The sequence below is a fragment of the Clostridium sp. genome (assembly GCF_051278035.1).
Taxonomy (GTDB): Bacteria; Bacillota; Clostridia; order Clostridiales; family Clostridiaceae; genus Clostridium_AD.
In genome coordinates this window covers 1-57,671 of record NZ_JBNMNU010000003.1, presented here as the reverse complement: position 1 = coordinate 57,671, position 57,671 = coordinate 1, and the positions used below count along the sequence as shown (strand labels likewise).

The window sequence follows — 57,671 nt, the reverse complement described above, 5'->3', positions numbered from 1 at the left end:
AGTAATCCTCCTTATAAGTCCCTAAGGAACATGACAATTTACTATTGTCATGTTCCTACGTATGCAGTATAATTGTTAAATTTATAATATATCTTTAACTGTGATTATATCATAATATAAATAAATTAACATTAATATTTGATTAAAACAATTGAAGACTCACCACGCACTCTCGTGACTTCAGTCATGAGTTAGTGGTGTTAGGTTCTATTGTATAAAATATGTTCAAATAACATATACTAAACGTTGATAGTACTATGTTTGCATGGTATAATTAAGTGATGAAAGAAGGTGAATTTATCTATGTTAAAAGGCTTTAAATATAGAATATATCCTACCGAACAACAAAAAAATCAGATGGGTAAAACCTTTGGATGCTGTAGATTTGTATATAATCAAATATTATCTAAAAAAATAAATTCGTATAAAGTCGACAAAAAATATTTGTCTAAAATAGATTGTAATAATTATTGTAATTGAGTGCTTAAAAAAGAATTTATATGGCTTAAAGATGTGGATAAATTTGATTTAACTAATTCAATATATAATTTAGATAGTTCTTATAAAAAGTTTTTTAAAGAACACTCAGGATTCTCTAAATTTAAATCAAAACATGACCACAATTATTCTTACATGACCAATTTCACTAACAATAATATTAAAGCAAAGTTTGATGATAATTTAGTTCAATTGCCTAAGCTTGGCACAATAAAGGCTAAACTTCACAGAAAATTTATCGGCAAGATACTATTTGCCACCATATCTAAAGTACCTAGTGGTAAGTATTTCGTAAGTTTTAATGTGGAATGTGAGAACATTCAGTTGCCTATAATTAGCAATATAATAGGGTTTGACTTAGGGTTAAAAGAATTTTTAATAGACACGAATAATGTTCATGTTAAAAGACCTAAAGTTTTAGAAAAATACGAAGAAAATCTTACGAAACTTCAAAGACAATTATGCAATATGGTTAAATATAGTAATAATTATAAAAAACAAACCGTTAAAATCGCTAAATTACATGAGAAAACATCTAATATTAGAAAAGATTTCTTAAATAAGCTGGCGTCTAAGATTATTAACGATAACCAAGTTATGATTTCAGAAGACTTGCAAGTTTCTAATATGATAAAAAATCATAAATTAGCTAAAAATATAGCTGACGTTTCATGGTCAGAATTTACAAGGCAACTAGAGTATAAAGCTATCTGGAAAGGTAGAACATATAATAAAATCAGTCCATGGTTTGCAAGTAGTCAAATTTACTGTGCATGTGGCGTTAAAAATAAGGAAGTTAAACTTTTGTCTATTAGAAAATGGATATGTAAGTGTGGTGCTAATCACGATAGAGATGAAAATGCTGCTACAAATATTCTAAAACAAGGGTTAAAAGATTTGGGAATGGAAATAGCGAGTTAAACTGTAATTATATATAAAAATAGGGTAGGAACTATCCGAAGTATTACGCCCATGGAGTTAGTAGGTATGTCATAGATTATTAAGCTAAGGATTACGAGGACGATGATGTGGGAAGTTTTGAGAGTAATCTTAGAAGCACGTGACTTCAGTCATGTGAGGTTCACATATATGACTTTGTTATAAACACATTTACATAGTATAATGATTAAGCTTAGATAAAGATTAGGGTGGTGTTTTTTTTGGATTACATAAATGAAGTTAATATAAATGAGGCCATTATTCATGTTTTAGATAATAATGCGGATGAACCTATTTTGAATGAATATGCCTTAGATTTAGATGAAGAAAAATATAATTTTCTACTTAAACATATTCAGAAGTGCTTAAAAGATGAGGAAATAAAATATGGTTTTTTTGATGAGGAGTCAAATATAGTAAAAGATTTCTCGCAGGAATACTTAAACGGTGAGAATAATTTACTTGCGGTATCTAAGGAACTGGCGAAACGGATGTTTATATTAATGAGGACAAAAGGGAGCATCCCATCTTGTGATTTAATACTGGTATCTTTCACAACAGAGTATGGTCCGATTCTTGGTATATTTAAAATGGATTATATAAAGAATTATGTGCATACTATTGAGTTTGTGGATGATAAGTTAGGAATTGATATAGTGCCACAGTTCACGGGTCTTCCTGGTTCGGCTCAAAGGATACAAAAATGTGCTTTTATAAAACCAATTAGAGAAGAAAATAAATTTGACCTAATGATTATTGATAAGAAAAATAAAAGCAAAGAAAATGAAGAGTATGACTCCAATTACTTTACAGAAGATTATTTAGGCTGCACAACCTTTGATAATAAAAGGGATGTCACTAAAAAATTTGTGAAGTCAGCTGAAAAATGGACTCAAAATGAATATCCTGAAAATGCTGATAAAGCAGAGGCCATTAGAAGTACTATTAAAAGAAAACTAAAGGAAGAGGACAACATAGATGTTAGAGAATTATCAGAGGAAATGTTTCCTGAAAATAATGGTACTAAGGAAAAATTTGTTGAATTTATAACAGAACAAGGAATTTCCGAAAATATTAATCTTGATAAACAGTGGCTAGATAAAAGACTCAAAAGAGTAAGACTTAAAATTGATAAAGATATAGATTTATATGTAAATACAGAAACGTATAATGATAACAGTCGCTTTGAAGTACAAAGAAATGGTGACGGGACAATTAATATGGTTATTAAACATGTAAGTAATTACGTAGAGAAATAGATTAAAAAGTATATGTTACTACTAATGCAATCATTTCGCTAAGAACTACTAATAATATTTTTAATTAAGCTGCTAAAAAACATAAACTCGCTGTCGCTCAAACATATGTTTTTCTTAACGCATCTTATTTAAAAATATGATAAGAAGTTCTAAAGCTTGTTCAAATGCATTATACGTAACATATACTTTTTTTTGCGTATGGAAACAGCAGAATAAAAAATAAACCAAAAGACCCACAGTATGGTAACTGTGAGTCTTTTGGTTTTACTTACTTAAATAATTATTTAGATGAATTAGCAGAACCTAAAACATTAGTAATTTTACCTTCAACTAATTTAGTAATATTCTTTCGTGCTTCTCCAAGATATTTTCTTGGATCTATTTCGCCAGAATTTTCAGTAAGAACTTTTCTTACTGAACCTGTCATAGCAAGTCTTAAATCAGTATCCATGTTTATTTTACAAACAGCCATAGCAGCTGCTTTTCTTAGCATTTCTAGAGGTATTCCTTTTGCACCTTTCATTTCTCCACCAAAGTCGTTTATCATGGTAACGAAACTTTGATCTACAGCAGATGCACCGTGAAGAACTATTGGGAAATTATGTTTTCCGGCTTCTTCTAATTTCTTTGTAATTAAAGCTAATCTTTCAAAGTCAAGTTTAGGTTCGCCTTTGAATTTATAAGCACCATGACTTGTTCCTATAGCTACAGCTAGTGAATCAATTCCAGTTCTTGTTACATAATCTACTGCTTGTTCTGGGTCAGTGTAAGTTGCATCGGCTGCTGAAACTGAAACAGCATCTTCAACACCAGCAAGTTTACCAAGTTCTGCTTCAACTACAACACCTTTGGAATGAGCAAAGTCAACTACTTCTTTAGTTGTCCTTACATTTTCTTCATAATCCAGATGAGAACCATCATACATAACTGAAGTAAATCCAGAAGCTATTGCAAGTTTACATTGTGCTAAATCTGAACCGTGATCTAAATGAAGAGCTATATCAAGGCCAGTGTCTTCAACAGCTGCTTCGACCATTTTTCTAAGGTAGGTAGGCCTAGCATATTTCATTGCCCCGCCTGATACTTGGAGTATTACAGCTGACTTGTGAGTTGCACAAGCATCTATAACTCCTTGAATTATTTCCATATTATTGATGTTGAATGCACCAATCGCGTAATTTCCTTCTAGCGCTTTTTTAAACATATTAGTAGTAGTAACTAATGCCATGTTAATTCCACCTTTCAAATTTTGTATCAGGGACACATGATGTCCCTGTGGGACATTTTATGATATAGCATAATTATAAGCTATATTTTAAGTGATTTCTACCTTTTTATTATAAATCATAAACATAAATTAAAAAATATTACTTATAGATACTTTTTGAAGAAACATTATCTTATCTACAAGATATATCATAACATGAACAGTGGCCAGTCCTTCTGATTGATCTTTAATTTTCGTATATTGAGTTAATTTTAAAATTTCACTGTCTAGATAATTTATGTCTTCATGATGTATATAAACGGTTAAAAATTTAGAAGCTTTTTTCCATTCAGATATATAAATTAGTGATAAATCGTATGCATCTTCATAATTCTCTTTAAGTATATAACTTTCTAGTTTATAATTCAAGGTTTGTAAATGTGTGCAACTACGATTTATGATATTTGTTGATATAAAAATTCCTATAAGCAATATGATAAATAGAATAAAGGCTACAATAACATTTTTCATTTATGATTTTGCACCCCTTCCTTAAGTTGATAATAAAACTTATTTTTAGAATCTAATGTGCCTATAAAAACATCCTTTGCGCGAGAAATTTTATTTTCTTTTAGTAGATTGGTTAACCAAGTTTCATCTTTACATAAGAGTTTCAAATTTTTGTGATTTATATTACCATCCATAATTAGGGGCACAGGTAATAACTCTTGAACTACTTTTAATTTTAAATCTGCCTTAGTGGCAACGCTTTGCTGAGTTTTTGGCAATATTGATAGCTCTCCACTAGTTTCCAAAATAGCATATTGAACTTCAGATAAATTAAAATAACCCTTTAATCTAAGTTCCTCTAGTAAATCATTAATATTAAATCTTTGGGACCTAAGTTCTGCAATATCAATTTTGCCATTTCTTATTAATATACTTGGATTGCCTGTAAGTATTCTTCTTGCTCTTTCGCTTTTAAGCTCAATGTAAGAAGTACCTACTTGGAGAAATAGCAAAGTAATCATAGGTATAACGGAATGTAGTAGCGGTATTCTTATGTCTGTCATGGGAAGGGTAGCAAGTTCAGAAATCATTAGTGCAACAACCAGTTCAAATGGCTCAAGCTCACCTATTTGTTTTTTACCCATCATCCTCATAATAAATATTACTGCAAAATATAAGAAAAAAGTTCTGATTATTAAAGTAAACATAATATCACCCCATTACTGTATTAAGTATATTTTCCTTCTAAATACAAAAATTATAAGGGGTACATGATACATTTTTTGAAAATTACAGTATAATGGTAGTAACATTTAAAAGTAGGGGATGATCTTATAAATAACTTTAATTTAGAACTTAAAGATGGCAGGATGGTTTTAGTTCAAGAGGGAACTATACTAAATGATATTATTGTGGGTAATAATTTATTAAATGATGTACCAGTAGTTTTAGGTATAGTTAATAATAGACTTTATGAACTAGGAACTTGCGTCGTAGAGGGTGGCACTTTTGACACTGTAGACATTAAAAGTAGAATTGGAATGATGACATACGTTAGAACATTGCAGTTCGTTTTAATTAAAGCAGTTGCAGATTTGTTTCCCAGTGCTAAAATTCATATAGAACATTCTTTAAGTAAGGGTTTGTTTGGCGAAATCCATAAGACTCCTGCACTAGATATTGATGATATATATGATATAAAAAACAAAATGAGCCAAATAATAAAAGCTGATATTATTATTAATAAAATCGGCCTTCCAAAAGAGAAGGCAATGAAAATTTATGATGAATATGGTATGAAAGACAAAGTTTCACTGTTAAAATATGTTGATTCAGAAGAAGTAAAGCTTTATGAACTAGATGGAAGATATGACTATTTTTATGGCCCTATGGCTTATTCGACTGGTGTTTTAAAAACATTTGATTTAATATACTACGAGCCAGGGTTTATATTAAGATATCCTACTAGTGCTTTCCCAAATAAGATTCCTAAATTTCAAAAGAACTCAAAACTTGCTAGTGTATTTTATGAAGCAGAGAAATGTGGTAAAATATTGGGAGTTGGTAATGTTGGTGCTTTAAATGATGAAGTAGTAAATGGTGATATTGTTAATGTGATTAGAGTAGCAGAAGCACTTCATGAAAAGAAAATTGCGTACATTGCGGATATGATTCATAAGCGGGGTAAGGTAAAGTTAGTTCTTATAGCAGGTCCATCCTCCTCTGGAAAAACTACTTTTTCAAAGAGGCTGGGTATTCAATTAAGAGTAAATGGCTTAATGCCTGTATATATATCCTTAGATGATTATTTTGTTGATAGAGAAATTACTCCAAGAGATGAGCAGGGAGAATATGATTTTGAGTCTATATATGCACTAGATCTAGCGCTTTTTAACGAGGATTTAGAGTTATTATTAAAAGGTGAAGCAGTTGAAATACCAAGCTTTAACTTTAAAACTGGGAAAAGGGAGTGGCACGGAAATAAAATAAAAATGCCTGAAAATAGTGTTTTAATTGTAGAAGGAATACATGGGCTAAATGAAATATTAACATCTTCCATTTCTATAGACAGTAAATTTAAAATATATATAAGTCCATTAACACAGCTTAATTTAGATGATCACAATAGAATTTCTACAACAGACGTAAGAATGACAAGAAGAATAGTTAGAGATTATTTATCTAGAGGATACGGCGTTGAAGATACCCTTAAAATGTGGCCTTCAGTAAAGCGTGGAGAGGAAAAAAACATATTTATTTTTCAAGAACAGGCAGATGTGATGTTTAACTCGAGTGTAGTTTATGAACTTTGTGTGCTAAAGAAATTTGCATTAGCAGAGCTTGATAAAATTGGACCAGAAAGTCCAGTATATTATGAAGCTATTAGGTTAAGAAGCTTTTTGAATTTCTTTCAGGAGATAGACAAAGAATTGGTACCAGATAATTCAATAATAAGAGAATTCACCGGCGGAAGTTGTTTCTATCAATACTAAAGTAAAGTGAAGGTTCGGCACGCAGGATAAATTTCATACTTACTATTTAGTTGTAAGGGAATAACATACGTTGTTGCGAGGCAAAACAATTAATAATTGTATATACTGTGCAGAGACGGTTAAGGAGGGGAAAATGAAAAACTATAGTGCGTTTGATATATTAGGTCCTATTATGATAGGACCATCAAGTTCTCATACGGCAGGCGCAGCAAGACTTGCAAAGGTTGCGTCTATAATTGCGGGGGAAAACATTGTATCGGTGCAATTTATTCTACATGGGTCATTTGCTAAAACGTATAAGGGACATGGATCGGATAAGGCTCTTGTGGCAGGGATTTTAGGAATGGATCCTTGGGATGATAAGTTAAAAGATTCCCTAAGGTTAGCAAAAGAACTAGGTCTTATCGTAGAGTTTATTCCAGCAGATTTGGGGGATGTACATCCTAACACTGTTAAATTTATTATAACAAAAAAAAGTGGAAGGATAGTTGAAATCATGGGATCTTCTGTTGGAGGGGGTAATATTTTAGTATTTGAAGTTGATGGTCAACCGGTTGAATTTAAGGGAAACTACCCAACTATTATAATTAGTCATAGAGATATTCCAGGAATGATTTCAAAAGTTAGTACTATATTATTTGATGAAAATATAAATATAGCAACTATGAATGTCTATAGAGACAGTAGAGGGCTTAAAGCAGCTATGGTATTTGAAACGGATACTGTAGTGCCTAAAGATGTATTAAATAAGATAAAGTCTCAAGGAAATATCTATAATATAAAAGAAATATCGCCGGTATTACAGTCCTAAAACTATCATAGTTAATGTGATAAAGAGAAAAAGGCTAAGGAGGGAAAATTGTGTTTGTAAACAAAGGGGTAGAACTATTAAGTATATGTGAAGAAGAAAATATACCAATATGGGAATATACCATTAGGTGTGAACAAGAAGAAAGTGAACTTCCAAGAGCAGAGATAATTGAAAAGATGAGAGCGAATCTTAATATAATGAAAGAAGCTGCGGAATATGGACTTATAAATGAAACTAGATCTATAAGTGGGTTAATAGGTGGGGATGCTCTTAAACTGAATAAGTATGCAAATTATGGAAATACACTTACAGGGGGATTCATGGTAAAAGCAATGGCTAGAGCTATTTCTTGTTCAGAAGTGAACGCAGCCATGGGCAAAATAGTTGCAGCACCTACTGCTGGGTCCTGTGGAATAATTCCAGCGGTAATTATTACGGCAGGAGAGAAGCTTTGTAAAACTGAAGAGGAGCTAATAAATGCCTTGTTCACAGCTTCGGGTATAGGGGTATTAATAGCTAAGAATGCTACACTCGCAGGAGCCGAGGGTGGATGTCAGGCTGAATGTGGATCTGCTGCTGCCATGGGCGCCGCAGCTGTAGTAGAAATGATGGGTGGTACGCCGGATATGGCATTAAACGCAGCTGCTATTGTTATAAAAAACATACTAGGACTAGTGTGTGATCCTGTTGCTGGTTTAGTTGAGGTGCCTTGTGCTAAGAGAAATGTAGCTGGAGCAGTAAGTGCTTTAACTACTGCCGATTTAGCGATGAGTGGGGTAACTAGTAGGATTCCTTTTGATGATATGGTGATAGCTATGTATAAAGTGGGAAAGCAAATGCCATGTGAATTAAGAGAAACTGCTATGGGTGGAAGTGCAATTACCCCTACAGGACTAAAACTGGCGAAAGAAATTCTAAAGGAATAAATTTATAAATACATATTATTTGAAATTAAGAGAGGTGCATCCCTATGGGATGTACCTCTCTTTTTTAGAAGTAACCTTTAAAAACATAATGAATAGAATAATAAGGAAGATAAACAATTTAATGGAGGAACAAAATGCAATTAAAAGGTAGTAAAACGGAAGGTAATCTTCTCAAAACGTTTGCTGGAGAGTCGAGAGCAAGAAATAAATATACATTATATGCAGAAAAAGCTGAGCAAGAGGGGTATGAGTATGTAGCCTCTGTTTTTGAAGCCACGGCAAACAATGAAAAGGCTCATGCAAGAGAAGTTTTTAATAGGTTTCTTAAAATGAACAAAAGTACAGCAGATAACTTAAAATCGGCAGCAGGGGGAGAAGCTTTTGAGACTGACATGCTATATAAACAATTTGAAACAGAGGCTAGAGGAGAAGGCTTTATAGAAATTGCAGATTTTTATAAAGAATTACAGGAAGTAGAAGAAAGTCATGAAATGAGATTTATGAAAATATACGAAAATCTTGTGGCAGGCATGATGTTTAAAAGAAACAATGAAGTGAAATGGCAATGTATGAATTGTGGGTATATTCATATTGGAACGGAAGCACCAGTTGTTTGCCCACTATGTAAGTTCCCAAGAGCTTACTTTAAAATATATTGCGAAGATTATAAATAGGAGGAGTGAATATGAAAATTTATTACCCCACCTACTACTTAGTACCAGTGGAACCTGTAATATTTTTAGATGATGAGGATTATAAAGAGGATATTGGCTTTCGGTATGGCATGGATGTGGATCAAGCGCAAAACTCATATAGAAATATAGATGAAGACATCTTTGCTCTCATCGATGAAGAATATGTGATTGAAAGTACAAAATAATGATAACTTGGTGTTTTAAATGAAAAAAACCTATATTTTTATGATCGTAGTAATTTTCTTAATATTTATAAGGACTTCTTCAAGTTTACTAAATACAATGATATATTCCATAGCTATAGTACCACTGGCCATTTTGCTCGGAGATCAAACCACTAAAATATCAAATTATATAGGACAGAAAAAAGGTGGGCTTTTAGCAGCTACAGTGGGTAATATTCCTGAACTTATGATGGGAATATGGTCGATAAAGTATGGAATGATAGCACTTGTTCAAGCTTCATTAATTGGATCAATTATAAATAATATGCTTTTAGGCCTTGGAATTGCAGTGGTATTTGGAGGGTTCAAGTTTAAAGAGCAGAATTTTAATAGTATAATAGCGCGAACTAACTTTAATATGTTATTACTGGCGATGTCGTCTATGATAGTTATAGCAACACTAAATAGGTATTCTGTAGTGTTAGATGCAGTGATTATATCAATAAGTGTGAAAGTTGCTTTTCTACTCATAGGCATTTATATCTTAGGATTAATATTCTCATTATATACGCATAACAATTTATTTGTTATTAGTGAGTATATAGAAGAGAAAAAAGCTACTGTAAATAAAAGTGTTATTGAAAGTGCTGTAATTTTAATTTGCATATCAGTATTACTTTATTTTACAAGTGAAAAATTGATATATAACATTAGAGATTTAACAAAAAACTATAATATATCACAGGAGTTCATAGGTATCATCTTAATTCCGCTACTTGGCAATATAGGTGAAAATGTTTCTACTATAATGTGTGCAATGAAAAATAAGGTGGACATGAGCTTAGAAATAGCTATAGGGTCAAGCATTCAAATTTCACTATTTGTTACTCCTGTACTAGTAGTATTTTCATCGCTTATGGGACTTAGTATGACCCTCTTATTTCCTGTATTTCATATAATAATGTGTGGAATAGCGGTAGGGATGTCTTTTTTAGTGTTTCAGGATGGAAAAACTTATTGGCTAGAAGGCAGCATATTGATTACATCTTATATGATAATCACACTAGCATATTATTACATTGTCTAGGTGCATGAAAGTAAATCACATAATAGTATATTTTATGTTCTTAGCATAATTCTATTTCTATAATAATATACTTAATGGATATCAAGACTATAGGGTGATTATTTGTCACACAGAAGGGTGATACAAAATTATTACAACGATATAAATAATTTGGCAGATATGCTGACTAAGTTAGTTAATTCTTACAGGCTCTTAATAGGTGGCGCGGATGAGTTAAATAAAATTGCGCTTTCTAAAAAGAGTGATGTTAAGGATGCACTTAAAAGAGCTGATAATTTAGGGGATATTATAGATGAGGCAATAAAGGTATTAGATGGTGCATCATATAGTTATATGTCTTACTGCACAATGAAAACTGACATTATGAAATGTAAGCTTCAAATAGAGTATATAGAAACAGAAATTGACGAAGATTTGAAGTTAAGAGACTAAAAAAGTGTGAGATCAATTTCTCACACTTTTTTTAACTTGAATTTACTTACCATAAGATAAGATAGTATAAGCATTATAATAATAGTAAGTGGAAAATTGGGCTGTGAATTTAAAGTTATTAGAGCGTATAATGCAACTAGCATTCCGGCTAGTGTAATAGGGATGCCTGTATAAACATTATCAAATTTAGAACAATTATATCGAGCTAGTCTAAATGCACCTGATAATGGGAAAATCAAAAATAAAATATATCCCAAATATCCTAAAGATATGAAATTATATAAATTAAATATGAGAAGTGATGGGGCAACGCCAAAAGATATTAAGTCTGCTAATGAATTTAATTCTTTTCCGAAACTACTAGATACTTGTAAAAAACGAGCTACCTGACCATCGTACCTATCCATAAGACCTGCTAATAGTATAAAAATTACAGAAAATTTATACTTATCTTCGAAAGTCATTACTAATGATAATAATCCGAAAATCAAGTTTCCTAAGGTAATAATATTTGGTAGATAAGATTTTTTCAATATACACCACTCCTAAGAATAAAATTGTCTTCTCAATTATACATCATCATGCATTAATATTTAAGTAAAGAAAAAATATTAATATTATTTTTTCTTTATGGTTAAAATATAAAGAGAAGTAATTGTTGTCTGTAATAAGCAAAAAAAAAGGAGGATTTTAAAATGAAGATCTCTGAAATAATGAGTAAAGACGTTATAAGTTTATCTGTAGAGGATACTGTGGAGCATGCAGCTATGCTTATGAGGGAACATAATATAGGGTCAATTCCAGTAAAAACAGAAGACAAAATAGTAGGGATATTAACGGATAGGGATATAATTACGAGATGTGTTGCAGAAGGGTCAGATATGAAAATACAAAGGGTTAGAGAAATAATGACCTCAAATCCAGTTCTAGGAGATATAAACATAAATGTAGATGACGCTACTAGGATTATGAGTGAAAGACAAATAAGAAGACTTCCTATAGTTTCAAATAATGAATTAGTTGGAATGATTTCACTGGGAGACTTAGCGGTAGAGCCAAATCTCCATAAAGAGGCTAGTGAAGCATTAAGTGAAATATCTATACCCTGTACTCACAATATTTAAAAAGATCATAAATCTAAAAAAGGTATAATTTTGTTACTTGTTTTGTTGGCAATTGTGAACGAATCCATAGGAAAAGTGAATCTTGTGGATTTGTATTTAAAAATGTATAATGATTATAGATAAATTAATAAACATAATAAGTAAATAGGAGAAAATCGAATGTATAAGGTGAAATTTATTTATAATCCATACTCTGGAGAGAATACTATAGCATCTGATTTAGATAAAATAATAATGATTCATCAAAAACACGATTGTGTAATAGTTCCACATAGAATATGCCACGAAAGTCCATTATCAACTGCTTTTTTTGATATTGATAAAAGCTATAAATATATTTTAATAGCTGGTGGAGATGGAACAATAGATAGCGTAATAAATGTTATGAAAGAAAAAAGAATCAATTTACCAATTGCAATTATTCCTACTGGCACCGCAAATGATTTCGCTAGGTATATTGGAATGCCTTTAGATGTTGAAGAGGCTTGTAACCAAATACTGAAAAGTAAGGTGAAAAAAGTTGACATAGGAAAAATAAACCATAAATATTTTATGAATGTAGCCAGTATGGGCCTATTTACAGATGTATCACAAAAAACAGATATGAATTTAAAAAATACTATAGGAAAACTGGCATACTATGTAAAAGGGTTTGAACAATTGCCTAATTTCAGGAGACTTAAAATAAAAGTTACATCAGACAAGGATTGCTTTGATGGAGACATGTATCTAATGTTAGTTTTTAATGGACAAACAGCAGGAAATTTAAAATTCGCGTATAAAGCTAAGATAGACGACGGGCTTTTGGATGTAATTATAATTAAAGCTGGTATTATGAAGAATATAATAAATATTTTTATTAAAATGTTAAGAAATGAATATCTAGAGAATGTAGAAGGTATTGTTTATTTTAAGACTAATAGGTTAGAAGTAGAATGCTATGAAGATATTGTTACGGATATAGACGGAGAAAGAGGACCAGATTTTCCACTTATCATAGAATGTGAAAAAGGTGGGATATCAGTACTTGGATCTAAAATATAGCGAACTATTTAATTTATAAAGTATAAATCGTGCATATTTTTAAATTTAAATTAATAAATATTAACAGTAGAAATCTTTAGGAGAGTATATTAGTGAGTATATATTTTTTAATGCTGTTAGTAATGTTTTTTTTATTATATCAAGGTATAATTTTTAGTATATTTTATGCGCCTAAAAGAATCAAGGTAATAAGTGCTATGGTTTTAATACTAATGGCATGTAGATACATAGCATTAATAATCCTATTTGTTATAAAAAACCAAAGTTATTTATATCTTTTAAAACCAGTTTTGTTTATTAATATACTTTGTATACCTATATGTGGGATTATTTCAATATTTATTTTTGCTAGAAACGATAAAATTAAGCTTAAAAAGATTTTCATTCTGTGTGTTGTGCTTGTTTTAGCCTATTGCACTCTTATATATAAATCTTTTATAAAGATAAATATATCAAATATCTCAGGATACACTATGGAGTTACAATTAGAAAATTATTACAATGTTGCACTCCTTATGATAAATTCAATTTTTTTAATTAAAGGGATAGAAATATTCCATAAAAAACCATCTAATAAATTAGGAGCCCTATTAATAATAATTTCATCAACTACTACATTATTAGCTATTCTTACTACTACATTAAATATAAATTTTGCGCTGCTGCTCTTTGCAGATTTAATTTGGGTTGCAACTCTAGATTACGGGTTAATAAAGTTTAAAAGATAAATTAACAAATATTTTAAAGCACATATAATTACAAAGTAATTTGTAATTATATGTGCTTTTTTTATTTTTTAAAGTTATTTTTTGGAATTGTTCGTTTAGAATTTTTGACCCCTTTAAATTTAGTATTTGTATTGGTAGGTCTTGGTGGAATCAGTGATTTTTTATCAAAACCAATTAAATCTTCTCTATGAGTTATTGTTAGAGCTTCTTTTACAATTTTGTAGTTATCAGGGTTTTTAACTTGAAGTAGCGCTCGTTGCATATTTTTCTCTTTTTGAGCGGTTGGAACATAAACAGTTTCTTTGGTAAAGGGATTAATCCCAGTGTAGTAGATTGTAGTGGATAAGCTACCTGGTGTTGGATAAAAATCTTGAACCTGTTCAGGAGTGTATCCCATTTCTTTTATATATTCTGATAATTTAATAGATTCCGCAAGGTCCGACCCTGGGTGGCTTGACATAAGATAAGGAACTAAAAATTGATTCATATTAAATTTTTTATCTATTTCAAAATATTTTTTTACAAAACTATCATAAATATTTTTTTTTGATTTGCCCATTTGGTCTAGGACCTTGTCACTAATATGCTCTGGGGCTACTTTTAATTGTCCACTAATATGATGTTGACATAATTCTTCGAAAAAGGTAGTGTTTTTATCAAACATCAAATAATCATATCTTATTCCAGAACGAATAAAAACTTTTTTAATGTTTGGTAAAGACCTAACATTTCTTAATAAATCTAAATATTCAGTGTGATCAATTATAAGATTTTTACAAGGTGTTGGATACATGCATTGTTTATCTTTGCATACACCCACTTTTTCTTGTTTTTTACAGGCCCTATGTCTGAAATTAGCTGTAGGACCACCAATATCGTGAATATATCCTTTGAAATCTTTTAGAGTAGTTAAAAGCGTTGCTTCTTCTATTATAGATTTTTGGCTTCTATTTTGAATAACTCGCCCTTGGTGAAAGGTTAGTGCGCAGAACGAACAACTACCAAAACAACCCCTATGGCTAGTTATTGAAAACTGCACCTCGTTTATTGCAGGGATTCCTCCTTTTTCTTCATATATAGGATGATAGGTTCTAGTGTAAGGTAGCCCGTAAGTTATATCCATTTCATTTTGGGTTAATGAAGTTTGAGGAGGGTTTTGCACTATGTATCTATCATTATGTTTTTGCACTACAATTTTTCCTCTTATATCATCTTGTTCCATAGATTGTAATTTATAGCTTTCTCCATATTTATTTTTATCAACACTTACTTCTTCAAAAGAAGGCACTTCTACGAAATCTTCTAATTTATCAATTTCTTTTGAAATATAGACTGTTCCTTTTATGGAAGTCATTTTATCTATAGTCATGCCATATTTAAATAGATTAGCTATTTCAATTATAGGTCTTTCTCCCATACCATAAATTAACAGATCCGCTTTAGCATCTACTATTAAGCTTCGTCGCACCTTGTCGTCCCAATAATCATAGTGTGCAAATCTCCTAAGACTTGCTTCGATACCACCAATTATAATTGGAACATTTTTAAAAGCCTCACGAGCTCTATTACAGTATACAATTACGCATCTATCAGGTCTATGACCAGATTCACCTCCGGGAGAGTAAAGGTCTGTATGCCTTTTTTTCTTTGCAGTAGTATAGTGATTGACCATAGAATCTATATTACCAGAATTTATAAGAAATCCATATTTAGGCTTTCCAAGTTTTCTAAAATCGTCTACGTTATCCCAATTGGGCTGTGCTATAATACCTACAGTAAAGCCTTCGCGTTCTAAGGTTCTGCCAATTATTGCAGTACCAAAGGATGGATGATCAATATATGCATCCCCTGTAATTATTATAAAATCCAATTGGGATATATTTCTTTCTTTTAAATCATTCATACTAATGGGTAAAAACTGCTTGTTTACTATCATATATACCTCCAAATAAATCAGTTATCGATCGCTTTCTATACATAGTAATATTAACATAATTATTAATAAATATGAACTATAAAATTTATTATAGTTGCATTTTGAAGTCTATATAATATAATTATAGTAGAGAGAATTTTATTTTTAATTAAAATATCATAAAAAATGTGGTAATATCTAAACATATATATATTATAGGCGGTGAGATGAATGGAAAATGGCCCTCCGAGTAGAAGGTCAATATTAATTTTAAAATATAATATGAATATGTAGAGAGTTTCTAATATCAGAAATTCATATAGTTTGAATTGTGGTTAAAAATCAATTAGCTGTGGATTTTATTTTGATGTTTCTCTGCATAATAGGAGGAATATCTATGGAAAGAATTTCACAATTTTATTTAAGTAAAATACTTAATCAAAAAGTGTACGATGAGCTTGATGACAGTATTGGCAAGTTGTACGATATTTATGTTACTACGGACCAAGGATATCCAAGAGTTATTGGATATAAAATCAAAAAGGGTGGAGAAATTTTTAATTGTGAATTTAAAAATATTGAAATGTTCAAAGAGGATAAGGGTCTAACTGTAAGAGTAAGAGGAGTGAAAGATATAATTCCTAGAAAATTTTCTTACCTTTTGTCTAAAAACCTATTAAACAAGCAAATAGTCGATGTTAACGGTAAGAAGGTTGTTAAGGTTAATGATTTGACTATGAATAAAGTTGGTGGAGAGATAAGAGTTATAACAGTAGAATCGGGCATTATAGCTGTTGCTAGAAAATATAAATTAGATGGAATAGTCAGAGCTTTTTATGATATAGTGGGCAGAAGCCCTAGAGAAAATAGTATAACTTGGGAAAGTGTTCAATCCTTAGAGATGGTAGAGAACAGCTTAAAACTAACAGAACCTTACGGGAAATTAACTAAGCTCCATCCAGCAGATCTTGCAGATATTTTAGAGGGGCTAGATACGGAGGCTAGAAACAAAATTTTTGAAAGTTTAGATAAAGATTTGGCTGCTGATACCTTAGAGGCATTACAACCAGAAATCCAAGCTGATATTTTAAGTACTATAAATAACATGAGAGCACAAGAAATTTTAGAGGAAATGCCTAACGACGAAATTGCTGATATTCTAGATGAAATGAAGGAAGCTGATGCAGAAAAAATCCTTCTGAACTTTAACAAAGAAGATGAAGATGAAATCAGAGATCTTATGAATTATGAAGATGAAGTTGTTGGAAGCATAATGAATAAAGATTTTATATCCTTTAATGTTAATATTACAGCTTTTGAGACTATAGAAATCCTAAGGGAACTTAAGCCAGACGATGAGGTAATACATTATATTTATATTATAGATGAAGAGGAAAAGCTTCAAGGATTTATTTCACTGAGGAATTTAGTGTTGTCAGACCCTCAGCAGAAATTAGAAGATATTATGGATGATACAGTTATTAAAATAAATGATTGCCAAGATATTGAAGATGCTGTTGAATTAGCCCTTAAATATGATTTAATATCTTTACCGGTAGTAGACGAGGACGAAAAATTATGTGGAATAGTAATTATGAATGATATAATTGAAGAATTATTATCACCTAGATGGAAAAGAAAACTTAAAAAAATTATATAAAGTTTATATAGGAATTATATAAAAATACACTGAGTTACTATGATTTAATCTAGTAACTCAGTGTATTTTTTTTGTAAATTAGCACAAACTAATACTGATAATGCAAGATATATATTTTTTTTTGAGGAGGAATACATTTGAATGACAAAAGGCATTTACTCAAAAGGTGCAGCGCTGTAGTTATGATAATTTTAATCGCATACTTTTCAAGCGAGGTATATTTTAATATTTCTAATATGAAAGCAATGGCGCAGGTTTATAAATATGGTTCAAGGGGCGAACAAGTTAAAGAAATCCAAACTAAACTAAAAAAATGGGGATATAGTAAGGATGCTGTTGATGGGATATATGGATATAACACCTATCTTTCAGTTAAGTTATTTCAGAGGAAAAATGGATTAAGTGTAGATGGAATAACAGGAAAAAACACACTTGCAGCTCTTGGTATTGCAGCGAACAAGTCAACTTCTAGCGGGACGGCATCTACCCAAAATGTAACAAATAATAAAGATGTGAATTTGTTAGCACTCCTTATAAATGGTGAGGCTAGAGGGGAACCTTATGAAGGTCAGGTTGCCGTTGGAGCAGTAATATTAAATAGAACAAGAGATGCAAGATTCCCAACTACAATAGCGGGAGTGATCTATCAACCAGGTGCGTTCACTGCTGTAGTAGATGGGCAAGTAAATTCGGAAATGCAACCCAACTCTATAAAGGCAGCAAGAGATGCGCTAAATGGCTGGGACCCTTCAGGAGGTGCTGTATTCTATTTTAATCCTGCAACAGCCACTAATAAATGGATATGGTCAAAGACACTAATAAAAGTAATTGGTAAACATAGATTTTGTAGCTAATTAAAAGTAATAGGTAGAACTACTCAGTAATCCCTAATAATAATAATAGTAGGGATTACTGAGTAGTTCTATTATTAGGCAATATAAATTTCAATTACAAGTAAAATGTATATTACTCAAATAAAAAATATATATTTAAATTACCTCTAATAACGTTAAATTGTGATAAAATAATGGTAATGTTTTTAAATTAATTATATAACTATAAAATAATATGTAACTAAATTAAAAATAATATATAAATGGAAAAGTATATAGTATTAAAAGTTTGAATGTAGTACAATACGGAAGAGTGAAAAGGAGATTTATATGAAAAAAAAAGCAATTATAATATTAGGAGCTATATTTTTATTAGGTTCAGCAATATTTACTACTTATTCTTATTCTAAAGTAAAGAAATGGGATTCTTTGATTTTACCTTCAGTAAAGATAGAAAATGAGAATTTAACAGGTAAAACTAAGGCGGAGGCCCAAAAAATAATTGAGGACAAGTATTCTAGTCAAATAATTAAGAAAAAAATTGACATAGTACAGGGAGAGAAAAAATATACTTTAGACTATTCAAAGTTAGACGCGAAATATAATATTGACCAAGCTATAGAGCAGGCAACTAGCTATGGAAGTGATATGAATTTGTATCAAAGATACAAAGCTATAAAAAATCCTGTTGAAATGCAAATAGAGCTAAAATTCGAATATAATGATAAAATTGTTGGAAAAATGATAGAAGAAATGGTAGAAAAAATAGCTAAAAATACAAATAAAAAGCCTGTAAATGCAACGATAAAGATGGTTAGCAGTGGAAAATTTAATGTTACTAATGATGTTATTGGCAAGCAGCTAGATTCAGATAAATTAAAAGGTGAAATTAAGGATAAAATTAATGGTGTTCTTTCTGAAGATACTATAAGTATTGAGGCTCCCGTAAATGAAATGAAGCCTAAAATAACAGCAGCTACTTTAAAAGCAATAGATAAAAAAATATCAAGCTTTACTACAAATTATGCAAGTTCAGCATCAGGTAGGGCTACAAATATAAATTTATCTACTAAAAGTATAAATGGGACTCTATTAATGCCAGGAGACGTGTTTAGTTTTAATGGAGTTGTAGGAAAAAGAACAGCAAAAAGTGGATACCAAGCTGCAGGAATAATTATAGGAGATAAACTAGAACAAGGGCTTGGCGGTGGAATATGCCAGACTTCATCTACTCTATACAACGCAATCCTTGGAACTGAACTTATGTCTGTAGAAAGAGTTCATCATACATTTCCTTCGCATTACGTCCCAAAAGGACAAGATGCCACTGTTGATTATGGCAATCTTGATTACAAATTTAAGAATACATTAAAGTATCCAATATTTATTGAAGGATACACATCAAACAGAAATGTTTCCTTTAATATTTATTCTAGTTCTACGTTAACTAATAGAACTTATAAAATTTCAACTGAAACTTTGCAAACTATTCAACCAAAAACAGAAATAGTAAAAGATCCGACTAAGTATGAGGGACAAAAAGAAACTGTGCAAAAGGGTTATCCAGGATATAAAGTTAAAGTAACAAGGAAAATATATGAAAAGGGTAAGCTGATTGATACACAAGTTATAAACAATGATACCTACAGAGTTATTGATGGAATTACAAAAGTAGGTACTAAGAAGAAACCAGTTGTTGAACCACCGGTTGTAGTGCCACCAGTTGTAGATCCTCCAGTAGAGACTCCACCAACAGAAACTTAAATTTCAATAATACAATCCTGTAAAAGACATAGCGTTTAATTAACGTTATGTCTTTTGTTATCCCGTCTAGTACATTTTCAGTATCAGTATAGAATATAAAGTGAAAGCTAATAATTGCATTAATGGATAAATAATCAAAAACATGATATTATGTAAATACTATAATGATGTAGTATTTATGCCCTAAAGCATGTTAAAGGAGAGGATATTATGACGAAAGAAGTTGAATTAATAGATAAAATTGCGAAAAATATAGAAACTGTAATCCTAGGAAAGAAGCCTCAAATATATAATATATTAAAGGGAGTGCTTGCCAGTGGTCATATATTAATTGAAGATGTTCCAGGGGTTGGAAAAACTACACTTATAAAAGCTTTAGCAAAGTCTTTAAATTTATCCCATAATAGAGTTCAATTTACACCTGATCTTTTACCTTCAGACATTCTTGGTGTTTCTATATACAGTCAAAAAACTAATGATTTTGAGTTTAAAAAAGGACCGATTTTTTCTAACATAATACTTGCCGATGAGATAAATAGGACATCACCCAAAACACAGTCTGCACTACTTGAGGCAATGGAAGAAAAACAAATATCAGAAGGTGGAATCACATATAAACTGGAAGAACCGTTCCTAGTTTTAGCAACTGAAAATCCCATAGAGTATGAAGGTACTTTTTCATTACCGGAGGCACAGTTAGATAGATTTATGATTAAAGTTAAAATAGGATATCCAAAAGAAGAGGCTGAAGTAGACATATTAGATTTATATAGGGAAAATAATCCTATTGAACAATTAGAAGCTGTGGCAACAAATGAAGATATTTTATATCTACAGAAAAAAGTAAGAAGTATACATGTGGAAAAGGAATTAAACGAGTATATAGTTAAATTAGTTAATGCGACTCGAAATAATAGTTTTATACTTCTAGGTGGAAGTATAAGAGCATCATTAGCATTACAGCGAGTGGCTCAAGCAACGGCGCTTATAAATGGGAGGGACTATATTATACCTGAGGATGTATGTGAGAATGTAATGATTGTTTTAAGCCATAGAATTACATTAACGTCATCAGCTAGAGCTAACAATTATACTGAGCAGCAAATTATTTCAGATATTTTAAAAACAATTCAAGTTCCCAAGGTGAGATAGTATGATTGTGATAAACAAAAGAATACTATTTTTATGTGTAGCTGCTTTTATTTTTGCTTATACGTCAGGAGGTAATTTACCATATTCAATATTTTATGTGGTTTCTGTTACCATAGTCATTGGAATAATTTATATAATTATAGTTAACAAGAGTTTGCATGCTAAGTTTGAATGTGACAGTGTGGTTTTTAATGTGTCTGATAGGGCTAATATTAAAATAATAGCAGAAAATTCTGGGATAATACCATTACCTTATGTTTACGTGGAAAGTAAAATATTAGGTGGATTTATAGATGGGTACCATGGTGACTTAATCTTTTTAGGGAGTAAGTATAGTAAATGTATTAATAATGAAATTATTTTTACTAAAAGGGGAATTTATAAATTTGGGAATATTTCTGCTATTACAAATGACTTATTTTGTATTTTTAAATTTGTAAAAAACATACATAATAAATTTAATATCACAGTTTATCCTAAGGTATACCAGTTGCATGATATTGACTTAAGTGGTCAAGATGCTTATGAAAATCATAATAATAGTAAAAATGGAATTGATGATGTTACATTAATTAAAAACGTCAGAAAGTATAATACAGGAGATAATCTTAAGAATGTGCACTGGAAATTAAGTGCCAAGCATGGCGAACTGTACGTGAAGAATTTTGACATGACTTCAGGCAAAAGATGTAATTTATTTATTAATATGCATGGGGATAATTTGCTGAATGATTCTACTGGAGTTATTGAGGAAAATATGGTTGACTTCTCTGCATCATTAGCAAACTATATGTTGATTAATAGAATTAAAACCAGGATTTTAATACATTCAAAGCATCAAAAGAGCATAAAAGTGGAGTCTAAAGAAGATTTTTTAGGATTTATGGATTACTTATTAAAATGTAAAAGTAATGGAACTTTTGAATTTGCTAGCTTTATAAAATCAAATTTACAACATGTACCTAGTGGAAATTCAATAATAATAGTGAGTATAGTTGTTGATGATAACCTAAGAAATTTGATTGTGAATTTAAAAGGGAGAGGGTACAAAGTTAATGTATTTTATTACGGTAATAACTTGAATGGATTTAGAAATGCAAATTTCATTAGAAATATAGATATTCTTAAAAATATGGGAATTGAATGTATTAATTTTAAGGAAATTATAGAGAAAAGGTGAAAAAACGATGTGGATGAAGGAAAAACTCATATACATAATTATTATTTTTGTGAACTTTAACCTTATTTTAAGGCTTTTACAACAGGGTATTCAAATTAAAGATTTCAGTTATGAAATTACAACCTTATTATTTATAATAGGAAATTTAATTTACTTTGCTTGCAATGGCTTTACTAGAAAAACAATTTATAAGCTTTTATTTACACTGCTTATTATTAGTATGGGCACGGCCTATTATCTTAAAAACAGTGAGGCTTTAGGGGTATTATTAAGCAATTATTTTTTTGATAATATCCTAATTCTAAATGACCTTATATACGAAGGGGCCATTACATATTTTTATCAATATAGGCTCCTACTAGCTTTAGGAATTCCTTTAATTACTGCTTTGATTTTATGGATAACTTTTAAATTTATGAAGAATTTTATTTTGATAGTATCATTTACGGTAGTTATTGGATTATGGTTTTCAAGGTCCTATGTTGTAGTCATAGATTATCTATTTGTGTATCTTTTTATCTCTTCACTTACTTTTATTATTATGAGTTACCTTAAAAGAATACAGAAGTACAAGGCTAAAGGAGTAAATGTATCTTTGAAATTTGGTTATATTCTAGGTTATGGAGTTATAATAGCGTTAATAATTTCTAAAATAGCTATAATGTTACCACAGGAATATCAAGGCAAAGATTTAAGTGGGTTTGGTAACTTTTTTAAAAATGAATTTGTTAATGAAGCTACTTCAAAAGTTGAAAATAGTTATAGTTTATCTACATCTGGGTACAACGGTAATGATAAAAGATTGGGCGGACCTATTTTAGTAAATTACCAAGAGGTTTTTAAGGTTAAAAGTGAAAAACCATATTATTTAAAAGGCAGCGTTAAAGATTTCTATGATGGGAGCAAGTGGAGTATATCTAATGAAAATTATTTTAAAAAATCAGATGAGAGTGATATGTTCTATGCTAGGTTCGGAATGAATAGAGAAAAGTACATGCACAAAAGATCCTTAACTATATATCCAGATAAAAAATTTAAAACGAATACAATATTTGCACCTAACTTTGCATTTAATGTAAGCAATGTTCAGAGTACATTATTTTATGATAAAACACCGATAATTATAAGTGAAAAAGCAGTTACAAGACCCTATGATGTGCATTTTTATGAATATAGTGAAGTGATTGATACTATCGAAGATGTGAGAGATTATAGTGCTGTACCTAGAGGGCCAATGAATTACTATCTCAAACCTAAGAGTATAAATGCAGATATTAATAAAAATTCTAGCATTCAAGACAAATTTTCAAATAGTGATGATGGAACAAATATTAAAGTATTATTGGACTATGAAAAGTATCTTCAAGTTCCAGAAAACATTTCTAAAAGGACTTATGATTTGGTCTTTGAAATTATAAAAGATTCTAATACTAGCATAGAAAAAGTATTAGAAATTAAAAAGTATTTGACGGAAAATTATTCGTATGATTTACAGGTTTCTGTTATTCCAGAGGGCAAGGAGTTTATCGACTATTTTTTATTCGAAGAAAAAAAGGGCTATTGCACTTATTTTAATACAGCAATAACTGTAATGTGTAGGATTGCTGGAGTTCCAGCAAGATATGTAGAGGGTTTTAAAACTCCAAGTGAAAAAGATGAAAATGGATTATATACTGTTTCTAACTCTGATGCTCATGCTTGGGGTGAAGTAGTTCTTGGAGCTTTTAGCTATTCAAACATGTGGACAATAGTAGATGCATCACCTACTGCCTCAGAAGAGTTGCAAAGAAAATTAGCGGCGCTTAAGGAGAAGCAAATAAGTAAATCCAATAGTGAAGGTGAAGATATAACCTCTATTCGTAACCCTGAGAATAAAATAGATGATATGGATTCAGGAAAAGAACAAGGAGAAAATAAGTCGATAACCATATCGGATAATCAGTTTAGGGTATTATTTATATTAACTACAATTTTATTATTTATTCTAATGAAAATTAGGATAGTCTTAAAAAATCGAAATAACTTATTGCAATCTAAAGAGGTAGCCCCACTTTACAATTATTATTTAGATAGATTAGCTGTAATATCAATAATTAAACCTGAATTTCAAGGTGATTTAGAGTTTGCGAAGCAGATATCAGATATACAGCTTAAAGAAAGAATGTTAGTTTTAGTTGAGAGTTCTTATGAAGAATTCTATGGTAAGCATTCGCCCTTAATATTAGACAATAAAGAATACTATGAGTTTTTAGAGAAATACTTAAAAGAATATCAAGGAAAAATTAAATATTTAACAAATAAATACTTTGGGTAAATTTAGTTTAAGATAAGAAGGAGGCAAAAATTATGGATTATAAATTGATATGTATAGATATGGATGGTACGCTACTTAATGATAAAAAAATTATTAGTAATAGGAACATTAGAGCTATAAAATTAGCAAATGAAAAAGGAGTAAGGATTGCAGTATGTACAGGAAGAATTTTTACTTCTGCCGAATTTTTTTCAGAGCTTTTGGGAGTTAAATCACCAGTAATAGCATCAAATGGTGCCTATATTATGGAGAAAGACAGAGATGAAGTGGTTTATAAGGGAACACTTGGGGCAGAAAAATGTAATAAACTTTTATCTGTATTTAAACGATATGATATACATCCACACTATTATACTGAAAACACAGTTTTTACGGAGAAATTAGAATATTCTTCGAAGTTTTATGAAGAAGTCAATAAAACACTTCCAATGGATAAGCAAATTAAGATAGAATTAGTGAAAGATTGGAATGAAGTATTTCATAAATATGAAAGTGAAATTTTTAAGGGCATAGCAGTGGATGATGACTTAGATAAAATACAAAAGGCAAAAAATGTTTTAATAAATATGGGGGACTTTGAAGTGGTAAGTTCTCGCTATGATAATTTTGAGGTAATGAACAAGGGAGTATCAAAGGGAAGTTCGGTTAAAATATTAGCTGATTATTATGGGATAACTAGGGAACAAGTTATTTGTATAGGAGATAGCGAAAATGATATATCTATGATTAAATTTGCAGGACTTGGAGTGGCTATGGGAAATGGTGACGATGATGTGAAATTGGCTGCAGGGTATATTACTGATGATAATAACTGTGATGGAGTAGCAAAGGCTATAGAAAAATTCGTGCTGGGGGTATAAACTTATGATATTATCAGGAAAACAGATTAAGAGTAAGCTCGGCGAAGAGATTAAAATAGAACCATTTGATGAAAAGCAATTAAACCCTAATAGTTATAATCTAAGATTATATAATGAACTTCTTGTATATGAGAATTTAACTTTGGATATGAAAAAAGAGAATACGTGCGAAACTCTAGTTATACCACCTGAGGGGATAGTTTTACAACCTAATAAGCTTTATATTGGTAGAACTATAGAATATACAGAAACGGATAAATTTGTCCCAATGCTTGAGGGAAGATCTTCAGTAGGAAGACTTGGACTATTTGTTCATGTAACAGCAGGCTTTGGAGATGGGGGATTCCGTGGATTCTGGACATTAGAAATTCATTGTATTCAGCCTATAAGAATATATGCTAATATTGAGATTTGCCAAATATATTATCATTCTATAGAGGGTGATTATGATAAATACACAAGTGGCAAATACCAGAATAATAAAGGGATTCAACCAAGCTTATTATATAAGGATTTTGAGAATAAAGTATAGAATGAGGGGGTATACCTATGATAGAAACTAAGCGGCTTTATATAACTTCTGCAACTGAAGCGGATATAGAAACTATTATTAAGTTAGAAAGTCATACGGATAATCGCAGGTTCATATGGAGTGGTACATTCGAGGAACATAAAGCTGAAATTTACGATAAAAACTATCTACTTTTTATATTTAAACGAAAAGAGGATAATTTAATTATTGGATTTGCACTTATTAAATTAGATTTTAAATCTGAAATCTTTGAACTTAAAAGAATTGCTATTTCTCATAAAGGAAAAGGATATGGAAAGGAAGCGCTTGCGGCACTACTTAAATATGCATTTGAAGATTTAAAGAGTAACCGTTTTTGGTTGGATGTATATCCGGATAATGCCATAGGAATTAAGCTTTATGAAGGAATGGGGATGCATTGTGATGGAGTACTAAGGCAGAACTATAAGTCTGAACGAGGTTTTTTGGATCAAGCCATATATTCCATGCTAAAAAGCGAATACTTTTACATTGTCGAAGGGAAAAACAGGATGATATGAAATGGAAATTATATCATAAGCGAGTATTTTATTTCACTATAGTATATAATTAATATAAAGAGATATAATGAGGTCCCATTATAAAATTATAATGGGACAATTTTTATGATAGAAAATATGATTAAGGGAGTATTTTAAAATGAAGAGAATGGTTTTAGATTCAATTAGAAGTGAGTACAATAAAGATATTGATAAGAAAAGAGATTTTAATAAGATTAAAAAGCTTTTCACGCTTAGAGAAAAAAATGACTTTACTTTAGATGATCAAACATGGAACGATTTAGACATGGATAAGATATATGAAAAATTGGATAGAGCTTACAGCAGTCCAGGAGAGGCGGCACTATATTCAATGCTAAGAAATCCTTTAATGGATGAGAAAAGGTTGAAAGTAAGAGGAGGACTTATTCAGTCATTTAAAGAAAATAATAAATTAAGGGAAAGTCTTCAGTGTGTTTTCTTTAACCTCAATAATGATTTTAAAAATTCTTTTTTAGATATGATGGATAACAATCTTATTATAAATAAATCTAAATATTATATTTACACTTTTCTTGGTAAGGTACTACCATTAATAGTAATTATATTTTCAATATTTGTTGATAAAAAGTATCTTATAGTTCTACTTGGACTTGCATCCATTAATATGCTTATAAATAATAACGAAGTAAAGGCTATCAAATCTACTGGTATATTCTATTTAAGAAAAACCATTGTGGCAGCTAAAAAAATTGCAAATATAGATAATAGTGAGGTTACCTATTATAGGGACAAGATAAAAGGAATACTTAAATCTATTAAGGATATAGACAGAGGAACAAAATTAATAGGGTTTGTAAATATGTGGGGAGGGTTTTTCGAATCTCTTTCCGTAATCTTTTTGTTGGAAGAAAGTGCATATTATTCTATATCCGATAAGATAAAAGAACAAAAAGAAGTCTTAATGGATCTTTACTATACAGTAGGAGAATTAGAAGCATTAATATCTATTTCAGGGTATAAGCATAATCTAGGTGAGCAATTTGTAAAACCTAAATTTATAAAGAACGTTGCTTTAAATATAGTGGAAGGAATACATCCTCTTTTACAGAAGGCTGTGAGTAATTCGATTAACATAGAAAATGGAGGGATTGTTCTTACGGGCACAAACATGGCAGGAAAGTCTACTTTTTTAAGAATGCTTGGAGTGAATATAATTTTAGCACAATGTTTTTACTTTGTTTTGGCTAAAGATTATCATGCACCCTTCTTTAATATAGTTTCATCAATTAGCCCGAGTGATGATCTAGCAAAAGGGAAGAGCTTTTACATGGCTGAGGTAGAATCAATTCATAGAATAATTAAAGCTATAGAAAACGATGTTCCCGTATTCTGTCCTATAGATGAAATATTTAGGGGGACAAACCCAATAGAGAGAATTTCTATGTCAGCAGAAATATTAAGATATATAAATAATGGGAAAACTATTTCAATTGTAGCTACTCATGATAGAGAATTAGTCCATATTTTAAAAGAGAACTATGAATTTTATTATTTTAGTGAAAGGGTTGATTCAAAGAAGGGGTTAAGCTTTGATTATAAGATTAAAAGAGGTGTATCTCAAACAAGAAATGCAATTAAACTTTTAGAATACATGAATTATCCAAAAGAAATAGTTAAACAAGCATATAAGAGGGCTGAGATAATAGAAAAAATAATGTAGTTTATAATACATGGAATATTCATTGATTTGGTATATCTTTACTATTCAATGTAAATAGGGTAATATAGCTTTAGATACTTATGAAATTTGATAAAAATAGTTAAGGATTGTCTTCAATTTATGTGAACTTAAGGAGGAATATTGTGAATTTTAATATAGTTTTATTTCAACCGGAAATCCCACAAAACACTGGTAATATTGGGAGAACTTGCGTGCTTACTGATTGCAAGCTTCACCTTATAAAACCACTAGGATTTAGTTTAGACGAAAAACAAGTTAAAAGAGCAGGGCTAGATTATTGGCCGTATTTAGATTTAGAAATACATGAGTCTTATGAAGCACTTAGAGAAAAATATAAGGAGTCGACATTTTACTATTCTACAACAAAAGCTTCAAAATTTCCTTCAGATGTAGAATTTAAAAATGGAGATTTTATAATATTTGGTAGAGAGTCCTCAGGACTTCCAGATAGTGTTCGGGATAGCAATCCAGAAAATTGCATAAGAGTGCCAATGATAAGCAGCACAACGAGGTCTCTTAATCTTTCTAACACAGTGGCTATTGTTACATATGAAGCTCTTAGGCAGATAGGATTTCCAGAGATGAAATAAGTCATATTTAAAAATGATATTTTTTATCTTCCAGAAAGTAGTCAAGGAGGGGTTAAATGCAAAAGATTAAAATAATTACAGATAGTACTTGCGATTTGAGTAAAGACATTATTAGCAAGTATAATATAGAAGTCTTGCCGCTACTTGTGAAAATAGAGGATGTAACCTATAGGGATGGGGAAGATATTAATCTTCAAGAATATTTAAAAAAAATGGAGAGTTCTTACGAGTTTCCTACAACAACTCAAGTAATTCCGCATAGATTTGAGGAGTGTTATAAAAAGTATATAGCAGAGGGATATAAAATAGTTTCTATTCATATGTCCTCAAAAATGAGTGGAACTTATCATTCAGCTTGTGTGGCTAAAGGAATGGTAGACACAGAAGACATCGTGGTAATTGATAGTTTAAATGTTACTTCAGGTCTTGGAATACTAGTTTTAAAAGCCTGTAAATTATGCGAGCAAGGGTATAATATATTTGAAATAGAAGAAAAAATAAAAGAAACTATACCCTATGTAAAAAGTTCTCTTGCTTTTGACTCGTTGGATAATTTAGTTAAAGGTGGTAGACTTTCTAAAACTGCTGGAGCTATAGGAGGACTACTTGGGATAAAATTAATTATAACTATAAAAGATGGTGAACTGGCTGTAATAGATAAAGTTCGCGGTAGTAAAAAAGCAATAAAAACTATTTTAAAAAATTTAGATAAAACTGGAATAAAAAGTGGAGAGACAAGTATTTTACTTAGAGCTAGTGATAAGAATATTTTAGAGAGTTTAAGATCACATATGAATGATCGCGAAATAGATTTTATTGAGTGCGAGGTTGGATGCGTTGTAGGGACACACGCTGGTGAAGGTGCCTGTGGTATATTTTATGTGGAAGATTATTAAGGTTTATTAAAAAGTTTATTATACAAAATACAATTATTAGAGTTATATCTTTTTTAAGATTTGCGTAGATGATAAATAAATAGCGAACTATTTGATATTTGTATCATTGCTATAGAAAAAACAAATAGAAAATATTTAAAAAACATGGTTGTTGTAAGAAAAATAGTATATAATAGAGATAAATGATTGTTAAAAATAAAACTTAATATATAAATGGATGATATTTTAGGGAGATAATTTTAAATTAGAACAATGTTGAATCTTTATAAGTATAAAACATGAAGATTTAACCAATTTAAAATAGCCGAAGGAGTAAGTTTTGCAGCCCATGCAATATGAATCTCTCAGGCACAAGTTACCGAAAATGGACATACCTCTGGAAAGCGAACAGCACCGACGGAGTAAACCTCTCAGGTAAAAAAGACAGAGTATAAAGGCATGGGGCTTTTGTACCTGTCTTTTTTGATGTTATAAAAATTTAGATTATATTGATAAAAAAATAACAATCACCAGTTTTTTTCTCGTGAAGAGTGTTAAGGAGAGGATGAATTGATAGAACCATTAATTATTGTAACCAATAATCCAATGTCAAAAGAGCAATTTGAAAGTAAGTATACGGTAGTATTTATTAAACGGTCCATGATGGATATTTTAAAAAAAGTTAGGAATAATATTCACGATGGCCATAAATTATTAACACATCCTTTAATGAGTAGTGTAAAGCCTAATGAGACACCTTATAGAACCATTTGCATATCGAAAGAGAAATTACGTGAAGTTGATTTGCAATCGTTATCTATAATAGAAGAAAGTATTATGAGTACAGAAAAATTTTTGAATGATTTTAAAACACCGCAGTGGAATGAAAAAATATTATTAGATTTTCAACTAATAGATTACGACATAATACATCATGCATTAAACTAAGGCCGCATGATTCAAGGATAAATGAGGAGGTTTTAATTATGGAACATATTTACGATACTATAATCATTGGTGGAGGCCCTGCGGGATTATCAGCTGGACTTTATGCATCAAGATCAAGAATGGATACTTTAATTATAGAAAGAGCAAAATACGGTGGTCAAGTGACTACTACCGATGAACTAGATAATTATCCGGGTTCTATTGAAAATTGTACAGGAGCATCATTAAGCAAAAGAATGAAACAGCAAGCAGAAGAATTCGGAACAAAATTTGCTAAAGAAGAAATTGTGGAAGTTGAACTTGAGGGAGATATTAAAGTAATTAAAGGTAAGAAAGAAACATACAAAGCTAAAACAATTATAATAGCTACAGGAGCTTATCCAAGACTTGGTGGGTTTAAAAATGAATTAGAGCTAAGAGGAAAAGGTGTTTCTTATTGTGCAACTTGTGATGCTGACTTCTTTACGGAATTAGATATTGCAGTACTAGGTGGTGGAGATTCAGCTTTGTCTGAAGCTATATACTTAGCTAAATTTGGTGAGACTGTTACAGTAATACATAGAAGAGATGAACTAAGAGGAGCTAAATCACTTCAAGAAAAAGCTTTTAAAAACCCGAAAATAAAATTTATATGGGATACAGTAGCAGTGGAAGCTAAGGGCGAAGAAATTTTAGAAGGCTTAGTTCTTAAAAATGTTAAAACAGGAGAGCTTAGTGATTTAAAAGTAGATGGGTGCTTTGTATTTATAGGATATCTTCCAATTTCAGAACTATTTAAAGGAATGATTAATATGAATGATAGAGGCGACGTTATTACAGATGATGAAATGAGAACTAATATACCAGGAGTATACGCAGCTGGAGACATAAGAGAAAAATTGCTAAGACAGGTAATTACAGCAGCGGCAGATGGTGCAATAGCAGCGACTCACGCTGAACATTATATTGAAGAAAAATTTAACTAGATTATAATAAAACATTTATTTGTTTTAATTTAAATGTTTTATATAATATAAATGTCTAAGTAATATATGAATATTAAATTTCATAAAGCTAAACAACCAAAATATTAGGAGGTAATTAATAATGATAGAACTTAACAAAGAGAATTTTGAGGCAGAGGTATTACAATCAGAACAATCAGTATTCGTTGATTTTTGGGGAGATAAATGCGAAATTTGTGTAGAGCTTATGCCAGGGGTACATGCGCTAGAAGAAAAATATTCTGATAAAATTAAATTTGCTTCTTTAAACATTGGTGGAGCAAGAAGAACAGCTATAGGTCAAAAAGTTTTAGGTCTACCAACAATGATTATATATAAAGGTGGAGAAAAAGTTTCTACTATAGCAGCAGATAAAATATCTTCACTTGACGATGTGGAAAACTTTATAAAAAATTATCACAATACATTATAAGTCGGTACTGAAGCTTATAGTAAAAAGCTATAAGCTATTAGATATATACACAATATCATAGGAGGTGAATGTTTTGCGTCTAGAAATTGGAAACATATTTATTAAAGATATTCAGTTTGGAGCAGAAACAAAGGTTGATAGTGGAGTTCTTTATGTAAATCAAGAGGAATTATTAAAAGAGGTTGCTGGAGATGAGAGACTTCAAAGTATTGATTTAGATATAGCAAGACCAGGAGAAGAAGTTAGAATAATTCCAGTAAAAGATGTTATAGAACCAAGAGTTAAGGTTAGTGGTAGTGGTGGAATATTCCCAGGATTTATCAGTAAGGTTGGTACAGTAGGTTCAGGGAGGACTCATGTTCTTAAAGGAGCGGCAGTTATAACTACTGGTAAAATTGTAGGATTCCAAGAAGGAATAGTTGATATGTGCGGAGAGGGAGCTAAATACACACCTTTCTCAAAAACAAACAACTTAGTAATTACATGTGAGCCTAAAGAAGGAGTGTTACAACACGATCATGAAGAGGCTGTAAGGATGGTAGGCTTTAAAGCTGCTATTTATCTTGGAAAAGTAGGGGAAAATATTGAACCTGATGAAGTGAAAACTTTTGAAACATTACCACTACTTGAACAAGTTAAATTGTACCCTGAATTACCCAAAGTAGTGTATGTATATATGCTTCAGACACAAGGACTACTTCATGATACTTATGTTTATGGGGTAGATGCTAAGAAAATAATACCTACTTTTATATATCCTACAGAAATATTTGATGGAGCTATAGTAAGTGGTAATTGTGTTTCTGCTTGTGACAAAAACCCAAGTTATGTACATATGAATCATCCAATAATTGAAGATTTATATGAAAGACATGGCAAGGACATTAACTTTATTGGATGTATTATAACTAATGAAAATGTATATCTAGCAGATAAAGAAAGATCATCTAATATGGTAGCAAAATTAGTTGAATTCATAGGAGCAGATGCTGCTATAATTTCGGAAGAAGGTTTTGGTAATCCAGATGCTGATCTTGTTATGAATTGTAATAAGATAACTGCAAAAGGAGTTAAAACTGTACTGTTAACTGATGAGTATGCTGGACAAGATGGAAGTTCTCAGTCACTGGCTGACTCAACACCGCATGCTGATGCTGTTGTAACTGGTGGAAATGCTAATGAAGTAATTACTCTTCTGCCAATGAAAAAAGTAATCGGTCACATTGAATATGCTGATATAATTGCTGGTGGACACATGGGAAGTTTGGGAACAGATGGTTCTATCTTTGCTGAAATTCAAGTTATAACTGGTGCAACTAGTGAAGTTGGATTTAACAATTTAACAGCTAAAGCATACTAATATAATTTCTTTATTGTGATTTGTTAAAATTAGTTTAATGGTAATTAAATAACCTTAGACGATAGGAAGTAGAAATAAATTAAAATATATAAACGAGAGGATGATAAAAATGTTAGAAGGAAAAAAAGCTATAGTTATCGGAGATAGAGACGGAATACCAGGTCCTGCAATAGAGGCTTGCGTTAAATCTGCTGGAGCAGAAGTAGTGTTTGCATCAACAGAATGCTTTGTCTGAACAGCCGCTGGAGCTATGGATCTGGAGATCCAACAAAGAGTAAAAGACCTAACTGAGAAGTACGGTGCTGAAAACATGGTAGTAATTATTGGAGGAGCAGAAGCTGAAGCATCAGGACTTTCAGCAGAAACAGTGGCAGCAGGAGACCCAACATATGCTGGACCGCTCGCAGGAATTGCACTAGGACTTGCGGTGTACCACGTAGTTGAACCAGAAATCAAAGATCTATGTGATGCTGCAATTTACGATGAGCAGTGTGGAATGATGGAAATGGTTTTAGAAATAGATGAAATAATAGGAGAAGTAAAACCAATTAGAGAAGAATTCTCAAAGTATACGGTTTAATTCCTTAAAGATATTTAGATGATGTACATTAGTATAAACATTAAAAAATTGCCGATTATAAATTAGCTTATATGAAATATAGCTATAAAAATTGTCAGTTCCCGTTAGAAAGGGGGAGAGATACTTGTTAAAAATCATTCATTATATTAACCAATTTTACGCTGGAATAGGTGGAGAAGAAAAAGCAAATATTAAACCGGAGATTAGAGAAGGTGTCGTTGGACCAGGTATGGGATTAAATGGTTTATTAAATAAGGGTGGCGCAGAAATAGTTGCTACTATAATTTGTGGTGACTCATACTTTGCTGAAAACATGGAAGAGGCTCAAGCTGAAATAATAGAGATGGTTAAAAAATTTAGTCCTGATTTATTTATAGCAGGCCCAGCTTTTAATGCAGGAAGATATGGTATTGCTTGTGGTGCTATGGCAACAGCTGTAAAAGAGCAATTAAATATACCAGTAATGTCTGGAATGTATGTAGAGAATCCAGGTGCTGATATGTATAAAAAACAGGTGTACCTAGTTTCAACTAAAAAGAGTGCAGTTGGAATGAGAGATGCATTACCTAAAATGGTATCACTCGCATTAAAACTCGCTAAAGGTGAAGAAATAGGTATGCCATCAGAAGATAACTATATTGAAAGAGGTATCAGGAAGAACTATTTCGCAGAACAGAGAGGTTCTAAAAGAGCAGTGGATATGCTTGTTAAGAAGCTAAAGGGAGAAGAATTTGTTACAGAATTCAAAATGCCTAGTTTCGATAGAGTTGAACCAAGTGATCCTATAGCTGACATAACTAAGGCTAAAATAGCAATAGTTACATCAGGTGGTGTAGTTCCAAAAGGAAACCCAGATCATATTGAATCATCAAGTGCTTCTAAAATATGCAAATATGATATAGAAGGAATAGATAATTTAACGTCTGAAACTCATGAAACAGCACACGGTGGACATGATCCAGTATATGCCAATGAAGATCCAGATAGAGTTATTCCAGTAGATGTGTTAAGGGATTTAGAAAAAGAAGGTAAAATAGGATCATTACACAGATATTTCTATTCAACAGTAGGTAATGGTACAGCGGTTGCATCATCCAAGAAATTTGGAGAAGATACTGCTAGAGAACTAATTGCTGATGGTGTTGATGCAGTTATATTAACATCTACATGAGGAACTTGCACACGTTGCGGAGCAACGTTAGTTAAAGAAATAGAAAGAGCAGGCTTACCTGTAGTTCATATGTGTACTATTACTCCAGTATCGGTAACGGTTGGTGCTAATAGAATAATACCTACAGTAGCGATTCCTCATCCGCTCGGAAATCCTGCCTTAAGCAAGGAAGACGAGTATAAATTAAGAAGAAAATTAGTGGAAAAAGCATTAGTAGCTCTACAGACACCAGTAGACGGTCAAAAGATATTTGAAGATTAATTTCTAGTTGTAATTAATAAATGGATTGGGGGATTTTTATGTCTCCCAGTCCATTTATGTACACACTTAATAATTGTTTTGTACGCACATACATAAATAAGGAGGATGAGTGATAATGAATTTTCCAGTTATAAAAAAGGCATCTTATATTTTAGTTAACACACCTGATATGGTAATTCATAATGGAACAACACAAACGGCAGAGAGGAATTCGAATCCTGATTCAGAGTATTTAAAAGATATTGGAAGTCATTTAAGAGAATTTGAAGAGGTGGTTGCATATGCCCCAAACCAAACATATATAGGGAATATGACTCCAGAAGAGCTGGCTGAGATGCCAAGACCTTGGTACGGAAAAAACACTGAAAATGCAGATAGATTCGGTAAATTTGGAGAAATTATGCCACAAGATGAGTTCTATGGTTTAATGAAAATTTCAGATGTTTTCGAACTTGTATTATTAGAAAATTCTTTTGCAGATAAAGTAAAAGAAAAATTGTCGAGTCATCCACTAATAGCCAGTAAAGTAGAACAAATAGTTGGAGAAAGTTTAGAAAAGATAAATGAACTTGTTGAAAATAGTGGTGCAGAAGGACTATATGAAGGGACAAACCTTGTAGGTTGCGTAAGACGTGCTCACGAATTTGATCCAAACCTTTCAGCTCATTTTATGTTAGAAAACTTAGCTGTTAAGGCTTCAGGAGTCTTAGCTGGACTGCATTTAGTTAACAACTTAGATATACCGATAGAAGATATCGGATATATATTTGAATGCTCAGAAGAAGCTGTAGGAGATATGAATCAAAGGGGCGGCGGTAATATTGCTAAAGCCGTGGGTGAAGTAGTTGGACTTACTGGTGCAACAGGATCGGATATAAGAGGATTTTGTGCTGCTCCAACTCATGCAATAGTTAACGCTGCAGCTCTCGTTAAATCAGGTATATTTAAACATGTAGTAGTTATTGCTGGTGGAGCCACTGCAAAACTGGGAATGAATGGTAAGGATCACGTTAAAAAGGGATTGTCTGTACTTGAAGATTGCCTGGGTGGATTCGCTATTCTAGTATCAGAAAATGATGGAGTTAGCCCGATACTTCGAACTGATGTAATAGGAAAACATACTATAGGACATGGCGCTGCACCACAAGCGGTACTTGAAGCATTGGTACTTGACCCATTAACTTCTATTGGACTTAAAATTACAGATGTTGATAAATATGCTCCAGAAATGCAAACTCCAGATATAACTGAGTCTGCAGGCGCTGGTGATGTACCAACACAAAACTATAAAATGATTGGAGCTCTCGCAGTTAAAAAAGGACAATTAGACAGAAAAGAGTTACCAGCTTTTATTAAGGCACATGGTTACCCAGGATTTGCTCCTACACAAGGGCACATACCTTCAGGAGTACCTATTGTAGGTCACGGTATAGATCGAATTAAAGAAGGCCTTCTAAATAATTTCATGATAATAGGTAAAGGAAGTTTATTCCTCGGTAGAATGACTAACTTATTTGATGGAATATCCATTTTAGTTGAGAAAAACCCAGGAAAAGTAGAAAGTCAAACAGGAATTAGCAAAGATGAAGTTAAGGATATGGTTTCTGACGCAATGAAAGATTTTGCTGAATATTTAATTAATAAAAATAAATAAAATGATTTAACAGTGCCGTAGGTAATGGTAGTGATTTAATAGTACCGCAGGTAATAATTAATTTGTCGCTTAGAAAAGGGGTGTAGATATGAGTGAAGATGCAACTAAACAAATGATTGCTGAAGTTTTTAATGATATAGCTAACGGTATAAAAAGCGGAAAATTTAAAAATAGTGTCAGAATTGGTTTAACTATACTCGGATCAGAACATGGCATAGAAGAAATGGTAAAAGCTGCACAAATAGCTAAAAATAAATATGAAGATTTTGTAATTATTTTAATAGGACCAAAGGTGGATGCAAACTTTGAGATTATAGAAGTTACGACTGCAGAAGAAGGTCATAAAAAGATGACGGAATTACTAGAGAATGGTTATTTAAGTGGGTGTGTTACTCAACATTTTGATTTCCCTATAGGTGTATCTACAGTTGGAAGGCTGGTAACACCAGGTAGAGGTACTGATATGATGTTAGCCACAACTACTGGAACTACATCTACAAACAGAGTAGAAGGTATGGTGCTTAATACAATTTCTGGTATTGCTACAGCTAAAGCTACAGGTATCAAAAATCCAACTGTTGGAATACTTAATTTAGATGGAGCAAGACAAGTTGAGAGGATATTAAAAGAAGTGCAAAGCAATGGATATGATCTTAAATTTGCAGACTCTTTAAGAACCGACGGTGGTGCCATTATGAGAGGGAATGACTTGCTTTTCGGAACACCAGATGTTATGGTTTGTGATTCATTAACTGGTAATCTTTTAGTTAAAACTTTCGCTTCGTTTACCACTGGAGGCAATTATGAGACTGTCGGTGCTGGATACGGACCTGGTATTGGAGAAAACTATACTAAACTTGTAAATATAGTTTCAAGATCATCAGGAGCACCACTTATAGCAGAAGCTTTAAAATATTGTGCTGCTTGTGCGGAAAATAATGTTTTGGAAATTGCAAGAGCTGAATTTGCTAAAGCTTATAAGGCCGGTTTAAGAGAAGCAATAGATAGGGTCATTAAAAAAGTAGAAAAACAAGCTGACGTAGAAGAAGTTTCGATGCCAAAGAAAAAAGTTGTTACATTTGCTATAAATGGAATAGATATACTAGAACTTGAAGACGCATGCAAGTGCTTGTGGAAACAGGGAATTTATTCTGAAAGTGGTATGGGATGTACAGGACCAATAGTTTTAGTTCCTGAAGAAGCTGGAAGCATAGCAATTGAAATTCTAAAAAAAGCTGAAATTATGAATTAAATGATATATGATGTTTTATAAATGGAAATGATAAAGAGAAACTCAAGCTAAAACAATAGTGACAGTTTCTTTTTATTTAACAAAATATTATAAGTAATAATTTAATATTTTGTTAAATAAAAAGTTGCTATTAATAAAAAACTCGTATATAATTTAGCTTAAGTCCTATTAAAACATATTTTACATATATTTTATAGTGAAAGGGTATTTGCTAAATAAGTAACCGTTAACATGTATAAGAAATTAAAAAAATCTATGTATATAAAGAGGATTTTTTTAACTTTTATAGAATATTATATTTGCCAAGTGATAAGATTTTTTAATGATTAATTAATTATTTATAGGGGGTATTATTATGAATAAGAAAAAGGTAATTGCTATACTAACAACGGTGGCTTTAGTTTCAACATTGTTTGTTGGCTGTGGAACAAAAAATGCAGAACCAAAAGCTGAAGCACCGAAAACAGAAGAGAAAGCAGCAGGAAGTGATATTATTATAGGACTTTCTACTGATGAAGGTGGATTAAATGACAAGTCCTTTAATCAATCAGCAGATACTGGGGTTAAGCGTGCCATGGATGAGGACGGTTTCACTTACAAGCCAATTGAATCTAAACAAAAAGAGGATTATAACGCAAACTTAGAAGCATTAGTTGAAGAAGATACAAATTTAACTTTTGCTATTGGATTCCAAATGGCTGATGCTTTGATAGCAGTTGCTGAAAACCATCCTGACAAAAACTTTGCAATTATAGACTCTGTTGTTGATTTGCCAAATGTAGCATCCATTACTTTTAAAGAACAAGAAGGTTCTTTCTTAATGGGAGTTATTGCTGGAAAAATGACTAAAACTAATAAAATTGGATTTATTGGTGGAAAAGATATCGCATTAATAAACAGATTTGAGGTTGGTTTTGCAGCTGGTGTTAAATCTGTTAATCCAGAAGCTGCTAAAGGTTTATTAAGTACAGGTACAGATATTGAGAACTTAGAACCAGGAACATCAGTAAGGTATGCAGCTAGTTTTGCAGACACAGTAAAAGGGACTGAACTCGCTAAATCATTATATCAAGACGGTTGCGATATAGTCTATCATGCTGCAGGTGGAGTTGGTATAGGTTTATTTATAGCAGCTAAAGAATTGAAAGACGCTGGACAAGAGGTATGGGCTATCGGAGTTGATATGGATCAAGCACTTTCTTTACCTGAATATTCTGACGTTATACTCTCAAGTATGATGAAAAGAGTTGATACAGCAACTTATGATCAATCTAAAGCTATAGTTAATGGTACATTCAAAGGTGGTTCAATAACTAATCTTGGATTAAAAGAAAAAGGCGTGGGAATAGCTGAAACATCTAGCGAAAATGTACCAAAAGAAGTTTTAGATGAAGTTAAAACTTTTGAAGATAAAATTATAGCTGGAGAAATAGTTGTTCCAACAAACAGGGAAGAAGCAATGAATTTCAAATTAAAATAATTACTATAAATTATTAGTTACTAATTTATGATTTTCAGTGTACAATAAGAGCTAGATGTTATGCATCTAGCTCTTTCTAAGAATAATGGTAGTTAGAATTATTCAAAAGAAAACACCCCTCATTTGTAGGGGGAAGTTATAACTGCACAATTATAAAGTTTAGCTGGTTTTGAAAGGAGGATGTATATGGAAAAGGTAATCCAAATGAAAGGCATAACAAAAGTTTTCCCAGGAACTATTGCCAATGACAATGTAGATTTCGAACTATTAAGAGGCGAAACACATGTTCTTCTCGGTGAAAATGGTGCGGGAAAAACAACTCTTATGAATATTCTCTATGGACTATATAAACAAGAAAAAGGTGAGATTTATGTAAGCGGTAACTTAGTGAATATAAATACTCCAAATGATGCTATTAAACTAGGCATAGGTATGGTTCATCAACATTTTATGCTCGTACATAATTTTACTGTAACTCAAAATATCGTATTAGGTGTTGAACCTAAAAAAGGCTTTAAAATTGATATGGTAAAGGCTATAAAGGATGTAAAAGAAATTTCGGGAAAATATGGGTTTGCAATTGATCCATCTGCAATTATAGAAGATATTTCTGTAGGACAACAACAAAAAGTGGAGATACTAAAGGCACTATATAGAGGTGCTGAAATTTTAATATTAGATGAGCCTACAGCAGTTTTAACACCACAAGAAATTGTAGAACTTGGAATTATAATTAAAAACCTTGAAAAAGAAGGGAAATCAGTAATACTTATAACTCACAAATTAAAAGAAGTTATGAGTATGAGTGATAGAGTTACTATAATAATGAGAGGCAAAGTAACAGGAACAGTTCAAACTAATGAAACAAGCATAGACAAGTTGGCGGAACTTATGGTAGGAAGAAAAGTTAATCTAACTATAGAGAAAAAGGCTGCTGTGATTAAAGGTGAAATATTAAAAATTGAAAATCTTTGTGCATCTGATCAAAGGGGATTACCTGCGGTAAATAATTTGAATTTAGAAGTATATGGTGGAGAAATTCTAGGAGTTGCGGGAATCGATGGCAATGGGCAAACAGAATTTTTAGAGGTTCTAACTGGACTTCGAAAACCTAAGAGTGGAACTATTACAATAAATGGTAAAAATATATACGGAATGTCGCCAAGAAATATTATGCTAGCAGGGGTGGGTCATATACCACAAGATAGGCATAAAAGAGGACTTATATTAGACTACTCAATATTTGAAAATTCAATACTTGGAATTCATAGGAATTCACCATTTAGCAAGGGTATAGTTATAAATTACACTGAAGTCAGAAAGCATTGTGCTGAACTTATCAGGGAATTTGATATTAGAACGCCAAATGCAGATGTAAGTGCATCATCATTATCAGGTGGTAATCAACAAAAACTTATAGCGGCTAGAGAAATATCCAAAGACCCAGAACTATTAATAGCTGCCCAACCTACTAGGGGCCTTGACGTTGGTGCAATTGAATATATTCACAAAAGATTAGTTCAGGAGCGTGATAAGGGGAAGGCGGTACTTTTGGTATCCTTAGAACTTGATGAAATAATGGCATTATCGGATAGAATTGCGGTAATGTATGATGGTAAAATAGTAGATATACTTAATAGAATCGACGCCACAGAGCAAAAACTTGGTATACTCATGGCTGGTGGTACACTAAGTGAAAAACAGGAAGGAGAAAAAGATAATGAATAAAGTAGGAAATAAAAATAATATTTTTATTAATACAGCAAAGAATGCCCTTAAAGCGCTTGCTTTTCCACTCTTTTCTATAATTGTCTCTATATTTGTTGCTGTGTTCTTTGTAATGTGGGCAAAAGGCTATTCTATACTTCAGTATTTCTCAGCTCTAGGGGATTTGTTTGGACTTATATATAAAGGTGGATTTGGTAATGAAAGAGTAACCTTTGTTACTATTTCAGAAGTTACTCCATTAATATTTACAGGAGTTGCAAATGCGGTAGCATTTAAATGCGGGCTTTTTAACATAGGTGTTGCTGGACAATTTATACTTGGAATGTTGGCAGCAGGATTTGTTGGAACTATTCCAGGTTTAAATCCAGTAATTCATGGGATATTAATTATTCTTGCTGGGTTTACCGCCGGTGGATTATGGGGAGCTATCCCTGGATATTTAAAGGCTAAAGTAGGTACTCATGAAGTTATTAATACAATTATGATGAATTATATAGCTATGGCGTTTGCAAATTTTCTTATACTTAGAACTGGGTTTGGAATTGAAGGTAAAGCAAGTACTGAAACTATACAAAAAAGCGCACAACTGCCTAGGTTCATGTCAGGTAGTGGAGCTAATATCAGTGTATTCTTTGCTATAGCAGTAGCTATTTTTATATTCTGGTTATTATGGAAAACTACTGTGGGATATGAAATAAGAGCGGTTGGTATAAATCCACACGCTGCAGAGTATGGTGGAATTAATGTTTCAAAAAATACTATTCTAGCTATGGTACTTTCTGGTGCAATAGCAGGAGTTGGTGGAGCAACTCATGTTGCAGGTGTCCTTCTTAATGTAAAAGACTTTATGGCACTTCCTTCTTATGGTTTTGATGGTATTGCAGTTGCACTACTTGCCAAGAGTAATCCTATTGGGTGTATCGCATCAGCATTCTTATTTGGAACATTAAATAGTAGTTCTAGAACTCTTCAATTAAATGGAATACCAAAAGAAATAGTATATTTAATACAGGCTATAATTATTATATTTGTAGCTACAGATTATATTGTTAAATACTTCTCTGAAAAGAAAAAGAAGGAGGCGATTGCAAATGAATAGTGATATTTTTATAAATTTGTTAGCGCAAACTTTAAGAATAGCTACGCCGTTAATTTTTGCGGCCCTTGGTGGTATATTTTCTGAAAAATCCGGTGTTGTTAACATAGGACTTGAGGGTATGATGGTAATAGGTGCTTTCTTTGCGGTATACGGAAGCTATAAGACTGGAAGTCCTTTAGTAGGAATACTCTACGGTGTTATAGCTGGTGGGGTTATGGGTGCAATACATGCTGTTCTTAGTATACATTTGCGTGCAGATCAAGTAATTTCAGGTACTGCAATAAATCTTTTTTCTACGGCACTTGCTAGTTTTTTAATATTCAAATTGTTTGAAGGTAAAGGTGGTCAAACGGATATAGTAAAAGGACTTGATTTTAATATACCAGATGCAATTAGGGATATACCATTAATAGGAAAATTTATTTCTGGGCTAAATTGGTTTGTTATTGGGGCAATTATCTTAGTGTTTGTATCACAATATGTACTATATAAAACACCTTTAGGACTTCGAATTAGAGCTGTGGGAGAGCATCCAATGGCCGCTGATACATTAGGGATAAATGTTTATAAAATAAGATATTTGTGTGTTATTTTATCAGGAATGCTTGCAGGCCTTGGTGGAGCAGCTTTATCTCTAGGAATAACTCCGCTTTATAGAGAAGGAATGGTAGCAGGTCGTGGATTTATTGCCTTAGCAGCAGTTATTTTCGGTAATTGGCAACCATTTGGAGCATTGGGGGCTAGTTTATTATTTGCATTTGGATCTGCATTTAATATCTTTGCACAAGGACTTAGCTGGAATTTACCTACAGAAGTATATGAGGTTATCCCATATGTGCTCACAATGCTTGCACTTGCAGGATTTGTTGGTAAAACAACAGGACCTTTAGCCAGTGGTAAGCCTTACGAAAAAGGGTCAAGATAATTTATTAGAAGATTAAAAACTCAGTTTATGTTTTCTGCTAGGGCAGAAGCTTATTCTGAGTTTTTTTATTTGCGGTTTTGGATTAAGGTATAATCTATATTTATATTTAGGGCTATGGTATAATATTTATAATGGACAAAATGAGGTGATGGATAAATGAATATTAATTTTGGTTTGAATTTAATTCAAGAGCAAAAACTAATAATGACACAAGAAATGCAATTGTCTGTTAAACTTCTTCAAATGTCTTCATATGAGTTAGGGCAATATGTGGATAAAGAGATGCAAGAGAATCCGGTACTTGAGGAAAAACAGATTCAAAATAATAAAAATGATGTAAAGGATTTTAAAGAAATAATCAAGTACCTTGATCAGGATGACTATAAAGGGAAAAATTACGGTGTAAAAATCGAAAAAGAAGAAATATCACCTTTTTATTATATTGCCCAGGAAAAATCTCTTAAAGATTATCTTAAAGAGCAAATAGGATTAATAACTGGTGAAACCAATATAATTAATATTTGCAAATATATGGTTGAAAATCTAGATGCAAAGGGATATTTATCTGTGAATTTATCTGATATATGCAATGAAATGGCAATAACAAGAGAAAATGCTGAAAATGCACTTGAAATTCTTCAATCTTTAGACCCACAAGGAATTGGAGCTAGGGATTTAAAAGAATGCCTTAGAATTCAATTGTATATCCTGGGTAATGATGATGAAAATATTTATAAAATTGTAGATGATTATTTAGAGCTACTCTCAGAAAATAAATATACCGATATAGCAAAATTACTAAAAGTTACCACTCTACAGGTTCAAAAATATGCAGATATTATTAAAAATTTAGAGCCTAAGCCATCTAGAGGATTTTATACTGGTGAGACTGTTAAATATATTACACCAGATGCCTACATTAATAAGATAGATAATCAATATTTTATTTCTATGAATGAAGATCTGCTTCCTAAATTAAATATAAATTCACTATATAAAGAAATTATTAAAGATGAAAAAGATGTGGAAGCTGTAGAATACGTAAAAGATAAACTTAATAGCGCAATGTTTCTTATCAAAAGCATTGAACAAAGGAAAAATACAGTGTACAGGGTTCTAGAACAAATTTTATCAGTTCAAAAGGAGTATTTTGATATTGGGGAAGAATATTTAAAACCAATGACACTGAGGATTATTGCAAGTAATTTGGAAATGCATGAATCTACCATAAGCCGTGCAATTAGAGAAAAATATGTTAGTGTAAATAATGGTAAAATTATAAAAATAAAAGATTTATTCACTAATGGAATAGCTTCGGCTGTAGGTGGCGATGATATATCTACAATTAACATTAAAGCCTCTATTAAAGAAATGGTAAATAATGAACTGAAAAAGAAACCGCTATCAGACCAAATCATTTGTAATCGATTAAATGCAGAAGGGATGAATATTTCAAGAAGAACTGTAGCAAAATATAGAGAAGAACTTGCAATTAAAAGCTCAAGTAAACGAAAAAGATTTTAAAAAAAGCATATACAATGGTTTTGTTAACAAAATGTTAATATATTTTTTCAAATACTAATTTAAAAAAGTTAGTATTTGAGTTATACTATAGGTGGGAGCAAAAATTGTATGCTGGGACTCAGAAAGTCCAGAGAGGTGTTTAAGTGCAAGAGATATTAAAATTACAGCAAAAGGTAGTGCCAGAATTAATAGAAGTTTTACAAAAACGGTATAACATACTAAGGACCATATATTATAATCAACCTGTAGGACGAAGAATCCTTGCAAGTAATTTGTGTATAGGGGAAAGAATAGTAAGAAATGAAATAAATTTTTTGAAGTCTCAGAATTTAATTGAGATTAATGCATCAGGTATGTTTGTGACAACAGATGGAGAAGAAATAATAAGTAAGTTAAAAGATTTTATTCGCGAAATTAAAGGGTTGTCTAAAATTGAGGGATTTATTGAGAAGCATTTAAAGCTTTCACAAGTTATAGTTGTTCCCGGGAATGTAGAAATTGATAAAAGTGTACTTAAAGAACTGGGTAAGGCAGCTGCTAGTTATGCAACAGGGATTATAAAAGATAATACTATAATTGCATTAACAGGTGGATCAACAGTAAAAGAAGTTGTAGAAAATTTTCCGAAGATAAACAAATATAATAATATTTTAGTTCTTCCGGCTAGAGGCGGTATGTCTAGAGATGTTGAAATTGAGGCTAATACCTTAGTTGCAAGGCTTGCAAACAAAATTTCTGGTAATTATGAATTACTTCATGTACCTGATAATTTGAGTAATGGTGCACTGGAAACTATATTAAATGAAAAAGGCATAAAGGACATAATAAGTAAAATTAAAAATTCTGAGGTGCTTATTTATGGTATTGGTATTGCTAAGGATATGGCTAACAAAAGAGGTTTATCAGAAGATATTATAAGTGATTTGGAAAAACTTGGAGCAGTAGGAGAAGCTTTTGGCCATTACTTTGACGAATCAGGAAAAATAGTTTATTCCACACCTACCATCGGTGTGAAAAACGAAGATATTAAAAATATCAAAATTCTAATTGCAGTAGCAGGTGGAAAAAGTAAAGCCAGAGCTATTATTGCAACTGAAATTAATGCATCAAGTACAGTTCTTATAATTGATGAGTCGGCTGCAGAAGAAATTATAAATATTATTGAGAAAAGAGAGTAAACTATATAATGCTTTGATTTTAAAAGAGTTATATATTTACATATAATTATTTTTAAAAAAATTAGGAGGTTTTGTCAATATGATAAAAGTAGGTATTAATGGATTTGGAAGAATAGGAAGAAACGTATTTAAAGCACTAGTTGCAAACTACGGTACAGAATTACAGGTAGTAGGAATCAATGACTTAACAGATGCTGCAACATTAGGACATCTGTTAAAATATGATTCACTTTATGGTAAGTTTAACGGAACTGTAGTAGCTAAAGAAAATTCAATAGTTGTTAATGAAAATGAAATTAAAATATTTGCAGAAAAAGAACCAAAAAACATTGATTGGAGTTCTCTTGGAGCAGAAATAGTAATAGAATGTACAGGATTCTTTACAGATGCTACTAAAGCAAACGCTCACGTTTCTGGAACAGTTAAAAAAGTAATTATATCCGCACCAGCTAAAAATGAAGATATAACAATAGTTTTGGGTGTTAATGAAGAAAAATATGATGCTGCAAAACATAACATAATATCAAATGCTTCATGTACTACTAACTGTTTAGCACCTTTTGCTAAAGTTTTAGATCAAGAGTTTGGAATAGTTAAAGGTCTAATGACTACAATTCATTCATATACTGGAGATCAAAGATTATTAGACGCTCCACACAATGACATGAGACGTGCTAGAGCAGCAACTGTATCAATGATTCCAACTACTACAGGAGCAGCAAAAGCTGTGGCTTTAGTATTACCACAATTAAAAGGAAAATTAAACGGATTCTCATTAAGAGTTCCAACTCCAACAGTTTCATGTACTGATTTAGTTTGTGAACTTTCAAAAAATATTACTGCTGAGCAAGTAAATGCAGCATTTAAGAAGGCTTCTGAAACTACAATGAAAGGGATTCTTGGATACTCTGAAGAACCATTAGTTTCCATTGATTACAGAGGAGATGAAAGATCTTCTATAATTGATGCAATGTCAACTATGGTTATTGGAGATAACATGGTTAAAGTTGTTTCTTGGTATGATAACGAATGGGGTTATTCAAATAGATTAGCGGACTTAACTAAATTTGTTGCAGACAAATTATAAAATTCAATTTTTTTTTCATAAAATTTAATTTTACTATAAAACTGTAAATATAATATGGAGGTCTGGTTTTATAGTTACTCTATGGAACCAGGCCTTTTTAAATATAACATTACATTATATTAGAATATAATGTAATGTTTACCACTAGAATTTCTCGGATTTAGTATAATATTATTATAAGCGTAAACCGTTTTATATCATAAAACATATGAGAGGAGAATGTGTATGCAATTAAATAAAAAAACAATAGAAGATATCGAGGTTAAAGGCAAAAAGGTTTTAGTGAGATGTGATTTTAATGTGCCATTAAAAGATGGGGAAATTACAGATGTAAATAGGCTAGTAGGTGCAATGCCTACCATAAACTATTTAGTTAATCATGGTGCAAAAATCATTTTATGTTCACACCTTGGAAAACCAGGTGGAGAGGCAAAAGCTGAGCTTTCACTAGCGCCAGTTGCTAAGAAATTAACTAAAATGTTAGGGAAAGAAGTAGTTTTTGCCGCAGATCCAAATGTAGTAAGTGATAGTGTTAAATCATCCGTATCAAAAATGAAAGACGGAGATGTTTTACTATTAGAAAATACAAGATATAGAAGTGAAGAAACTAAAAATAGTGAAAAATTCTCTAAAGAGTTAGCGTCCCTTGCAGATATATTTGTAAATGATGCATTTGGATCAGCTCATAGAGCTCATTGCTCTACAGTTGGAGTAACGCAGTTTATTGAGACTTCAGTATGTGGATATTTAATTCAAAAGGAATTAAAATTCTTAGGTGAAGCAGTAGATCATCCTGTTAGACCATTCGTTGCAATTTTAGGTGGAGCTAAGGTTTCAGACAAAATAGATGTTATTGCTAATTTACTTGAAAAAGTAGATACTTTAATTATTGGTGGAGGAATGGCTTATACATTCTTAAAGGCCGGTGGTTACTCTATAGGAAGTTCACTAGTTGAAGAAGACAAGGTAGAATATGCTAAAGATATGATGCAAAGAGCAGAGGCAAAGGGCGTTAAATTTTTAATACCAGTGGATCATATTGTAGCAGATAGATTTTCATCTGAGGCAGAGCCAATAACTACTAAAGATCAAAATATTCCAGATGGGTATATGGGACTTGATATTGGACCAAAGACTTCTGAAATATTTAAAGGTGCTATAAGTATAGCTAAAACTATCGTTTGGAATGGACCAATGGGAGTATTTGAATTCGTTAATTTTGCGAAGGGTACTACTTCTGTAGCGGAGGCTATGTCAAAAGTCGATGGAACTACTGTAATCGGTGGTGGAGATAGCGCAGCTGCTGTTAATCAACTAGGATTTGGAGAAAAGATGACTCATGTATCTACAGGTGGTGGAGCATCCCTTGAATTCTTAGAAGGTAAACTTCTACCAGGAATTGAAGCACTTACAAATAAATAAATAAATAAATATAATATTGGGAGGGGTTACAATGAGAAAAGGTATAATTGCAGGAAATTGGAAAATGAACAAAACTGTAGCTGATGCTATAAGTTTAATGGAAGGAATAAAGCCGCTTGTTAAAGATGCAACATGTGATGTTGTTGTTTGTCCTACATTTTTATGTTTAGATGCAGTAATAAAAGCAGCTAAGGGAACAAATATAAAAGTAGGAGCTCAAAACATGCATTACGAAGAAAGCGGAGCTTTTACAGGTGAAGTTTCACCAGGGATGCTAAAAGACATGGGCGTTGATTATGTTATAATAGGACATAGTGAAAGAAGACAGTATTTCAATGAGACTGATGCAAGTGTAAATAAAAAGCTTAAGGCTGCTTATAATCATAATATAGCACCGATCCTTTGCATAGGAGAAACTCTTAAAGACAGAGAAGGAAATATTACAGAAAGAGTGCTTGAAAATCAAATAAAATTAGATTTAGATGGACTTACAAAACTACAAGTAGAAAACTTAGTTATGGCTTATGAACCAATTTGGGCTATAGGTACTGGTAAAACTGCAACTGCAGATCAGGCTAATGAAACAATTGGTTTTATTAGAAGAGTAGTTGGAGCTATGTTTGGTACAGATGTATCAAAAAAACTTAGAATTCAATATGGCGGTTCAGTTAAACCATCAACTATAAGTGAACAAATGGGTAAATCAGATATTGATGGTGGATTAATTGGAGGAGCTAGCCTCAAAGCAGAAGATTTTGCAGGTATAGTAAACTATTAAAAAATTTTAGTAAACCGACCTACATTAGAGAGTGGACCCACAATAGTGGGTTAACCCGCTGGTGTGGGTTGTTTATAACATATGGATAGATAGCTATATGTAATGTTTATAAGGAACAATGGGTGGGAGGACAAAAATGCAAAAGAAACCAGTAATGTTAATGATTTTAGATGGATTTGGAATGTCAAATAATATAGATGGGAATGCAGTGATTGCAGCAAATAAACCCAACTATGACAGTATAATAAAAAAATATCCAAGCACAAAATTAAGAGCAAGTGGACTTGACGTAGGACTACCAGAAGGTCAAATGGGAAATTCAGAAGTTGGTCATTTAAACATAGGTGCTGGTAGAGTTATATATCAAGAGCTTACAAGGATAACAAAAGAAATTGCTGAAGGAAACTTCTTCAAAAATACTGTTTTTACTGAGGCTATAGATAAAGCTATAGAGTCAAATTCTTCGATTCATCTTTTAGGATTATTATCTGATGGAGGGGTTCACTCTCATATTGATCATTTAAAGGCACTTATAAAGCTTGCTAAGGATAAAGGCGCTAAGAATGTTTATGTTCATGCTTTTTTGGATGGAAGAGATGTTCAACCGGGTTCAGCACTAAATTATATATCAGAACTTGAAGAATATATGAATGAAATAGGGATAGGTAAAATTGCTACTGTGTCTGGTAGATACTATGCTATGGATAGAGACAAGAGATGGGAGAGGGTAGAACTTGCTTATAATGCTATTGTCTTATCTAAGGGTGAAGAGAATTCATCAGCAATAGAAGCAGTTAAAAGTGCTTACCACGATAACAAGACGGATGAATTTGTTCTTCCAACTGTTATTATGGAAAATGGTAAGCCTGTGGCAGCTATAAAAAATAAGGATAGTGTAATATTCTTTAATTTTAGACCAGATAGAGCAAGAGAAATAACTCGTGCAATAAATGATAGAGAATTTCTTGGGTTTGAAAGAGAAGCACTAAACTTAAATTATGTGTGCATGACACAATATGATGTAACAATGGAAGATGTAACTGTAGCATATACATCAGATAAATATAAAAATACGCTAGGGGAATACGTTAGTAGCATAGGCAAAAAACAGTTAAGGATAGCTGAAACTGAAAAATATGCTCATGTGACTTTCTTTTTCAATGGTGGTGTTGAGGCTCCAAATACTAATGAAGATAGAGCTCTTATACCATCACCTAAAGTAGCCACCTATGATATGCAACCTGAAATGAGTGCATATTTAGTTACTGAAGAGTTATTGCAAAGGCTTGACTTAGATGAATATGACATGATCATACTTAACTATGCTAATCCAGATATGGTAGGACATACAGGAGTTTTTGAAGCGGCTAAAAAGGCTATAGAAACAGTAGATGAATGTCTTGGGAAAATTGTTGAAAGTGTTCTAGGCAAGGATGGAACTGTATTTATAACTGCAGACCATGGTAACGCGGAGCAGATGATCGACTTTTCCTCAGGCAAACCTATGACAGCACATACTACGAATTTAGTGCCATTTACGTATGTTTCAAACCATGGTAAAGGACTAAAGGAAACTGGCATATTAGCCGATATTGCTCCAACTATTCTAGATGCTATGGAGGTTCCTGCACCTAAGGAAATGACAGGGCAATCACTAATAACACAAAGTTTACACAAATAGGGTTATTTTAATTTAACTTAGGAAATAATAACAAAGAAAAAAAATTTGGAGGTATGAAGTTATGAAAAATTATATTGAAATTATTGATGTATTTGCAAGACAAATATTGGATTCGAGAGCATTCCCAACTATTGAGGTTGAAGTTACACTAGAAGATGGTACAATGACAAGAGCATCAGTGCCATCAGGTGCATCTACTGGTATATTTGAAGCAGTTGAACTTAGAGATGGAGACAAAGATATATATAATGGAAAAGGTGTTTTAAAAGCTGTTGATAATGTAAACAATGAAATAGCTGATGAAATAATTGGAATGAATGTATATGATCAAGTAGCTATAGATAAAGCAATGATAGCTCTTGATGGAACAGACAACAAGGGTAAACTTGGAGCTAATGCAATGCTTGGAGTATCACTAGCTTGCGCTAGAGCGGCTGCAGAATCATTAGGACTTGGATTATACCAATACATTGGTGGAGTGAATGCTAAGGTTCTACCAGTTCCAATGATGAATATTATAAATGGTGGAAGTCATGCTGATAATAATGTAGACTTACAAGAGTTTATGGTTATGCCAGTGGGAGCAACTTCTTTTAGCCAAGCGCTACAAATGAGTGCAGAAGTTTATCATTCATTAAAATCATTATTAAAAGTTAAAGGGTTATCAACTGGTGTTGGTGATGAGGGTGGATTTGCTCCAGATTTATCATCAAACGAAGAAGCTATAAAAATTATAGTGGAAGCGATAGAAAAAGCGGGATATGCTCCAGGAAAAGATATGTTTATAGCTCTTGACCCGGCAGCTTCTGAATTCTTTGAAGATGGAAAATATAATTTAGCTTCTGAAGGAAGAAAATTAACTCCAGAGCAAATGGCCGATTACTATGTAGAACTAGTAAACAAATATCCAATTATATCTATTGAAGATGGAATGGCTGAAGAAGATTGGGATGGTTGGAAATACTTAACTGATAAAATTGGAGATAGAGTTCAATTAGTTGGAGATGACTTATTTGTAACAAACACTAACAGATTAAAAATGGGACTTGAGAAGAAAGTTGCAAATTCAATTCTTATAAAATTAAACCAAATAGGTACAATAACTGAAACATTAAATGCTATAGAAATGGCTGAGAGAGCTGGATTTACTGCAGTAGTTTCGCATAGATCAGGAGAAACTGAAGATTCATTTATAGCAGACCTCGTTGTAGCTGTGAATGCAGGACAAATTAAAACTGGTGCTCCAGCTAGAGGAGAAAGAGTTGCTAAATATAACCAGCTATTAAGAATAGAAGAAGAATTAGAGGAAGCAGCTGAATATAGAGGCATGAAAGCATTTTATAACATCAACAAATAGTGAGTTTTATTAAGGGTATAGTTTCCATAGACTATACTCTTATATTATATTTGTAGTACTATGGAATTCTTAGTGAAATTGTGTTAAACTTAATTGAATAAATAGGGGGTGTACATATGCATAATTTTTTAATGGTTTTAGAGGTTTTATCTTCAATTGTTATAATTGTATCAGTTATGATGCAACCAAGTAAATCAGATGGCTTAAGTGGCCTTGTAGGAGGAGGCGGCGGAGCTTCTGAATCTCATTTCTCGAAAAACAAAACAAAAACATTGGAATCTGTAATGGTAAAAGTTACAACAGTTGCAGCAGTATTTTTTGGTATAACTACAGTGATGTTAAATTTAATTAAATAATATAATTATCTAACTCATAATAAAATAGATATTTTAAAATACACCGCAGTTTATTTAAAAAAATTTAATAAACTGCATTTTTTTTATTTATTTAAATTCTAATGGTATAAAGGTAATATAAATGATAAAATTGTATAAAGTAATCTATGTTATTAGAGGTGAAAGATGATGAGTGAATATAGGTCTAAACTACAAAGTAAGGATATGGATTTTCTTTTTGAGGGAATCTTAAGTCTTCAAACAAAAGAAGAGTGCTATAGGTTTTTTGAGGATATATGTACTATAAATGAAATTAAAGCATTTGAACAAAGATTACAAGTTGCAAAGATGCTAGCAGAAAAAAGGACATACTTGGACATAGCAAGTACTACTGGGGCTAGTACGGCCACTATAAGTAGGATAAACAGATCACTTAATTATGGTAGTGATGGATATAAGCTTATATTAGGACGTTTGAAGTAGATCAAATAATATATTTATTATCATATGATTACAAATTGTGATAAAAAGAGACTGTTAACATATATTCACTCAACTTAACTATTATTAAGCGAGTGGGCATAAATTAACTGTCTCTTTTTTATAAATTGTTTAAGTTCTCAAAATTTGTGATATAATTATAGGTATGTTTGTAGTTAAATAGTAGTAATGCTAAATGTAGTTAGTATTACTATAATATATAAGGAGTGGTTTCATGGATTTACAAAGTTTGTTAAATAAAGAGCAATGCGAGGCTGCAATAACAGTTGAGGGACCGCTTTTAATACTAGCCGGTGCAGGATCTGGAAAAACCAGAGTTTTAACTTATAGAATTACTCATATGATACAAGATTTAAATATATATCCATCGCAAATTTTAGCTATAACTTTTACTAATAAAGCAGCTGGTGAAATGAAGGATAGGGTACGTTCGCTTGTAGGAAATATAGCAGATAATATGTGGATTTCTACCTTTCATTCTAGTTGTGTTAGAATTCTTAGGCGTGAGATAGATAAACTAGGATATAATAAAAATTTTACTATTTATGATAGCTATGATCAAAAAAGTTTGGTTAAACAGTGTACAAAGGAACTTAATATAAATGAAAAAGATTTAACAGATTCAGAAATTTTAAATAAGATATCAAATGCTAAAAATGAACTTATTTCTCCAGAGAGATATAAAAAAGAAAACGAACATGATTTCAGAAAAAATAAAGTCGCTGATGTTTATCTTCTTTATCAAAAAAAGATAAAAGCTAATAATGCGCTCGATTTTGATGATTTAATTTTTAAAGCAGTAGAACTTCTTAAAAATAATAAAGAGGTTTTGGACTTCTATCACTCTAAATTCAAGTATATTATGGTGGATGAATACCAAGATACTAATAAAGCACAATATGAGCTCGTAAAGTTATTAGTAGATAAAAATGAAAATATATGTGTAGTGGGGGATGATGACCAGTGCATCTATGCCTGGAGAGGAGCGGATGTTACTAATATCTTAGATTTTGAACAGGATTATCCAACGGCAAAGGTGGTTAAGCTTGAGCAAAATTATAGATCCAAAGGAAATATACTTATGGCAGCTAATGAAGTCATAAAAAACAATTCCCAGAGAAAAGATAAAGCCCTAAGGACTGAAAAAGATCTTGGAGAAAAAATAAATCTATATAGAGCTTTTTCAGATAGAGACGAAGCCAATTTTGTGGCAAATCAGATTAAAACGATTATGAAAGAAGAAAATAGAAGCTATAAGGATTTTGCAATCTTATATAGGATGAACTCCCAATCTCGTATTTTTGAGGAAAGTTTCAGGAAAAATTTAATTCCCTATAAAATAGTAGGGGGATTGAAGTTTTACGATAGAAAAGAAATAAAAGATATAATGGCATATTTAAAAGTTATTAATAATCCACTTGATGATATTGCTTTAAAAAGGATTATAAACGTACCTAAAAGAAATATAGGTGATGCAACTATAGAGAAGGTTCAAGATTTTGCAACTAGTATAGACCAATGTTTGTATAGTGCAGTTTTAGATGTGGATACAATACCAACACTTACAACTAGAAATATATCATCTATAACTAAGTTTGTTAGCATTATGAATAGTTTTATGGCTAAAAACGAAGAGGTGCCTGTGTCTGAACTTATTAAGTCTATTTTAAATGATACAGGATATTTAAAACACTTAGAAAAATCCAAGGAACCAGAGGATGAGAGCAGGGTACAAAATATAAAGGAGTTAGTATCAGATGCAGTAGAATTTGAAAAAACTTCAGAAGATAAATCACTATTAACTTTCCTAGAAGGAGTTAGTTTAGGTTCAACAACTGATGACCCAGATGAAACCTCCGAGACTGCGGGAATGATGACGGTACATAGTGCCAAAGGGTTAGAATTTCCGATAGTATTTATGGTAGGTATGGAAAATGGCTTATTCCCAGGTATGTCTTCTATAAATAACCCTACTGAAATGGAAGAATCAAGGCGTCTATGTTATGTTGCTATAACAAGAGCGGAAGAGAAGCTTTATATAAGCTCAGCTGAGAGCAGAATGGTGTTTGGAAGAATTGTCGGGTATCAACCTTCTGATTTTATAAGTGAAATCTCTCCAAATTTAAAAGAAATTGTTGTGGGAGCTAATAATAGGTCTGTGGAGGTATTAAGAAGAAAGAAAACGAAGGCTGCACCAGCGTATAATCCTCATGGCCTTTTAAGTCATCCTGGCACAGAAAATAAAACATATGTAAATGATTACCTTTCCGTTACTACGCAAGAAAATAGTTTAGGGCAGAAAAGCGAAGGTGATATAAATAACACAGCTACTGTAGGTAGAAAAGTTAGGCATAGTAAATTTGGAATAGGGACCATTGTGTCAATTTCAAATTCTAGTGGTGATGCATTAGTTTCAATAGCTTTTGATAATATGGGAATTAAAAAATTGGTATTAAATAAAGCACCTATAGAAATGTTATAGGCAATGTTGGGTAGAATAACTAGTGAATGCACTAGTTATTTTATTTGGTATAGTGAAAATTTGTAATGGAAAGGAGAAAGGCTAATTATTGGAAGGCCTATTAATTTATATGAAGGTAGAAGATAGAATTAAGGAAATTAAAAAGGTAATTAAATTTCACAGTGATAGGTATAACAACGAAGATATTTCAGAGATAACAGATTATGAATACGACACATTAATGCTTTCGCTTAAAGAAATAGAAAGTGAACGCCCAGAACTTATCACCTTAGATTCCCCAACTCAAACAGTGGGGGGAGTCGCTAAAAGAAAAGCTGGAGTACTCGTAAAACATAATGTCCCAATGCTCAGTTTGCAAGACGTATTTTCAAAAGAAGATGTGTATTCTTATATAAATAAAATGATTGAAGAACTTAATGATCCAACCTTTGTTGTTGAACTTAAAATAGATGGCTTATCAATGTCCCTGCGTTATGTTGATGGTAAATTAACAGTAGCTGTGACTAGAGGGGATGGAATAATTCAAGGTGAGGATGTTACCGAAAATGCTAAAGTAATTGCAGACGTTGTAAAAAAACTTAAAGATCCTGTTCCTTACCTTGAAATTCGTGGTGAAGTATATATGGCGAGTGAAGCCTTTAATAAGGTCAATGAACAGCAAGAATTATTAGAAAAAAAGGTATTTGCCAATCCAAGGAACTGTGCTGCAGGAACACTCAGACAGTTGGATAGTAAAATAATAAAGGAAAGAGGACTATCTCTATTTATTTTTAATGTTCAGGATGCCAAAGGAATTGAATTTAAGTCTCATATCGAAAGTTATGAATGGTTAAAAAAGCAGGGAGTAAAAGTTATTGAGAATTATGTAAAGTGCAAAACGGCTGATGAAGTGTGGAATGCTATACAATATATAGGTGAGCAAAGGGGAAGCTTAGGGTACGATATTGATGGAGTTGTTATAAAAATTGATAACCTTAAAGATAGAAAAGCCCTTGGAAACACCTCGAAAGCACCTAAATGGGCTGTAGCCTATAAATTTCCTCCAGAAGAAAAAGAAACAAAATTAATTGATATTGAAGTATCAGTAGGAAGAACCGGAAGAATTACTCCTACAGCAATATTCGAACCAATTCGTTTATGCGGAACATCAGTATCCAGAGCAATTCTTCACAACCAAGATTTTATCGATGATTTAGATATAAGAATTGGAGATATAATTGTTGTATATAAATCAGGAGAAATTATACCTAAAGTAAAGTCTGTAGTGAAAGAAAAACGTACTGGAAAATTGGATAGATTTAACATACCTGGAATTTGTCCGGTATGTGGGACGCCAACAGTACGTGAAAAAGATACGGCCGATATTAAATGTACTAACCCTAGTTGTTTGGCGCAATTAGAAAGACACATGATTAATTTTGTTGGGCGAAATGCTATGGATATAAAAGGTTTTGGGGAAGCGTATATTAAGGAACTTATACGCAGTGGATATATCAAAAATATTGCGGATGTATATTCATTGTTTAATTACCGAGAGGAACTTATAGAACAAGGGATAATAGGAAAAGAAAAGAATACAGATAAACTACTCCAAGCTAT

General features: G+C 31.8%; 53 protein-coding genes and 1 riboswitch. Of the genes, 48 read left to right on the top strand and 5 right to left on the bottom strand.

From position 1 onward, the window contains the following. Positions 1 to 303 precede the first annotated feature (303 nt). From ACJAX4_RS01290 to ACJAX4_RS01280, 3 genes are all read left to right on the top strand, one after another. On the top strand, positions 304 to 480 hold the full coding sequence (locus ACJAX4_RS01290; protein WP_435787638.1) for a helix-turn-helix domain-containing protein: 177 nt from the start codon (positions 304 to 306) through the stop codon (positions 478 to 480). Continuing rightward, positions 481 to 1,419 carry an RNA-guided endonuclease TnpB family protein gene (locus tag ACJAX4_RS01285; protein WP_435787637.1) on the top strand — a complete coding sequence of 313 codons (939 nt, stop codon included), beginning with the start codon at positions 481 to 483 and terminating at the stop codon, positions 1,417 to 1,419. It begins immediately after the preceding gene. A 239-nt stretch (positions 1,420 to 1,658) separates the two neighbouring features. Continuing rightward, complete coding sequence (locus tag ACJAX4_RS01280) at positions 1,659 to 2,696, top strand: nucleoid-associated protein (RefSeq protein WP_435787636.1); 1,038 nt, start codon at positions 1,659 to 1,661, stop codon at positions 2,694 to 2,696. Between the two features lie 280 nt (positions 2,697 to 2,976). Here the strand turns inward: ACJAX4_RS01280 and ACJAX4_RS01275 are convergent, their stop codons facing one another. The 3 genes from ACJAX4_RS01275 to ACJAX4_RS01265 all read right to left on the bottom strand — a co-directional run bounded on the left by ACJAX4_RS01275 (position 2,977) and on the right by ACJAX4_RS01265 (position 5,120). Further along, positions 2,977 to 3,924 (bottom strand): ketose-bisphosphate aldolase, encoded by a 948-nt coding sequence (locus ACJAX4_RS01275; RefSeq protein ID WP_435787635.1) that lies wholly within the window; start codon positions 3,922 to 3,924, stop codon positions 2,977 to 2,979. A 129-nt stretch (positions 3,925 to 4,053) separates the two neighbouring features. Continuing rightward, the gene (locus ACJAX4_RS01270) at positions 4,054 to 4,434 is read right to left on the bottom strand and encodes a DUF4363 family protein (protein WP_435787634.1); all 381 of its coding nucleotides are present in this window, start codon (positions 4,432 to 4,434) and stop codon (positions 4,054 to 4,056) included. Continuing rightward, positions 4,431 to 5,120 carry a DUF421 domain-containing protein gene (locus tag ACJAX4_RS01265; protein ID WP_435787633.1) on the bottom strand — a complete coding sequence of 230 codons (690 nt, stop codon included), beginning with the start codon at positions 5,118 to 5,120 and terminating at the stop codon, positions 4,431 to 4,433. Before ACJAX4_RS01265 ends, ACJAX4_RS01270 begins: the two co-directional genes overlap by 4 nt. Positions 5,121 to 5,246: 126 nt before the next feature. Between ACJAX4_RS01265 and ACJAX4_RS01260 the strand changes: the two genes are divergently transcribed. The 7 genes from ACJAX4_RS01260 to ACJAX4_RS01230 all read left to right on the top strand — a co-directional run bounded on the left by ACJAX4_RS01260 (position 5,247) and on the right by ACJAX4_RS01230 (position 11,020). Continuing rightward, complete coding sequence (locus ACJAX4_RS01260) at positions 5,247 to 6,905, top strand: nucleoside kinase (RefSeq protein WP_435787659.1); 1,659 nt, start codon at positions 5,247 to 5,249, stop codon at positions 6,903 to 6,905. Positions 6,906 to 7,038: 133 nt separating this feature from the next. Next, complete coding sequence (gene sdaAB / locus ACJAX4_RS01255; protein ID WP_435787632.1) at positions 7,039 to 7,716, top strand: L-serine ammonia-lyase, iron-sulfur-dependent subunit beta; 678 nt, start codon at positions 7,039 to 7,041, stop codon at positions 7,714 to 7,716. Between the two features lie 50 nt (positions 7,717 to 7,766). Then, entirely contained in the window at positions 7,767 to 8,642 is an 876-nt protein-coding gene (sdaAA, locus tag ACJAX4_RS01250) for an L-serine ammonia-lyase, iron-sulfur-dependent, subunit alpha (RefSeq protein ID WP_435787631.1), read from the top strand. Between the two features lie 134 nt (positions 8,643 to 8,776). Further along, positions 8,777 to 9,316, top strand: coding sequence for a rubrerythrin family protein (locus tag ACJAX4_RS01245; protein WP_435787630.1), 540 nt, complete (start codon positions 8,777 to 8,779; stop codon positions 9,314 to 9,316). An 11-nt stretch (positions 9,317 to 9,327) separates the two neighbouring features. Beyond that, positions 9,328 to 9,522: a hypothetical protein gene (locus tag ACJAX4_RS01240; protein ID WP_435787629.1), complete on the top strand. Its 195-nt coding sequence runs from the start codon at positions 9,328 to 9,330 to the stop codon at positions 9,520 to 9,522. Positions 9,523 to 9,541: 19 nt separating this feature from the next. Continuing rightward, positions 9,542 to 10,588, top strand: coding sequence for a calcium/proton exchanger (cax, locus tag ACJAX4_RS01235; RefSeq protein WP_435787628.1), 1,047 nt, complete (start codon positions 9,542 to 9,544; stop codon positions 10,586 to 10,588). Positions 10,589 to 10,690: 102 nt separating this feature from the next. Then, positions 10,691 to 11,020: a hypothetical protein gene (locus ACJAX4_RS01230; RefSeq protein WP_435787627.1), complete on the top strand. Its 330-nt coding sequence runs from the start codon at positions 10,691 to 10,693 to the stop codon at positions 11,018 to 11,020. 20 nt (positions 11,021 to 11,040) lie between these two features. Here ACJAX4_RS01230 and pssA read toward each other — a convergent pair whose 3' ends face one another. After that, entirely contained in the window at positions 11,041 to 11,553 is a 513-nt protein-coding gene (pssA, locus tag ACJAX4_RS01225; RefSeq protein WP_435787626.1) for a CDP-diacylglycerol--serine O-phosphatidyltransferase, read from the bottom strand. Between the two features lie 162 nt (positions 11,554 to 11,715). On the opposite strand from pssA, the gene ACJAX4_RS01220 reads away from it, so the two are divergent. From ACJAX4_RS01220 to ACJAX4_RS01210, 3 genes are all read left to right on the top strand, one after another. Next, complete coding sequence (locus ACJAX4_RS01220; RefSeq protein WP_435787625.1) at positions 11,716 to 12,144, top strand: CBS domain-containing protein; 429 nt, start codon at positions 11,716 to 11,718, stop codon at positions 12,142 to 12,144. Positions 12,145 to 12,303: 159 nt separating this feature from the next. Continuing rightward, the gene (locus ACJAX4_RS01215; RefSeq protein ID WP_435787624.1) at positions 12,304 to 13,188 is read left to right on the top strand and encodes a YegS/Rv2252/BmrU family lipid kinase; all 885 of its coding nucleotides are present in this window, start codon (positions 12,304 to 12,306) and stop codon (positions 13,186 to 13,188) included. Between the two features lie 92 nt (positions 13,189 to 13,280). Beyond that, positions 13,281 to 13,916: a hypothetical protein gene (locus ACJAX4_RS01210; protein WP_435787623.1), complete on the top strand. Its 636-nt coding sequence runs from the start codon at positions 13,281 to 13,283 to the stop codon at positions 13,914 to 13,916. Positions 13,917 to 13,977: 61 nt separating this feature from the next. Here ACJAX4_RS01210 and ACJAX4_RS01205 read toward each other — a convergent pair whose 3' ends face one another. Beyond that, positions 13,978 to 15,849, bottom strand: a complete 1,872-nt coding sequence (locus ACJAX4_RS01205; RefSeq protein ID WP_435787658.1) for a YgiQ family radical SAM protein — start codon at positions 15,847 to 15,849, stop codon at positions 13,978 to 13,980. A gap of 379 nt (positions 15,850 to 16,228) precedes the next feature. On the opposite strand from ACJAX4_RS01205, the gene ACJAX4_RS01200 reads away from it, so the two are divergent. From ACJAX4_RS01200 to ligA, 35 genes are all read left to right on the top strand, one after another. Then, entirely contained in the window at positions 16,229 to 17,491 is a 1,263-nt protein-coding gene (locus tag ACJAX4_RS01200) for a magnesium transporter (RefSeq protein ID WP_435787622.1), read from the top strand. A gap of 182 nt (positions 17,492 to 17,673) precedes the next feature. Continuing rightward, the gene (gene sleB, locus ACJAX4_RS01195) at positions 17,674 to 18,345 is read left to right on the top strand and encodes a spore cortex-lytic enzyme (protein WP_435787657.1); all 672 of its coding nucleotides are present in this window, start codon (positions 17,674 to 17,676) and stop codon (positions 18,343 to 18,345) included. A gap of 309 nt (positions 18,346 to 18,654) precedes the next feature. After that, the gene (locus tag ACJAX4_RS01190) at positions 18,655 to 20,088 is read left to right on the top strand and encodes a VanW family protein (RefSeq protein WP_435787621.1); all 1,434 of its coding nucleotides are present in this window, start codon (positions 18,655 to 18,657) and stop codon (positions 20,086 to 20,088) included. A 210-nt stretch (positions 20,089 to 20,298) separates the two neighbouring features. Then, positions 20,299 to 21,240, top strand: a complete 942-nt coding sequence (locus ACJAX4_RS01185) for an AAA family ATPase (protein WP_435787620.1) — start codon at positions 20,299 to 20,301, stop codon at positions 21,238 to 21,240. Position 21,241: 1 nt separating this feature from the next. Further along, positions 21,242 to 22,420, top strand: a complete 1,179-nt coding sequence (locus tag ACJAX4_RS01180; RefSeq protein ID WP_435787619.1) for a DUF58 domain-containing protein — start codon at positions 21,242 to 21,244, stop codon at positions 22,418 to 22,420. A gap of 7 nt (positions 22,421 to 22,427) precedes the next feature. Beyond that, on the top strand, positions 22,428 to 24,734 hold the full coding sequence (locus tag ACJAX4_RS01175; protein ID WP_435787618.1) for a transglutaminase domain-containing protein: 2,307 nt from the start codon (positions 22,428 to 22,430) through the stop codon (positions 24,732 to 24,734). 32 nt (positions 24,735 to 24,766) lie between these two features. After that, a complete protein-coding gene (locus tag ACJAX4_RS01170; RefSeq protein WP_435787617.1) occupies positions 24,767 to 25,594 on the top strand; it encodes a Cof-type HAD-IIB family hydrolase in 828 nt (275 codons plus the stop codon). Positions 25,595 to 25,598: 4 nt separating this feature from the next. Continuing rightward, positions 25,599 to 26,126: a dCTP deaminase gene (gene dcd / locus ACJAX4_RS01165; protein WP_435787616.1), complete on the top strand. Its 528-nt coding sequence runs from the start codon at positions 25,599 to 25,601 to the stop codon at positions 26,124 to 26,126. Between the two features lie 17 nt (positions 26,127 to 26,143). Further along, positions 26,144 to 26,665 carry a GNAT family N-acetyltransferase gene (locus ACJAX4_RS01160; protein WP_435787615.1) on the top strand — a complete coding sequence of 174 codons (522 nt, stop codon included), beginning with the start codon at positions 26,144 to 26,146 and terminating at the stop codon, positions 26,663 to 26,665. A gap of 139 nt (positions 26,666 to 26,804) precedes the next feature. Further along, complete coding sequence (locus ACJAX4_RS01155; protein ID WP_435787614.1) at positions 26,805 to 28,367, top strand: MutS-related protein; 1,563 nt, start codon at positions 26,805 to 26,807, stop codon at positions 28,365 to 28,367. Positions 28,368 to 28,510: 143 nt separating this feature from the next. Beyond that, positions 28,511 to 28,978 carry a tRNA (cytidine(34)-2'-O)-methyltransferase gene (locus ACJAX4_RS01150; protein ID WP_435787613.1) on the top strand — a complete coding sequence of 156 codons (468 nt, stop codon included), beginning with the start codon at positions 28,511 to 28,513 and terminating at the stop codon, positions 28,976 to 28,978. Positions 28,979 to 29,034: 56 nt separating this feature from the next. Further along, entirely contained in the window at positions 29,035 to 29,874 is an 840-nt protein-coding gene (locus ACJAX4_RS01145; RefSeq protein ID WP_435787612.1) for a DegV family protein, read from the top strand. 217 nt (positions 29,875 to 30,091) lie between these two features. After that, a riboswitch (glycine riboswitch) is annotated at positions 30,092 to 30,245 on the top strand. A gap of 178 nt (positions 30,246 to 30,423) precedes the next feature. Continuing rightward, positions 30,424 to 30,801, top strand: coding sequence for a GrdX family protein (locus tag ACJAX4_RS01140; protein WP_435787611.1), 378 nt, complete (start codon positions 30,424 to 30,426; stop codon positions 30,799 to 30,801). Between the two features lie 38 nt (positions 30,802 to 30,839). Further along, entirely contained in the window at positions 30,840 to 31,766 is a 927-nt protein-coding gene (trxB, locus tag ACJAX4_RS01135) for a thioredoxin-disulfide reductase (protein ID WP_435787610.1), read from the top strand. 121 nt (positions 31,767 to 31,887) lie between these two features. Next, positions 31,888 to 32,217, top strand: coding sequence for a thioredoxin family protein (locus ACJAX4_RS01130; protein ID WP_435787609.1), 330 nt, complete (start codon positions 31,888 to 31,890; stop codon positions 32,215 to 32,217). A gap of 73 nt (positions 32,218 to 32,290) precedes the next feature. Continuing rightward, positions 32,291 to 33,577, top strand: coding sequence for a glycine/sarcosine/betaine reductase component B subunit (locus tag ACJAX4_RS01125; RefSeq protein WP_435787608.1), 1,287 nt, complete (start codon positions 32,291 to 32,293; stop codon positions 33,575 to 33,577). A gap of 109 nt (positions 33,578 to 33,686) precedes the next feature. Beyond that, positions 33,687 to 34,157, top strand: a complete 471-nt coding sequence (grdA, locus tag ACJAX4_RS01120) for a glycine/sarcosine/betaine reductase complex selenoprotein A (protein ID WP_435787607.1) — start codon at positions 33,687 to 33,689, stop codon at positions 34,155 to 34,157. 124 nt (positions 34,158 to 34,281) lie between these two features. Continuing rightward, positions 34,282 to 35,589: a glycine reductase complex selenoprotein B gene (grdB, locus tag ACJAX4_RS01115; RefSeq protein ID WP_435787606.1), complete on the top strand. Its 1,308-nt coding sequence runs from the start codon at positions 34,282 to 34,284 to the stop codon at positions 35,587 to 35,589. Between the two features lie 115 nt (positions 35,590 to 35,704). Continuing rightward, positions 35,705 to 37,243 (top strand): glycine/sarcosine/betaine reductase complex component C subunit beta, encoded by a 1,539-nt coding sequence (grdC, locus tag ACJAX4_RS01110; protein WP_435787605.1) that lies wholly within the window; start codon positions 35,705 to 35,707, stop codon positions 37,241 to 37,243. 88 nt (positions 37,244 to 37,331) lie between these two features. Further along, positions 37,332 to 38,495 (top strand): glycine/sarcosine/betaine reductase complex component C subunit alpha, encoded by a 1,164-nt coding sequence (gene grdD, locus ACJAX4_RS01105; RefSeq protein ID WP_435787604.1) that lies wholly within the window; start codon positions 37,332 to 37,334, stop codon positions 38,493 to 38,495. 355 nt (positions 38,496 to 38,850) lie between these two features. Beyond that, positions 38,851 to 39,975, top strand: a complete 1,125-nt coding sequence (locus ACJAX4_RS01100; RefSeq protein ID WP_435787603.1) for a BMP family lipoprotein — start codon at positions 38,851 to 38,853, stop codon at positions 39,973 to 39,975. Positions 39,976 to 40,161: 186 nt separating this feature from the next. Continuing rightward, a complete protein-coding gene (locus ACJAX4_RS01095; protein WP_435787602.1) occupies positions 40,162 to 41,703 on the top strand; it encodes an ABC transporter ATP-binding protein in 1,542 nt (513 codons plus the stop codon). Further along, entirely contained in the window at positions 41,696 to 42,802 is a 1,107-nt protein-coding gene (locus ACJAX4_RS01090) for an ABC transporter permease (RefSeq protein WP_435787601.1), read from the top strand. The genes ACJAX4_RS01095 and ACJAX4_RS01090 overlap by 8 nt, the downstream gene beginning before the upstream one ends. Then, the gene (locus tag ACJAX4_RS01085; RefSeq protein ID WP_435787600.1) at positions 42,795 to 43,727 is read left to right on the top strand and encodes an ABC transporter permease; all 933 of its coding nucleotides are present in this window, start codon (positions 42,795 to 42,797) and stop codon (positions 43,725 to 43,727) included. The genes ACJAX4_RS01090 and ACJAX4_RS01085 overlap by 8 nt, the downstream gene beginning before the upstream one ends. A gap of 162 nt (positions 43,728 to 43,889) precedes the next feature. Continuing rightward, positions 43,890 to 45,251: an RNA polymerase factor sigma-54 gene (gene rpoN / locus ACJAX4_RS01080; RefSeq protein ID WP_435787656.1), complete on the top strand. Its 1,362-nt coding sequence runs from the start codon at positions 43,890 to 43,892 to the stop codon at positions 45,249 to 45,251. A gap of 143 nt (positions 45,252 to 45,394) precedes the next feature. Next, positions 45,395 to 46,429 carry a sugar-binding transcriptional regulator gene (locus ACJAX4_RS01075; RefSeq protein WP_435787599.1) on the top strand — a complete coding sequence of 345 codons (1,035 nt, stop codon included), beginning with the start codon at positions 45,395 to 45,397 and terminating at the stop codon, positions 46,427 to 46,429. A gap of 79 nt (positions 46,430 to 46,508) precedes the next feature. Continuing rightward, a complete protein-coding gene (gene gap / locus ACJAX4_RS01070; protein WP_435787598.1) occupies positions 46,509 to 47,516 on the top strand; it encodes a type I glyceraldehyde-3-phosphate dehydrogenase in 1,008 nt (335 codons plus the stop codon). A gap of 225 nt (positions 47,517 to 47,741) precedes the next feature. Further along, complete coding sequence (locus ACJAX4_RS01065; RefSeq protein ID WP_435787597.1) at positions 47,742 to 48,938, top strand: phosphoglycerate kinase; 1,197 nt, start codon at positions 47,742 to 47,744, stop codon at positions 48,936 to 48,938. Positions 48,939 to 48,969: 31 nt separating this feature from the next. Then, entirely contained in the window at positions 48,970 to 49,716 is a 747-nt protein-coding gene (tpiA, locus tag ACJAX4_RS01060) for a triose-phosphate isomerase (protein ID WP_435787596.1), read from the top strand. 136 nt (positions 49,717 to 49,852) lie between these two features. Next, on the top strand, positions 49,853 to 51,397 hold the full coding sequence (gene gpmI / locus ACJAX4_RS01055; RefSeq protein WP_435787595.1) for a 2,3-bisphosphoglycerate-independent phosphoglycerate mutase: 1,545 nt from the start codon (positions 49,853 to 49,855) through the stop codon (positions 51,395 to 51,397). Between the two features lie 61 nt (positions 51,398 to 51,458). Beyond that, positions 51,459 to 52,754 (top strand): phosphopyruvate hydratase, encoded by a 1,296-nt coding sequence (gene eno, locus ACJAX4_RS01050; RefSeq protein WP_435787594.1) that lies wholly within the window; start codon positions 51,459 to 51,461, stop codon positions 52,752 to 52,754. A 116-nt stretch (positions 52,755 to 52,870) separates the two neighbouring features. After that, a complete protein-coding gene (secG, locus tag ACJAX4_RS01045; protein ID WP_435787593.1) occupies positions 52,871 to 53,110 on the top strand; it encodes a preprotein translocase subunit SecG in 240 nt (79 codons plus the stop codon). A 168-nt stretch (positions 53,111 to 53,278) separates the two neighbouring features. Next, complete coding sequence (locus ACJAX4_RS01040; RefSeq protein ID WP_435787655.1) at positions 53,279 to 53,572, top strand: YerC/YecD family TrpR-related protein; 294 nt, start codon at positions 53,279 to 53,281, stop codon at positions 53,570 to 53,572. 232 nt (positions 53,573 to 53,804) lie between these two features. Further along, complete coding sequence (pcrA, locus tag ACJAX4_RS01035) at positions 53,805 to 56,072, top strand: DNA helicase PcrA (protein WP_435787592.1); 2,268 nt, start codon at positions 53,805 to 53,807, stop codon at positions 56,070 to 56,072. A gap of 109 nt (positions 56,073 to 56,181) precedes the next feature. Beyond that, the coding region (ligA, locus tag ACJAX4_RS01030; RefSeq protein WP_435787591.1) for an NAD-dependent DNA ligase LigA at positions 56,182 to 57,671 on the top strand (1,490 nt) is incomplete at its 3' end.

Bases quoted from the DNA above. Each gene is read 5' to 3' on its own strand.
- ACJAX4_RS01215 (WP_435787624.1), top strand. From the start codon at position 12,304: ATGTATAAGGTGAAATTTATTTATAATCCATACTCTGGAGAGAATACT.
- sdaAB (WP_435787632.1), top strand. From the start codon at position 7,039: ATGAAAAACTATAGTGCGTTTGATATATTAGGTCCTATTATGATAGGA.
- gap (WP_435787598.1), top strand. From the start codon at position 46,509: ATGATAAAAGTAGGTATTAATGGATTTGGAAGAATAGGAAGAAACGTA.
- tpiA (WP_435787596.1), top strand. From the start codon at position 48,970: ATGAGAAAAGGTATAATTGCAGGAAATTGGAAAATGAACAAAACTGTA.
- eno (WP_435787594.1), top strand. From the start codon at position 51,459: ATGAAAAATTATATTGAAATTATTGATGTATTTGCAAGACAAATATTG.
- ACJAX4_RS01175 (WP_435787618.1), top strand. From the start codon at position 22,428: ATGTGGATGAAGGAAAAACTCATATACATAATTATTATTTTTGTGAAC.
- ACJAX4_RS01200 (WP_435787622.1), top strand. From the start codon at position 16,229: ATGGAAAGAATTTCACAATTTTATTTAAGTAAAATACTTAATCAAAAA.
- dcd (WP_435787616.1), top strand. From the start codon at position 25,599: ATGATATTATCAGGAAAACAGATTAAGAGTAAGCTCGGCGAAGAGATT.
- sleB (WP_435787657.1), top strand. From the start codon at position 17,674: ATGATAATTTTAATCGCATACTTTTCAAGCGAGGTATATTTTAATATT.
- ACJAX4_RS01190 (WP_435787621.1), top strand. From the start codon at position 18,655: ATGAAAAAAAAAGCAATTATAATATTAGGAGCTATATTTTTATTAGGT.
- ACJAX4_RS01090 (WP_435787601.1), top strand. From the start codon at position 41,696: ATGAATAAAGTAGGAAATAAAAATAATATTTTTATTAATACAGCAAAG.
- pcrA (WP_435787592.1), top strand. From the start codon at position 53,805: ATGGATTTACAAAGTTTGTTAAATAAAGAGCAATGCGAGGCTGCAATA.
- cax (WP_435787628.1), top strand. From the start codon at position 9,542: ATGAAAAAAACCTATATTTTTATGATCGTAGTAATTTTCTTAATATTT.
- grdD (WP_435787604.1), top strand. From the start codon at position 37,332: ATGAGTGAAGATGCAACTAAACAAATGATTGCTGAAGTTTTTAATGAT.
- ACJAX4_RS01245 (WP_435787630.1), top strand. From the start codon at position 8,777: ATGCAATTAAAAGGTAGTAAAACGGAAGGTAATCTTCTCAAAACGTTT.
- ACJAX4_RS01160 (WP_435787615.1), top strand. From the start codon at position 26,144: ATGATAGAAACTAAGCGGCTTTATATAACTTCTGCAACTGAAGCGGAT.
- ACJAX4_RS01265 (WP_435787633.1), bottom strand. From the start codon at position 5,120: ATGTTTACTTTAATAATCAGAACTTTTTTCTTATATTTTGCAGTAATA.
- ACJAX4_RS01270 (WP_435787634.1), bottom strand. From the start codon at position 4,434: ATGAAAAATGTTATTGTAGCCTTTATTCTATTTATCATATTGCTTATA.
- ACJAX4_RS01065 (WP_435787597.1), top strand. From the start codon at position 47,742: ATGCAATTAAATAAAAAAACAATAGAAGATATCGAGGTTAAAGGCAAA.
- secG (WP_435787593.1), top strand. From the start codon at position 52,871: ATGCATAATTTTTTAATGGTTTTAGAGGTTTTATCTTCAATTGTTATA.
- ACJAX4_RS01100 (WP_435787603.1), top strand. From the start codon at position 38,851: ATGAATAAGAAAAAGGTAATTGCTATACTAACAACGGTGGCTTTAGTT.
- ACJAX4_RS01220 (WP_435787625.1), top strand. From the start codon at position 11,716: ATGAAGATCTCTGAAATAATGAGTAAAGACGTTATAAGTTTATCTGTA.
- ACJAX4_RS01155 (WP_435787614.1), top strand. From the start codon at position 26,805: ATGAAGAGAATGGTTTTAGATTCAATTAGAAGTGAGTACAATAAAGAT.
- ACJAX4_RS01040 (WP_435787655.1), top strand. From the start codon at position 53,279: ATGAGTGAATATAGGTCTAAACTACAAAGTAAGGATATGGATTTTCTT.
- ACJAX4_RS01170 (WP_435787617.1), top strand. From the start codon at position 24,767: ATGGATTATAAATTGATATGTATAGATATGGATGGTACGCTACTTAAT.
- ACJAX4_RS01240 (WP_435787629.1), top strand. From the start codon at position 9,328: ATGAAAATTTATTACCCCACCTACTACTTAGTACCAGTGGAACCTGTA.
- ACJAX4_RS01130 (WP_435787609.1), top strand. From the start codon at position 31,888: ATGATAGAACTTAACAAAGAGAATTTTGAGGCAGAGGTATTACAATCA.
- trxB (WP_435787610.1), top strand. From the start codon at position 30,840: ATGGAACATATTTACGATACTATAATCATTGGTGGAGGCCCTGCGGGA.
- ACJAX4_RS01145 (WP_435787612.1), top strand. From the start codon at position 29,035: ATGCAAAAGATTAAAATAATTACAGATAGTACTTGCGATTTGAGTAAA.
- gpmI (WP_435787595.1), top strand. From the start codon at position 49,853: ATGCAAAAGAAACCAGTAATGTTAATGATTTTAGATGGATTTGGAATG.
- ACJAX4_RS01290 (WP_435787638.1), top strand. From the start codon at position 304: ATGTTAAAAGGCTTTAAATATAGAATATATCCTACCGAACAACAAAAA.
- ACJAX4_RS01180 (WP_435787619.1), top strand. From the start codon at position 21,242: ATGATTGTGATAAACAAAAGAATACTATTTTTATGTGTAGCTGCTTTT.
- ACJAX4_RS01185 (WP_435787620.1), top strand. From the start codon at position 20,299: ATGACGAAAGAAGTTGAATTAATAGATAAAATTGCGAAAAATATAGAA.
- ACJAX4_RS01275 (WP_435787635.1), bottom strand. From the start codon at position 3,924: ATGGCATTAGTTACTACTACTAATATGTTTAAAAAAGCGCTAGAAGGA.
- grdC (WP_435787605.1), top strand. From the start codon at position 35,705: ATGAATTTTCCAGTTATAAAAAAGGCATCTTATATTTTAGTTAACACA.
- ACJAX4_RS01085 (WP_435787600.1), top strand. From the start codon at position 42,795: ATGAATAGTGATATTTTTATAAATTTGTTAGCGCAAACTTTAAGAATA.
- ACJAX4_RS01095 (WP_435787602.1), top strand. From the start codon at position 40,162: ATGGAAAAGGTAATCCAAATGAAAGGCATAACAAAAGTTTTCCCAGGA.